At 43.7% G+C, this 57,671-nt stretch carries 49 protein-coding genes, 1 rRNA gene, 1 pseudogene and 1 riboswitch (1 of these 52 running past the window's edge); of the genes and pseudogenes, 33 read left to right on the forward strand and 18 right to left on the reverse strand.

The window, feature by feature from the left end:
* The 3 genes from rrf to FKV70_RS23725 form a co-directional block, all read left to right on the forward strand.
* Window positions 1-115, forward strand: a 5S ribosomal RNA gene (rrf, locus tag FKV70_RS23715); the annotation flags it as partial.
* Between the two features lie 277 nt (window positions 116-392).
* Window positions 393-1,244, forward strand: a complete 852-nt coding sequence (locus FKV70_RS23720; RefSeq protein WP_142614753.1) for an alpha/beta fold hydrolase — start codon at window positions 393-395, stop codon at window positions 1,242-1,244.
* Between the two features lie 347 nt (window positions 1,245-1,591).
* On the forward strand, window positions 1,592-2,314 hold the full coding sequence (locus tag FKV70_RS23725; protein ID WP_142614754.1) for a YjjG family noncanonical pyrimidine nucleotidase: 723 nt from the start codon (window positions 1,592-1,594) through the stop codon (window positions 2,312-2,314).
* A gap of 190 nt (window positions 2,315-2,504) precedes the next feature.
* On the opposite strand, the gene FKV70_RS23730 is transcribed toward FKV70_RS23725, so the two are convergent.
* Both FKV70_RS23730 and FKV70_RS23735 read right to left on the reverse strand, forming a co-directional pair.
* A complete protein-coding gene (locus FKV70_RS23730) occupies window positions 2,505-4,781 on the reverse strand; it encodes an alpha-galactosidase (RefSeq protein WP_142614755.1) in 2,277 nt (758 codons plus the stop codon).
* A gap of 70 nt (window positions 4,782-4,851) precedes the next feature.
* A complete protein-coding gene (locus FKV70_RS23735) occupies window positions 4,852-5,850 on the reverse strand; it encodes a LacI family DNA-binding transcriptional regulator (protein WP_142614756.1) in 999 nt (332 codons plus the stop codon).
* 175 nt (window positions 5,851-6,025) lie between these two features.
* Here FKV70_RS23735 and FKV70_RS23740 point away from each other — a divergent pair, with 175 nt between their 5' ends.
* From FKV70_RS23740 to FKV70_RS23770, 7 genes are all read left to right on the forward strand, one after another.
* Window positions 6,026-7,834, forward strand: a complete 1,809-nt coding sequence (locus FKV70_RS23740) for a cache domain-containing sensor histidine kinase (RefSeq protein ID WP_142614757.1) — start codon at window positions 6,026-6,028, stop codon at window positions 7,832-7,834.
* On the forward strand, window positions 7,827-8,933 hold the full coding sequence (locus tag FKV70_RS23745; protein WP_142614758.1) for a response regulator transcription factor: 1,107 nt from the start codon (window positions 7,827-7,829) through the stop codon (window positions 8,931-8,933). The genes FKV70_RS23740 and FKV70_RS23745 overlap by 8 nt, the downstream gene beginning before the upstream one ends.
* Before the next feature lie 196 nt (window positions 8,934-9,129).
* A complete protein-coding gene (locus tag FKV70_RS23750) occupies window positions 9,130-10,431 on the forward strand; it encodes an ABC transporter substrate-binding protein (protein WP_142614759.1) in 1,302 nt (433 codons plus the stop codon).
* 79 nt (window positions 10,432-10,510) lie between these two features.
* On the forward strand, window positions 10,511-11,389 hold the full coding sequence (locus FKV70_RS23755) for a carbohydrate ABC transporter permease (RefSeq protein WP_142614760.1): 879 nt from the start codon (window positions 10,511-10,513) through the stop codon (window positions 11,387-11,389).
* Between the two features lie 28 nt (window positions 11,390-11,417).
* Complete coding sequence (locus FKV70_RS23760) at window positions 11,418-12,260, forward strand: carbohydrate ABC transporter permease (protein WP_063211084.1); 843 nt, start codon at window positions 11,418-11,420, stop codon at window positions 12,258-12,260.
* 193 nt (window positions 12,261-12,453) lie between these two features.
* Window positions 12,454-14,040 carry an alpha-amylase family glycosyl hydrolase gene (locus FKV70_RS23765; protein WP_064795899.1) on the forward strand — a complete coding sequence of 529 codons (1,587 nt, stop codon included), beginning with the start codon at window positions 12,454-12,456 and terminating at the stop codon, window positions 14,038-14,040.
* A gap of 562 nt (window positions 14,041-14,602) precedes the next feature.
* Window positions 14,603-15,667, forward strand: coding sequence for a Gfo/Idh/MocA family protein (locus FKV70_RS23770; protein WP_142614761.1), 1,065 nt, complete (start codon window positions 14,603-14,605; stop codon window positions 15,665-15,667).
* A 111-nt stretch (window positions 15,668-15,778) separates the two neighbouring features.
* On the opposite strand, the gene FKV70_RS23775 is transcribed toward FKV70_RS23770, so the two are convergent.
* Window positions 15,779-16,297, reverse strand: coding sequence for a DUF3231 family protein (locus tag FKV70_RS23775; protein WP_063211078.1), 519 nt, complete (start codon window positions 16,295-16,297; stop codon window positions 15,779-15,781).
* A 150-nt stretch (window positions 16,298-16,447) separates the two neighbouring features.
* On the opposite strand from FKV70_RS23775, the gene FKV70_RS23780 reads away from it, so the two are divergent.
* Window positions 16,448-16,711: a WGxxGxxG family protein gene (locus FKV70_RS23780; protein ID WP_064795901.1), complete on the forward strand. Its 264-nt coding sequence runs from the start codon at window positions 16,448-16,450 to the stop codon at window positions 16,709-16,711.
* A gap of 191 nt (window positions 16,712-16,902) precedes the next feature.
* Here the strand turns inward: FKV70_RS23780 and FKV70_RS23785 are convergent, their stop codons facing one another.
* Window positions 16,903-18,288 carry an MFS transporter gene (locus tag FKV70_RS23785; protein ID WP_142614762.1) on the reverse strand — a complete coding sequence of 462 codons (1,386 nt, stop codon included), beginning with the start codon at window positions 18,286-18,288 and terminating at the stop codon, window positions 16,903-16,905.
* A 114-nt stretch (window positions 18,289-18,402) separates the two neighbouring features.
* On the opposite strand from FKV70_RS23785, the gene FKV70_RS23790 reads away from it, so the two are divergent.
* The 5 genes from FKV70_RS23790 to FKV70_RS23810 all read left to right on the forward strand — a co-directional run bounded on the left by FKV70_RS23790 (window position 18,403) and on the right by FKV70_RS23810 (window position 25,356).
* Window positions 18,403-19,290: a LysR family transcriptional regulator gene (locus tag FKV70_RS23790; RefSeq protein WP_142614763.1), complete on the forward strand. Its 888-nt coding sequence runs from the start codon at window positions 18,403-18,405 to the stop codon at window positions 19,288-19,290.
* 340 nt (window positions 19,291-19,630) lie between these two features.
* Complete coding sequence (locus FKV70_RS23795) at window positions 19,631-21,007, forward strand: MFS transporter (protein ID WP_142614764.1); 1,377 nt, start codon at window positions 19,631-19,633, stop codon at window positions 21,005-21,007.
* 239 nt (window positions 21,008-21,246) lie between these two features.
* A complete protein-coding gene (locus FKV70_RS23800) occupies window positions 21,247-22,311 on the forward strand; it encodes a polysaccharide deacetylase family protein (RefSeq protein ID WP_142614765.1) in 1,065 nt (354 codons plus the stop codon).
* A gap of 225 nt (window positions 22,312-22,536) precedes the next feature.
* Window positions 22,537-24,018: a glycoside hydrolase family 5 protein gene (locus tag FKV70_RS23805; RefSeq protein WP_142614766.1), complete on the forward strand. Its 1,482-nt coding sequence runs from the start codon at window positions 22,537-22,539 to the stop codon at window positions 24,016-24,018.
* A 333-nt stretch (window positions 24,019-24,351) separates the two neighbouring features.
* On the forward strand, window positions 24,352-25,356 hold the full coding sequence (locus FKV70_RS23810) for an aldo/keto reductase (protein ID WP_142614792.1): 1,005 nt from the start codon (window positions 24,352-24,354) through the stop codon (window positions 25,354-25,356).
* A gap of 36 nt (window positions 25,357-25,392) precedes the next feature.
* Here FKV70_RS23810 and FKV70_RS23815 read toward each other — a convergent pair whose 3' ends face one another.
* Window positions 25,393-26,214 (reverse strand): AraC family transcriptional regulator, encoded by an 822-nt coding sequence (locus tag FKV70_RS23815; protein ID WP_142614767.1) that lies wholly within the window; start codon window positions 26,212-26,214, stop codon window positions 25,393-25,395.
* A gap of 276 nt (window positions 26,215-26,490) precedes the next feature.
* Here FKV70_RS23815 and FKV70_RS23820 point away from each other — a divergent pair, with 276 nt between their 5' ends.
* Together FKV70_RS23820 and FKV70_RS23825 are read left to right on the forward strand one after the other, a co-directional pair.
* A complete protein-coding gene (locus tag FKV70_RS23820) occupies window positions 26,491-27,045 on the forward strand; it encodes a GNAT family N-acetyltransferase (RefSeq protein WP_142614768.1) in 555 nt (184 codons plus the stop codon).
* 127 nt (window positions 27,046-27,172) lie between these two features.
* Window positions 27,173-27,784, forward strand: a complete 612-nt coding sequence (locus tag FKV70_RS23825; protein ID WP_063211062.1) for a DUF1349 domain-containing protein — start codon at window positions 27,173-27,175, stop codon at window positions 27,782-27,784.
* 343 nt (window positions 27,785-28,127) lie between these two features.
* On the opposite strand, the gene FKV70_RS23830 is transcribed toward FKV70_RS23825, so the two are convergent.
* From FKV70_RS23830 to uxuA, 5 genes are all read right to left on the reverse strand, one after another.
* Window positions 28,128-28,856: an HAD family hydrolase gene (locus FKV70_RS23830; protein WP_142614769.1), complete on the reverse strand. Its 729-nt coding sequence runs from the start codon at window positions 28,854-28,856 to the stop codon at window positions 28,128-28,130.
* A gap of 28 nt (window positions 28,857-28,884) precedes the next feature.
* Window positions 28,885-29,934 (reverse strand): 2-amino-2-deoxy-D-mannitol dehydrogenase GutB1, encoded by a 1,050-nt coding sequence (gene gutB1, locus FKV70_RS23835; protein ID WP_142614770.1) that lies wholly within the window; start codon window positions 29,932-29,934, stop codon window positions 28,885-28,887.
* A gap of 34 nt (window positions 29,935-29,968) precedes the next feature.
* On the reverse strand, window positions 29,969-31,237 hold the full coding sequence (locus tag FKV70_RS23840; protein ID WP_425280381.1) for an aspartate aminotransferase family protein: 1,269 nt from the start codon (window positions 31,235-31,237) through the stop codon (window positions 29,969-29,971).
* A 220-nt stretch (window positions 31,238-31,457) separates the two neighbouring features.
* A complete protein-coding gene (locus FKV70_RS23845; RefSeq protein WP_142614772.1) occupies window positions 31,458-32,666 on the reverse strand; it encodes an MFS transporter in 1,209 nt (402 codons plus the stop codon).
* 575 nt (window positions 32,667-33,241) lie between these two features.
* The gene (gene uxuA / locus FKV70_RS23850; protein ID WP_063211053.1) at window positions 33,242-34,300 is read right to left on the reverse strand and encodes a mannonate dehydratase; all 1,059 of its coding nucleotides are present in this window, start codon (window positions 34,298-34,300) and stop codon (window positions 33,242-33,244) included.
* A 159-nt stretch (window positions 34,301-34,459) separates the two neighbouring features.
* Here uxuA and FKV70_RS23855 point away from each other — a divergent pair, with 159 nt between their 5' ends.
* Entirely contained in the window at window positions 34,460-35,113 is a 654-nt protein-coding gene (locus FKV70_RS23855; RefSeq protein ID WP_063211051.1) for a GntR family transcriptional regulator, read from the forward strand.
* Window positions 35,114-35,409: 296 nt separating this feature from the next.
* Here the strand turns inward: FKV70_RS23855 and FKV70_RS23860 are convergent, their stop codons facing one another.
* From FKV70_RS23860 to FKV70_RS23875, 4 genes and pseudogenes are all read right to left on the reverse strand, one after another.
* Complete coding sequence (locus FKV70_RS23860) at window positions 35,410-36,264, reverse strand: SDR family oxidoreductase (RefSeq protein WP_142614773.1); 855 nt, start codon at window positions 36,262-36,264, stop codon at window positions 35,410-35,412.
* A gap of 77 nt (window positions 36,265-36,341) precedes the next feature.
* Complete coding sequence (locus FKV70_RS23865) at window positions 36,342-36,551, reverse strand: helix-turn-helix transcriptional regulator (protein ID WP_244310829.1); 210 nt, start codon at window positions 36,549-36,551, stop codon at window positions 36,342-36,344.
* A 208-nt stretch (window positions 36,552-36,759) separates the two neighbouring features.
* Window positions 36,760-37,458: pseudogene (locus FKV70_RS23870) on the reverse strand (dihydrodipicolinate synthase family protein); the annotation flags it as partial.
* A 37-nt stretch (window positions 37,459-37,495) separates the two neighbouring features.
* On the reverse strand, window positions 37,496-38,149 hold the full coding sequence (locus FKV70_RS23875; protein ID WP_142614775.1) for a YczE/YyaS/YitT family protein: 654 nt from the start codon (window positions 38,147-38,149) through the stop codon (window positions 37,496-37,498).
* A gap of 116 nt (window positions 38,150-38,265) precedes the next feature.
* Here FKV70_RS23875 and FKV70_RS23880 point away from each other — a divergent pair, with 116 nt between their 5' ends.
* From FKV70_RS23880 to FKV70_RS23895, 4 genes are all read left to right on the forward strand, one after another.
* Window positions 38,266-38,718 carry a MarR family winged helix-turn-helix transcriptional regulator gene (locus tag FKV70_RS23880; RefSeq protein ID WP_142614776.1) on the forward strand — a complete coding sequence of 151 codons (453 nt, stop codon included), beginning with the start codon at window positions 38,266-38,268 and terminating at the stop codon, window positions 38,716-38,718.
* 31 nt (window positions 38,719-38,749) lie between these two features.
* Window positions 38,750-39,271, forward strand: a complete 522-nt coding sequence (gene paiA / locus FKV70_RS23885) for a spermidine/spermine N(1)-acetyltransferase (protein WP_142614777.1) — start codon at window positions 38,750-38,752, stop codon at window positions 39,269-39,271.
* A gap of 8 nt (window positions 39,272-39,279) precedes the next feature.
* Window positions 39,280-39,378: riboswitch (guanidine-I (ykkC/yxkD leader) on the forward strand.
* A gap of 96 nt (window positions 39,379-39,474) precedes the next feature.
* A complete protein-coding gene (locus FKV70_RS23890) occupies window positions 39,475-39,816 on the forward strand; it encodes a DMT family transporter (protein ID WP_142614778.1) in 342 nt (113 codons plus the stop codon).
* Between the two features lie 3 nt (window positions 39,817-39,819).
* Window positions 39,820-40,134 (forward strand): DMT family transporter, encoded by a 315-nt coding sequence (locus FKV70_RS23895; protein WP_142614779.1) that lies wholly within the window; start codon window positions 39,820-39,822, stop codon window positions 40,132-40,134.
* A gap of 194 nt (window positions 40,135-40,328) precedes the next feature.
* Here FKV70_RS23895 and FKV70_RS23900 read toward each other — a convergent pair whose 3' ends face one another.
* From FKV70_RS23900 to FKV70_RS23915, 4 genes are all read right to left on the reverse strand, one after another.
* A complete protein-coding gene (locus tag FKV70_RS23900; protein WP_142614780.1) occupies window positions 40,329-42,491 on the reverse strand; it encodes an amidase in 2,163 nt (720 codons plus the stop codon).
* 205 nt (window positions 42,492-42,696) lie between these two features.
* Entirely contained in the window at window positions 42,697-43,803 is a 1,107-nt protein-coding gene (locus tag FKV70_RS23905; protein ID WP_142614781.1) for a GerAB/ArcD/ProY family transporter, read from the reverse strand.
* Between the two features lie 23 nt (window positions 43,804-43,826).
* Window positions 43,827-45,035, reverse strand: a complete 1,209-nt coding sequence (locus FKV70_RS23910) for a Ger(x)C family spore germination protein (RefSeq protein WP_142614782.1) — start codon at window positions 45,033-45,035, stop codon at window positions 43,827-43,829.
* Between the two features lie 9 nt (window positions 45,036-45,044).
* The gene (locus FKV70_RS23915; protein WP_142614783.1) at window positions 45,045-46,670 is read right to left on the reverse strand and encodes a spore germination protein; all 1,626 of its coding nucleotides are present in this window, start codon (window positions 46,668-46,670) and stop codon (window positions 45,045-45,047) included.
* A 260-nt stretch (window positions 46,671-46,930) separates the two neighbouring features.
* Here FKV70_RS23915 and FKV70_RS23920 point away from each other — a divergent pair, with 260 nt between their 5' ends.
* The 10 genes from FKV70_RS23920 to FKV70_RS23970 form a co-directional block, all read left to right on the forward strand.
* On the forward strand, window positions 46,931-49,627 hold the full coding sequence (locus FKV70_RS23920; RefSeq protein WP_142614784.1) for a sensor histidine kinase: 2,697 nt from the start codon (window positions 46,931-46,933) through the stop codon (window positions 49,625-49,627).
* Entirely contained in the window at window positions 49,620-50,327 is a 708-nt protein-coding gene (locus tag FKV70_RS23925) for a response regulator (protein ID WP_142614785.1), read from the forward strand. The genes FKV70_RS23920 and FKV70_RS23925 overlap by 8 nt, the downstream gene beginning before the upstream one ends.
* A gap of 180 nt (window positions 50,328-50,507) precedes the next feature.
* Window positions 50,508-50,840, forward strand: a complete 333-nt coding sequence (locus tag FKV70_RS23930) for a hypothetical protein (RefSeq protein WP_142614786.1) — start codon at window positions 50,508-50,510, stop codon at window positions 50,838-50,840.
* Window positions 50,841-50,892: 52 nt separating this feature from the next.
* A complete protein-coding gene (locus FKV70_RS23935) occupies window positions 50,893-51,408 on the forward strand; it encodes an FMN-dependent NADH-azoreductase (RefSeq protein WP_244310831.1) in 516 nt (171 codons plus the stop codon).
* Between the two features lie 398 nt (window positions 51,409-51,806).
* Window positions 51,807-53,714 (forward strand): carbohydrate-binding protein, encoded by a 1,908-nt coding sequence (locus FKV70_RS23940; RefSeq protein WP_142614787.1) that lies wholly within the window; start codon window positions 51,807-51,809, stop codon window positions 53,712-53,714.
* Between the two features lie 195 nt (window positions 53,715-53,909).
* Window positions 53,910-54,623 carry a beta-glucanase gene (bglS, locus tag FKV70_RS23945; RefSeq protein ID WP_063211023.1) on the forward strand — a complete coding sequence of 238 codons (714 nt, stop codon included), beginning with the start codon at window positions 53,910-53,912 and terminating at the stop codon, window positions 54,621-54,623.
* Between the two features lie 186 nt (window positions 54,624-54,809).
* Window positions 54,810-55,043 (forward strand): ferritin-like domain-containing protein, encoded by a 234-nt coding sequence (locus tag FKV70_RS23950; protein WP_244310832.1) that lies wholly within the window; start codon window positions 54,810-54,812, stop codon window positions 55,041-55,043.
* 499 nt (window positions 55,044-55,542) lie between these two features.
* Complete coding sequence (locus FKV70_RS23960; RefSeq protein WP_280115108.1) at window positions 55,543-56,076, forward strand: alpha/beta fold hydrolase; 534 nt, start codon at window positions 55,543-55,545, stop codon at window positions 56,074-56,076.
* 45 nt (window positions 56,077-56,121) lie between these two features.
* A complete protein-coding gene (locus tag FKV70_RS23965; RefSeq protein ID WP_142614788.1) occupies window positions 56,122-57,213 on the forward strand; it encodes an NAD(P)H-dependent flavin oxidoreductase in 1,092 nt (363 codons plus the stop codon).
* Between the two features lie 283 nt (window positions 57,214-57,496).
* A protein-coding gene (locus FKV70_RS23970; protein ID WP_063211019.1) for a MarR family winged helix-turn-helix transcriptional regulator crosses the window boundary here: on the forward strand, window positions 57,497-57,671 show its start. It continues 236 nt past the right edge of the window; 175 of the gene's 411 nt are visible here — the first part of the coding sequence; its start codon is at window positions 57,497-57,499; its stop codon lies beyond the right edge, outside the window.

Genomic DNA, 57,671 nt, shown 5'->3' on the forward strand with positions numbered 1-57,671 from the left:
TGGTGGCGATAGCGGAGGGGTTCCACACGTACCCATCCCGAACACGACCGTTAAGCCCTCCAGCGCCGATGGTACTTGGACCGCAGGGTCCTGGGAGAGTAGGACGCCGCCAAGCAAATCATAGTATAACCTCTACATAGTAAACCGCGATAATCGCGGTTTTTTTCATTTCCAAATAGATGCGCTCGTCAAAAATCCAATATGAATTTTATAAATCAGGACAAGTAAGAAAAATGTAAATCGGTTTTGTTTTTGAAAAAACCATGTTAAACTTTTCTCATAAAATTAAACGTACTTCAGAGGTGATTTGTAGTGCTGGAGCGATCTATGGAGAATACAAGGGAATTAAACAACGGAAAGGGAGTGATTTAAAGAAGAAAGGGAGACTATAAATGAGCACTTATCAAACGATTATTAGTGATGGTTTTGAGCTGAAATATGCTATAAGAGGTAGCGGGAAGCCGATATTAGTGATTGGCAGTAGTATATATTACCCTCGCTTATTCTCAAATCATTTATATAAAAGTTTTCAGTTTATTTTTCTGGATCATAGAGGGTTTGCAAAACCGATTCGAGCTTTAAAACCAGAAGACTATACTTTGGATAAAGTCATCAATGACATAGAAGCAGCAAGACAATGCCTTCATTTAGATCAATTTATCATATTAGGACATTCTGGGCATGCCTTTATGGCTTTGGAATATGCTAAACAATTCCCTGGTTATGTTGAAAAGGTGGTGTTATTAAATTCAGCACCTACGAACAGCCAAGAAAGACAGCGGCAAAGCATTTCATACTTTTACGAGACAGCCAGTTCAGCCAGAAAAGAACGTTTTGAAAAGGATATTGTTTTATTAGAGAATGATATCAGAAGAGATCCCGACAGAAGATTCGTTCATATGTGCATACGGATGGGAGCCCAAAGCTTTTATGATTATACCTATGATGCAGCTTACATGTGGAATGATGTGTACACGAACATGCCTATCATCGATTATTTATGGGGAGAAGCCTTCGGAAACATGGATTTGATACAGTCTTTGGCGAATGTCCGTAAACCTGTGTTGATTGGTTTGGGAAGAACTGATTACCTGGTCGCGCCTGTTTCATTATGGGATCGGGTCGATGGTAGCTATACGAACGTAAAAAAGGTGGTTTTTGAGCATAGTGGACATAACCCGATGTTTGAAGAACCGCATTATTTTAATCAAACATTAACCGAATGGATTAATGAAAATCACTAGGATATTAAAACGGTCGATTCCCATCAAAAGGAGTCGACTTTTTTGATGTCTAGAACACAGTAGCATGGGTCAGCAAGGTTAATTCAATTATGGCGAGTCCTGGAAAAAAGTACTCTCATACTTAATTAGTTCTAATCAACCCGTTATAGAGGCATGGGTTTCTAAAGAATTAAATGTTACTCCATTCTTTTTGCCATGACTTGACGGATCAATGAGGTCCTGTATAATTACCGGGAGATCATACTGCATTGATGGTTTTTTTCGTTTTTATATCCTATCTGAAATAAATCTATGGCTCATGGAACTTACCATATAGAAAAGTTATGACATGGAGGTTGGAGGTAGTCATGAAATACGAAATTATTTTGTTTGATATTGATGATACGTTGTTTGATTTTAAAATGGCAGAAAGTCATGCGCTACATAATACGTTTGCCCAGTTTGGATTGCCGCAAGGGGCCACTGAGTATAAATCTAGCTATGATGAGATCAACGGTGCCTTGTGGCGTGAGGCAGAGGAAGGACTTATTACCTCGGCACAGCTACGGGTGGAAAGATTTAAACGATTGTTTGCTGTCCATAAGTTAGACTTCAATCCAGAAGCCTTTAGTAATGCTTATTTACGTTATTTGGGTGAAGGAGCTTTTTTGATGGACGGAGCGGTTGAAATATGTGATGTGCTATCTGAGTACCGTTTGGGGATTATTACGAATGGAATAAAAGAGGTTCAAACCTCCAGAATTCAGCTTTCCCCGCTGCGTCATGTGTTTGAACAGGTAATTATTTCAGAAGAAGTAGGTTATCAAAAGCCACAGGCTGAAATTTTTGATTACGCATTTACCAAGCTAGCTATTTCAGATAAAAGTAAGGTCCTTATGGTCGGCGATTCTTTAACCTCGGATATTCAAGGAGGGAATAAGTACGGAATTGATACCTGCTGGTTCAACCCTTCTAGAAAAACAAATACGTCTGGCATTCAACCCACTTATGAAATAAAAAGTTTGATGGAACTACTGAGTAGTGTACTTTCAATGCGTCCTGTGCTGAATCACACATCTCTAGAATACTAGTTAATAAGAAATTGTAATCAGACTCTAGCAGGTTAAATTGTAGGCTATGATATAGAAAAAGATAATCAAGGGCTGTTATGAACTTAGATGTCTGAATAAAGAGAAACGGATTCGTTCTGCAACGAATCCGTTTCTCTTTTAATTTCCGATTACAATATGGGGAGACCACAATTTCGTAAGGCAGATTTGATTAGCAGGAGATCGCTTTAAGGCGGAACGTAGAGCTGGCAAAATCCCCAGCAAGATCCGAGACAACAAGCCCAATTTTCATTAAGCGGTCACCTCCAAAAATTTCACCGTCAAACGCCAAACGGAAGGGAGAAACGGCATCTTCGGCCAAGGTACTGTCTATAGGGCTGGAAGCATTGCTAGTAGCCCCAGTTTCGATGGTATACTTTTTAGCTGGGTCAAGTCCTTTGAGAGTTAGTCGCCGAATAGGTCCATTCGGTTCAGCCAGCACACGGAAGTAAGCGACAAAAGCTTCAGACTGGTCTTCGCTGACAAACATCCAGGCTGTATCGCCTCTGCCTTCAAACGGACTAAGAAGTCGATACATATCTCCCTGCTGTACAAGGGAGCGGATTTCTTTATACTGGGCAATTTGTTTGACAGCGAGCTCTTTTTCTTCATTTGTAAATGCAGTAAGGTCAAGCTCGTAACCAAAATTTCCGCTCATTGCCACGTCGCCACGTATGGCGAGAGAGGTGATTCGACCCACTTGGTGGTTCGGCACATTCGATACGTGTGCTCCCATGGTACTGGCCGGATATACAATACTAGTACCGTACTGGATCGCCAATCTTTCAATAGCATCGGTATCATCACTGGTCCATGTCTGCGGCATATAGTAGAGCATCCCCGGATCGAATCGTCCGCCTCCGCCGGAACAGCTTTCAAACAAAATATCCGGGAACCGTGAGGTCAGGCGTTCCAGCAGATCATAAAGTCCGAGCATATAACGGTGCGCAGTTTCCTTTTGACGTTCGCTAGTAGCGGTAGCTGAAGCAATCTCTGTCATATTACGATTCATGTCCCACTTGACATAAGTAATTGGAGCGATCGAGAATACGGAGCTAAGTGTCTCGTACAAGTAATCGCATACTTCCTTGCGAGAGAGATCGAGCACCAATTGGGATCGACCTTCCGTACGCCGACGTCCTTCCGCATGCAGGCACCAGTCGGGATGGCTGCGATACAGTTCACTATCTGGTGATATCATTTCTGGCTCAACCCACAAGCCAAACTGTAATCCTTGTTCATTAACCCGCTTGGCTAGGTCGGTAAGACCGCCGGGTAGCTTGCGACGGTCCTCAAACCAATCCCCAAGCGAGCTGTTGTCGCTATCGCGCTTGCCAAACCAACCGTCATCAAGAACAAACAGCTCAATGCCAAGAGGTCCCGCTTCTTTGGCGATTGCTTCGATTTTATCGGCGTCGAAGTCAAAATATGTGGCTTCCCAATTGTTCACGAGAATCGGACGTTCTTTGTCGCGGTATGCCCCACGGCACAGACGTGTGCGGTAGAGTCTGTGATAGGTGCGTGACATGCCCCCAAGACCTTCTTCAGAAAAGACGAGTACAGCTTCAGGAGTCTGGAATGACTGACCTGGTTCAAGCTGCCAAGAGAAGTCAAAAGGATTGATTCCGATACTTACGCGGGTCTGATCAAACTGCTCTACTTCTGCCTGTGCGACGAAGTTGCTGCTGTAAATTAGACTGAAGCCGTACACATCCCCACGATCTTCAGTTGCATCAGGACGAAGCAGTGCCAGAAAAGGATTCATTTGGTGACTGCTGGAGCCCCGTCTGCTCTCCAAGCGAATGGCGCCAGGCCCGAGATCGCGGCGTTGGATATGTCTTTCCCGAACCCAGGCACCAGATAGATAGAGAGCTTGGTAATTGGAATCGGCGAAATCGACAGAAGCGCTCATCGCGTGCTCAATATTCATGACAGCGCTTCCCTTATGTTCAAAAAGAGTAGACCTAGCAATAGCGCTGTGGTTCGCAAATACAGTATAAAGCAGTGTAGTCTTAAGGCCAGAGTGTTGGTCCTCAAGGAACAACAAGAGAGTTGTTGCTTCATCATCCGATTCGGTATAGACGGAAGGAAGTCCTTCGAGCTTGGGCTTACCTGGTTCAATAAGGTAACCACTATATTTTAGCTCCGTAGTTCGAGTTCCATCGGCAAGCGCAACCTGATAAGCCGGTTGACGGAAGTCGCTTGTTCCATACTGTGGATATTCTTGTGGAAGCGTATCCAGAGAAAGCGTACGTCTGGAAGAATCGGGAGTGGGGGAGAAGGAGCAGCGCTCTCTAAGCTCCAATATACTTGCAAGACTTTCGTCATGATGAAGTTGAGCTCCCCAATAGACATGTGCAGGATATCCTTCTACAAGTTGGATAATATAGCTGCAATCCTTGGACTGCAGGTGAAACAAACCAAGCGCCTCGTTAACATGAATGTTCATGATATTCACTCCTTAGGGGTTATCATCTCGATTGTTTTACGTAAGGATACTTATCAATGACAAATGACTCTCAAGTATTGGTTTTACTGTTTAAGCATGAGCTTTCCCGTATGACAAGCTTAGTCCCGATCACGCTGTACGCAGGTGGTTCGCGTCCCTCAAACCGTTCAGATAGCAGCTGTACGGCAGCTTTTCCCATCTGTTCAGGATAGGCACGCACAGTAGTTAGCGGAGGCTGCACGAAGGCCGCCATCTCAATGTCGTCGAAGCCGACAATAGCCATATCTTCCGGTACTTTGACTCCCTGTCCATGAAGGGCGCGGAGGGCGCCGATGGCGAGCGGGTCGCTTGCGGCGAAGCAGGCTGTCGGTCGTTCCTGCTCGGCTAGGAGCTCGTTCATCATGAGATAGCCATCCGCGGTACTCCAGGCACCTATGCGGACGAACTGAGGATTGTACAGTCCTCGTTCCCGCATGAATCGCTCAAAATAATGCGCCCTTCGTTCTCCATCGCTCTTGCCGCCGATAAATCCGATTTGTCGGTGGCCAAGCTCAAGCAGATGTTCGAGCGCCTGATCGACCGCTTGCCGGAAATGGAGTCGCACGGAATCGTATTCCAGCTGCTCATGGTACTGATCAACAAGGACAATGGTGTTCTTATCTGGATATAGCTTAGACACCTCCTCAGGATCAATGCCTCCCACGACAATCATCCCGTCTGCCTTCTGCAAGGTGCCGAGAGAGGAGCGACCTCGCAGTGTCTGCCCCAATGTCAGGCCAAGCTCTTCACAGCGTAGTTCAATTCCACGGCGGATGGAGGCGTAATACGGATCATCCCTCTCCTCCTCAATGGAACACCACAGCAGGAGTGAAACCGTTTTCCCGGCACGCTCCGTGTTCCTCTTTAACTGCCTCAGTCGGGAGGGCTTATATCCAAGCTGCTCAGCAATTAAAAAAATTCTGTTTTTGGTGTCTAGGCTTACGGACAGTGACAGATCGCTATTTAAAACCCTTGAAACGGTTGCGGCAGACACACCCGCTTCGCGGGCAATGTCTTTAATGGTTGCCAAAGAGCTCACACCTTTTAGTTAATAATTTTACTAAAAATCGACTTTATCCTAACATATCCTTTTGGCACTTTCAAGATGAGATGTTGAATTTTTTTAACATTATTTTAGTTCTATTACTGTTCAGATTAGTTGTGTTAACATGATGAATATTCTCTTGATGCCGGAGGGGTTTTATGTGAAAGTTCTGTCACTAGCTCGCAAGTGGTTTGGTCGTCTTCGTTTTAAAAGCAAGGTTATCGCAGTATTTCTCCCGCTCATTATTATTTCTCTGCTTATTCTTGGACTTCTGTCCAACCAACTTTTTAGCCGTTCATTGATAGAAAAAACTACCAGTAACGTGGTGGACGAATCTCAGCTTATCTTGTCCCGAACAGACTACATATTCAGTAGTGTGGAAACAGCGTCCAATATTATGGTCACGAATATTAACCGGATGTATGATTCCTACAGTGTTAGACCCAATACTGCCGTGGATCGTGTTCAATTTAGAAACCTGATGCAAAGCCGCCTATCTATTGATTTGTCAATTTTTCGCGAGGTGGATGCAGCGGTATTTATTGATAATGAAGGGGCAATTTTCGCTTCTTATACTGATAGTGGGGATGATAGAAAAGTCGATAGCATGCTCAAGCGCGTAAGAGAATCTGAAAGTTATGGACAGGCCCTCTGGTTTGATATGGAAAAGAGAGATTTCCTGACACCAGATCCAAACTCTCCGGTTTTGACACTGGGGAAGATGGTCATTAATATTGACACCGGCGAACCATATGGAACGCTTTTTCTGTTAGTGAAAGAAGAAGGTTTGTCTGATTATTTTCGTTCCAGTGATCCCGATGCGCCCAAATCTTATTATTTTTTAGATAACAAAATGCGTGTGGCTGTTGCAGAAGACAATGGGATGCTGATGGAGCCAGTGAATTCACAATTGGCGAAGGCCATCCAACGTTGTGGGGCTAATGTCTCCCAAAAAACGTGCTCATTCGAGAATGATGGCAACCTGGTGACGGTCAATGATTATAACCGAATGGGCTGGAAGTTAGTCAATATTGTTTCGCTTAGCCTGCTTACAGCTGATGTTCGGCAAAATGTAAGGCTTACGCTCTTAATCGGCGCATTGTGTCTTGCCTTTTCCTGGCTAGGCGCTAGCTTTTTGTCCAAAATGGTCGTTAGTCCGCTCGAACAACTGACTAGAGCCATGCGAAAAGTAGTAGCTGGCGACTTGCAATCGGTTGCGACAGTCCGAACAGAGGATGAAATCGGTACCATTGCTGAAGCTTTTAACTTTATGATAAAACGGATTCGGGAACTGCTGGATGAAGTAAGGCAGGAACAGAACCGCAAGCGTGAATATGAACTCGCGCTGATGACCGCTCAAATAAAACCGCATTTTCTGTACAACACTTTAGATACCATTTATGCACTTAATGAGCTAGATCGTAATGATGAGGCTCGCGATACTACGAAAGCACTGGCAGATTTCTATCGAATGGTGCTGAATAAGGGACGGGAACTCATTATTTTAGAGAAAGAAGCTCAGATTACGGATGATTACCTGACAATTCTGCAAATTCGTTATCCCGATGTATTCCGCTATGAAGTGGATATCCCTTCAGAACTTGCGGGTACTCCGATCCCGAAACTCTCACTCCAACCGCTTGTTGAGAATTCGATTTACCATGGACTTAAGAAGAAAGGAACAAAAGGATTTATCCGCATATTCGCTTTTAAACAGAATGATAGGGTGATCATCCGGGTGGAGGACAACGGTGTGGGGATGGATGAATTTCAAGTTCAGAACATTATGTCCAGACATTCACCTAAAGAAGGAATACGTTCAATCGGTACCTACAGTGTTCAGCAACGGCTGAGTCTGTATTTTGGCGAAGAGTATGGTATATCCGTGCAAAGTGCTCTCGGAGAGGGAACCATTGTTGACCTATCGCTACCAATGCTGCCAAAGGGGAGTGAACACCAAGATGTATAAAGTGATGATTGTTGATGATGAGCCGCTTTTCCGAGACTTTCTGCGAATTAAGATAGACTGGGAAAGTCACGGCTTTCGGGTTTGCTGCGAAGCCAGGAACGGGCAGGAGGCACTTCAGGAAGCTGATCGGCATCAGCCGCATCTTGCCCTCGTTGATATCAACATGCCATTTATTGATGGAATTGAATTAGCCGAAAGGTTGAAAGTCAAGTTCGAACGAATCGTGATTGTATTCATATCCGGACATAACGAGTTTGAATATTTACAGAAGGCCGTTCGAACTGGAGTGCAGGATTATTTACTAAAACCATTCAATGCAGCAGAGATGCTCTCCATGTTGGAGCGTATTAAGCCGAAATTACCAGTGCTTCCACAGGAGGGCGAAAACGCAGAGCTAAGAGGACATGGCGGTGAAGCGTTGCAGAGCAGAGCGGGTATGCCTGATTTGGGCCATCTACGCGATGCGGTTGTGCTTGACCTCCGAATGAAAGACAGTGAAACGTTAGAGGAGATCCGAAAGGCAATCCGTCAGCTTAGCATATATAAATGGGGAGACGAATACGCAGATGCCATGCTTATGGGGATCGTATCTCTGGCACTTTCCTTTGCGAGTGAACGAGGCATTCCTTATGACCGACTATGGGATGACGGAGGAGACAAGTCTCCTTACGAGCGGTTGCGGGAGTTAAATTCCTGGACGGCTGCTGAAGGTTGGATGCTCGCTCTGTACCGCAAGCTGATCCAGTTGATGGAGAATATGCGCCCTACAAAGGCTTCCAATTTGTTTGCGGCGGCGATCAACTATATCGAGGAACATTATGCAGACGCAGAGTTATCTGCTGAGCAGGTTTCCTGCGGAGTATTCGTTGATCCCAGCTATTTGCGACGCGTTTTTCGCAAGGAGTCTGGCTTCTCCATCGTGGATCATATTACACACATCCGGATGAAGAAGGCAAAGGAGCTTTTGCTGAATGGCAATCGGAAGCTGTCAGAAATCGCTGAAAGTGTCGGCTACAGTGACCCTAATTATTTCAGCAAATGTTTCAAGAAACGTTTTGGTATGACACCAACTGAATATGAGCAACTCAAAAAAAGGTAGTATCTGCCTTGCGGGGCTCAAGCACACCGATTAAGTTTAGCGGTTTTCCTATTTTGGAGGACCGCTGCTTTATTTGTCCCGTTTTTTACTGATAATACCCGTTTTATTCCTTAAAGAAGAAAAGAGGCAGCAGTATACTGTAGTCAAGCAAATGAAAGCGCAACCATCAAAGACTCTACAAGAGGGGGATAAACAAATGAAAAAAAATCTCAAAATTTGGAGTGCAGCTTTGCTAGTGCTCACCATGTCCGTCGTATTGGTCGCTTGTGGTGGAGATAACTCAGCCTCTACCAAAAACGGATCAGGGGACGGAACGATCAAATTGAAGGTGTATGCGCAGCATTTTGATGAAGATACCATAAAGCCGTTTGATTATGCGGTGGCAGAGCTCAAAAAGAAGATGCCAAACGTAGAAATTGAACTGGATCCTGCTGTGCAGGACGGAGGCCAGAAGCTTAAAACATATGCAGCAACAGGCAACATGCCGGATGTCTATTTAGCAGATTGGTCAGTTCTGCAAACTTTTGCAAAATCGAAAAATGTTGAGGTGCTGGACAATTATGACACAACAGCCGAATTCAAGAAGAATCTTAACCCGGGTGTTGAATCGCGTTTGGTAGCTCCTGATAATCATGTGTATGCGTACCCTGAAACTGGTATAGAATTCCAAATGATTTATTATAATAAGTCCATTTTTGAGAAGGTAGGAATCAAGACACCGCTTAAGACGATTGATCAGATGGCCGATGCAGCGAAAAAGTTGAAAGCTGCTGGTTATGTACCAATGTCAATTTTTGCAAAGGAAAAGTGGATTACGACTGCTTTTTATAATGGACTGGTGACAAGGGAGCAACCGCGTGGATTCGGAGCACTTGATGAAAAAGGTGTAAAAGCATTGCCAGAAGCATTTGTAACAGCGGCACAGCAGATGAAGCAACTGCAAAAAGCTGGATTGTTTGATGCAAACGCTACGAACACCAATTATGATCAGGCATCGTCCCTATTTTATCAGGGCAAAGCTGCTATGTTCGTGAATGGACAATGGGAAATTTACAGCTCCCAGGAAAAGCTGGGCGATCAAGTCGACTGGATGTACTGGCCTGCAAAGGATGAAGCAACCTATGAGAAGTCCAAATATTTTATTGACGGCTCAGGTTCTCCACAGGGTTACGCAGTATCATCGAATAGCCAAAATAAGGAAACTGCCGTAAAGGTAGCGGCATTCCTTGCCTCAAAGTCAGCAGAATACAGATATACCCAACTTGGAAGTCCAATTGTTCCAGTGAAAGTTGATAAGCCAATGGCCTCCAACGTTCCAGCAATGATGCAGCGAGTTGTCAAAGAGTTGCTGCCAAATGCGCAGGAATATGCGCAACTTCTGAGTAATACAAAAGTTCAGAACACCATTAATGACAATACTCAAAATATGATGGTAGACAACTTTTCTGAAAACGATTTTGTAAGCAATCTGAATAGCACATTGAATAAAGAAAACTGAGAACTCATGGAATCGTCATCCTTTGGCAGCGTAAGGTGCCTGGGGATGACGTTCTAAAGATAAGGGGTGGAAGCAAGACATGAATAAATATATGGGAAACAAATCAGCGCTCGCACTGTTTCTCCTCCCTGCTTTGATACTGTATAGCGTGATTTTGATATATCCCGTGCTGCAAACCGTCATTCGCAGCTTTTATGATTGGGATGGCCTGAGCACGCTGACCTTCTCTGGATTGAGTAATTACAGAGAGCTCTTCTCCGATCCTTTACTTGCTACTTCGCTTAAGAACGGATTAATCTTTGCCATTGTGCTGGCGGTCTTTCAGATCGGTCTGGGAACGCTATTAGCGCTAATCTGTGCCGATCCACGCACACGCGGACGAAAAATACTGAAAACGTCTTATTTTATCCCAGTTGTCCTATCGGTCACTGTGGTGTGTCAGCTGTGGATCGCAATCTATGACCCAACCAACGGATTAATCAATCGGCTGTTTGAACTCTTAAACATTCCCTATCAGCAAAATTGGCTGAGTTCCCCGACAGCATCCATTATTGCCATCGCCTTCGTTAATGCCTGGCAGTTTATGGGATACCAATTTGCACTGCTATATGCAGGTGTGAAGTCAGTACCCGAGGATTACTTTGAAGCTGCCACGATTGATGGCTGCAGCAAATGGAGAGCGCACTGGCATGTCACGCTTCCTCTAATGAGAGAGACATACAAATTTTGCTTCATAATTGCAATTACTTCTGGTATTGGGGCCTTTGTGCAGATGTTGATTATGACAAATGGCGGGCCTGGTACTACAAACTATACATTGACATTCATGATATACCGCTATGCTTTTATGGAAAGCAATTATGGGTATGCGTGTGCTGTATCCGTGCTGCTCGTACTAATCTCGCTATTGGCAACTGTAGTTATCAATAAGATGTTCGACCGCGGACAAACCGCCTGATAAAGCGTGTATTGAAAAGGAGAACGAAATGAGTAAAACCGCTTTGAGCAAATTCAGACAAGCTGTTCTGCAGATACCGCTGTGGTTGTATTTTATTATTTCGGTCTATCCGTTGTTCTGGATGGTTTCCTATTCGTTCAAGAATAACGATGAGATCTTTGTCTCTAACCCATTTGGACTGCCGACGCATTTTCGCTACGAAAATTACATCAATGCATGGACGCAGTTTAATATTCCACGTTACTTTTTGAACAGTCTGGTCGTGTCCACGATTTCGACTCTGTTCATTCTTTTGCTAGCTCTGATGTTTGCCTTCGCAGTAGCTCGTATGAGATGGAGGTTCCGTTCTGCAGTTCGGACTTATATGATCATAGGAATGTTTATGCCACTGCAGGTTATCATGATCCCGCTGGCGATTCTGGTTCGCGATTTTCATCTTACGAATACGTATGGAGCTCTTATTCTTCCCTATATCGCAATCGGCCTTCCTTTCTCTTCAATGATTTTTTACGGGTTCCTTATAGGAATTCCTAAAGAGATCGAAGAGGCGGCATGCATGGATGGAGCAAATATTTATAGACTGTTCCTGAAGATCATTTTACCACTTGCATTACCCGCCATTGCAACTGTAGCCATTTTTCAATTCTTGAACAACTGGAATGAGTTCACTTTGGCCTATATTCTCATTTCTGATGAAAATATGAAGACACTGCCACTCGGCTTGCTTTTCTTCCAAGGCTCTTACAGCACGGATTGGGGAGCTATGGGTGCTGTGATGACCATGGCTTCCTTGCCAATGGTGCTCGTCTATCTGTTCTTGAGTGAACAAGTAGAACGGGCGATGACGGTAGGGTCCGCTGTAAAAGGATAAGAACGGATATGAGACAAACTGCCTGGGTTAAGGATCACCAACAGATCCTCTAACCCAGGCAGTTTGTTCGATTCAGACATCAAACAATAAAATCGATATTTTCCACTATAATAGTTAATAATATCCCCTTTTTTGGGATGGGTTTTCTTTATAATGAAGGCGCACCCATAACAATTAAAGGAGCTGATATATTTTGACTCGTAACAAACGCTTAAGAAACTGGTCCACGATTCTGTTAACGGTGCCTATGCTCACGATGTTCGCCTCAGGTGCAATGGCTGAGCAAGAAATGAATGGGCATAAGCCTCCAAATTCTGCTGGAAGCGGCGTGTTTTACGAAATTTATATTAATTCTTTTTATGATTCGAATGGGGACGGACACGGTGATTTGAAAGGGATTACACAAAAGCTTGATTACTTAAACGACGGCAACCCCCGTTCGGGCAAGGATTTGCAGGTTAGTGGCCTCTGGCTCATGCCCATGAATCCGTCTCCAAGCTACCATAAATATGATGTTACCGACTATTACCAGGTGGACCCCCAGTATGGGAATCTGAATGATTTCCGCACCTTGACGAAAGAAGCAAAACGGAAGGGTGTCAAGGTGATCATAGACCTTGTTATCAACCATTCGAGCAGTGAGCACCCTTGGTTCAAGGAGGCCAGCACCAATCCACAAAGCAAATACCATGACTATTACGTATGGGCAAATGAGAAGACAAATCTGGATGAAAAGGGATCATGGGGCCAGCAGGTATGGCATAAAAATCCGAATGGCGAAGGGTATTTCTATGGTACCTTCTGGTCGGGGATGCCAGATCTGAACTTTGACAATCCAGAAATCCGTAAGGAAATGATTAAAGTCGGTAAGTATTGGCTGCAGCAGGGGGCAGACGGCTTCCGGCTTGATGCGGCGATGCATATCTTTAAAGGGCAAACGAAGGATGGTGCCGATAAAAACATTGCGTGGTGGAATGAGTTCCGTTCCGAGATGGAAAAGATTAATCCAAATGTATATCTGGCAGGAGAGGTATGGGATAAGCCAGAGACCATAGCTCCTTATTACGAATCACTCCACTCTCTGTTTAATTTTGACCTGGGCGGAAAGATATTGAACTCTGTGAAAAATGGCCGGGATCAGGGTATCGCAACATTCGCTGAGAAAACACTGAAGCTGTACAAATCATACAGTAAAGCGGCACTTGATGCCCCGTTCCTAAGCAATCATGACCAGACCCGTGTTATGAGCGAACTGGGTGGGGATGTGCGAAAAGCCAAGCTGGCTGCATCCATTCTTTTGACGCTGCCAGGCCAGCCGTTTCTCTATTACGGAGAAGAGATCGGCATGAAAGGGGAGAAGCCCGATGAGTATCTTCGAGAGCCTATGCGCTGGTACAAAGGAGAAGGCCGCGGTCAAACGACGTGGGAAGTACCCAAATACAACCGAGGCGAAGTATCGGTAGAAGCGCAGATGCGGGACAATGATTCCCTGCTACAAAGCTACCGCACGCTCATCCGTTTGAGGGAAGAACATGAAGCTCTTCGTAGCGATAATCTAGAACCAATCCAAGCAGGCTCTGCCAACGTGGCGGCATACCAACGTTCTTCTGGCAAAGAAACATTGTATGTATATCACAACCTGTCAGGGAAGCCGGTTACGCTCCAGATGAAAGATGGGGATAAGCAGAAGAGGAAAGTGGTCTTTTCCAGCTCCAAGGGTGTAAAAATAAAGAAAAATACGGTGACGATTCCCGCATACAGCTCTCTAATCACCAAATAGAAAGAGCTGGGCATACGCAGCCTTACAGCCCCAACAAAGATGGATATTTATTGGTGAGTTCATGTGGGGGTGTGGAGCCCCCTCGTGAGAGGTAGTAACCTGAACTCTTCCACTCAGCAAAGACATGTAGTTGCTATGATGAATTCATGATTTCAAATTAAAGTCTTCGGGAGACGTTGAAATGTTCTATTCCCCGCATAATGAATACATCAATTCTTCCGCGAAAGGTGTGCTAGCTGGTATTACACCGGGCTGGAGGCATATGGAAATTGCTTTCTAAACTATTTGATTCAGATTGCTCGCTGTTACATACAACTTCCTTAATTCGATTTCCAGTTTTATAAAAAGTCAATGCAGGAAATTTTGAGTGAGTATTTATCCAATGCTAAATCTCGTAGATCATAATATCCCCTTTTTTTGGGGGAAGATTTGCTTTATAATGAAAGCGTATGCAGGGTAACATCTTATGGATGACCTGCTTGGCAATAACCGATTTACAATTGAATTCGATCCAGGAGCAACCGTTTGATATGTGGGGGCTCAATTTAGGAATGGAAGGAAAATGGAAATGGACAATCGGAAATATAATGTAGTTATTGTCGGTTATGGAGGTATGGGAAGCTACCATGTTCAATTAATTGAACCTATTGAGCAGCTTGCCATCGGTGGTGTATATGATATTGTCGATTATCGGATGGAATTGGCTGCAGCAGCCGGGTATAAAACCTATCCCAGCCTAGATGCTGTTCTTGGCGATCAGGATGTAGATATTGTATTAATAGCAACGCCTAATGACGTTCATAAAGAAATCGCAATCCAAGCACTGCAAGCTGGCAAACATGTCATTTGCGAAAAGCCAGTTACGATAACGAGCGCAGATTTCCTAGATATTGTCGAGGTGGCCAAGCAAGAAAACCGTATATTTACTGTACATCAGAATCGTCGGTGGGATGAAGATTTCCGGATTGTCAAAGATATGATCAGCAAGAAGACCGTTGGCGATCTATTTCACCTGGAATCCCGGGTTCAGGGGGCTAACGGCATCCCAGGCGACTGGCGGCAATTGAAGGCGTACGGTGGAGGAATGCTGCTGGATTGGGGAGTGCACTTGTTGGACCAGCTGCTTCTGATTACGGACAGCAAAATCGAGAGCGTGACCGCTTCCCTAAGTTATATTCTGGGGACAGAAGTGGATGACGGCTTTACCAGCTATATTGAGTTCAAAGACGGTCTTACAGCAGTTATTGAAGTAGGTACAACAAATTACGTCAAGTTGCCGCGTTGGTATATTAAAGGAACCGAAGGTACCGCGGTGATCAAGGACTGGGATTTGAGCGGAGAGATTGTCACCAGGAATCCGGATGTCGCTCACGTGGAACCCAAACCGATTCAGGCAGGTCAAGGTTTGACGAAAACGATGGCACCGCCGTCGGAAGAATCCACCCTTAAGTTCCCCATTGAGAAAATACCTGCTGCAGCAGAAAGCTTTTACGAAAACTTTGTCTCCACCATCGAAGGCAAAGCCGAGCTTGCGATCAAAAGCGAAGAAGTGCATCGTGTACTGGTGCTGATTGAGACGATTTTTGAGGCAGCAGCGACCAAGAGTGTGATTCGAAGAGATATTTAAAGAATCGCAAGGTTACTTATAAAGTACTGGGAATGACTAGTTACAAATCTAACCCCCATAGTTCTCATATTGAGGATAATGGGGGTTGTTTGTTACCAATTTAATTTTTTTTTAAACTTCAACAGCTTCAGGTCTTTTCACTTGAAGTGGAGGAGGTACCAGCCATCCCTTTTCTTTAGTCAATTGAAGAATCTTAACTCCTAAAGCCGTTTTAGTAAGATGATACTTTGCAAACAAAGCGCCTATATCCTCTCTAATGGATTGACCCATCACTTGACTACAAGCAACCATTCCTAATGATGTATCAGACGCAATTTTAGCGGCGATCTCTGGATCAGTAAACCTTGCACCAACAGGAATATCTTCAAGCTTTGCTTCAGGTCTTTCAGGTAAGACTGGCGCTGGAGCTATCCCATTCTCATTAAGGAGCGTATCGCACTCTTTAATTTCAAGTCTAGCTTGATCAATAAGTGCTTCCAATATTTTTTTCAAATCCTTATCTCCTGCGTGATTTAGGAATGCTTGGTAGAAGGATAGAGCCCCTTTCGCAACCAATGAGAATTGCCAAACACTGAAAATTTCACCATAATGCATAGGTTCATTTTTTGGATTTCCACTTAATATTCCCATCATAACCTCTCCTTTAATATTTTTTACACCAGATGTATAGTTCCAATGATTGATCAAAACTATCCAAATAAATTTGTAAATACATAAGGGAATAATGAGCGTTTTTTTGGAGAAATTATATGCATCACATATTTAGGGAGGATTCCTTTTATGAAAAAACAATTAGTTACTGCTGTTGCCTCAATGTTCTTCTTTGCAGCTTTAGTCACCCCTTCATCAGCACAAAGTACAAATGTAGATGTGGCCAATAACACTAACGCTAATAACGCTTATCACAGCAACAATTCAACTTACAACGCTAACAGTGTACCAAACACCGTAGGCAATGATAACCATATGGATTGGGGATGGCTTGGCTTGCTTGGGTTACTAGGACTGGCAGGAATGCGTAGAAAAGCATCTGACCACAAATAATAAGTAAATTCCGGGAGCTATTGATCTATTGGAGATACCCAATGAACAAAGCAGTTCGATCTTCTTGATCGAGAAGCTAACAAAAAACAGCCGAGCGATCGGCTGTTTTTTAACTAAACTCCTTTCTATTTCGTTTGAAAAATTATAACGTTAAATAAAGATGGAGGGGATTATTTGAAGAAACGGTGAATCTATGACTCTCGCAATTGTCTTGACTCGCGGCGTCGCCGACTCATGAATACCAAAGACAATGCAATTACCGTAAGGACAATCCCAAGCACTTGAAAACCCTCGAAGCTGAACTTACCTCCCATAACGATACCTATCAACAATGAAGAGAGAATGGTTCCCAGGTATCTTGATGTATTAAATAATCCGGATGTTACACCGATTATTTCTTTTGGAGAACTTTGGAACAAGGCTGCTTGCATACCTACATTGTTCAGCCCGTTGCTAATACCGAATGCAGCCAAAGCCAAACACACGCTGATCACCGGAGAAGTTGGATTTAATGTTACAAGCCACACCGATCCCAATGTCATCAGAATTGCGGATACCAGTAATGCCGGTCTGGGTCCTGATTTATCGATCCATCGTCCTGCTATTGGAGAAGCAGCTAGCGAGCACAAGCCTAAGCTTAGCATGAGACTCCCTGTTTGGAACTCGCTTATATGCCTTACCACTTGCAAGTAGGACGGAAGCCCGAAAAAAAGCGAGTAATAGAGTACGTTAACGAGCATGAATTCGACATTAATCCAGGTCAACGCAGGATATTTGGCGAACGTGCGTAAAGGAATAAAGGGTGACGTCGCTTTTAGCTCATATCGTATGAATGCCCCCAGCGTAACGAGGCCTATTAGCGCGATAATGACGTTTCCTAACGAAATATGCCCAGATGATTTAACCGATAGTAAACCAACGAGCAGGGCAACCAGCCCTAATGTGAATAGCAGAATCCCTCTTGCATCGATCAAATCAAACCATTTACGAAAGGACATGTTGCGTGCAACGGATGTTGGCGATTCGTCCTTTGGAATAGTCTTCCAAGCCAATAAAAAGCTGGCTACCACAAACGGAATATTGACGAAAAAGATGGCAGGCCAATTCCACCAATGAACCAAAACCCCGCCAATAAAGGGTCCAATTGCTGCCGCTCCTGATAGGAAAATGGACAAAACAGATATCGCAGTCGCTTGTTTCTCTCTGATATGAATTCGAACAATGGCCATTCCAACCCCAACCATCATGCTTGTTCCGATGGATTGTACAATGCGAAACACGATGAGCCACCCAAAGTTTGGTGATAACGGAGCTAATAATGAAGCAATGAAGGCTACAACAAGACCAGTGAGAAATATCTTCCTACGACCGAATAAATCGCTGGCCTTTCCCATGATAGGTTGAGCTATGCTACTTGCAATATAGAAAGAAAAGATAATCCAGGAAACACCTGTAAAGTCAAGTTGGAACACATTTTGCAGACTTGGAATCGCAACAGAAACCATCGAAGAATTTAAAGGGTTCAATAATATTCCTAGACCCACTGAAATCATTAACCACCAGCTGCGAACACTCATTTCTAGCACCTCCAATAGCGAATTAATGTCATCGTACTTGAAATCTATTATTTATTCCAATGCATTCGATGATATAATCTCATTGACTTAAAGGAATGAAATGGAGGATACGAAATGGAACTTCTTCAACTGCAATATTTTCTCACGGTAGCTCGTTTGGAACATGTAACCGAAGCTGCACGAAATCTGCACGTTACTCAATCATCGCTGAGTAAAACGATTCAACGCTTGGAGGAAGATCTGGGGGTCCCTTTATTCGATCGAACAGGGAGGAAACTGCGATTGAATGAGTTTGGAAGCAGATTCCTTTACCGTGTAGAAAGGGCTTTATTTGAGTTAGAACAGGGGAAGCAGGAACTCACCGATTTATCCAGCCCAGAACACGGAATTCTCGAATTGGCGGTGACCACCGCAAGCACATTACCAAGTATTCTTCAAGAATTTCGGAGAAAACGACCCTACATTCAATTTCATGTGCAAATGCTGACCACACAGGAAATGGTCAAACTTCTTCATAGAGGAGAGGTCGATTTTTGCTTGTCTTCACCTCCCGTTGAAGGGAAGGACATCGAATGTAAAATTGTATGTATCGACCCCATTCTTGTAGCTGTTCCAAAGGGACATAGGCTTGCAGATCGAAATAGCGTATCCTTGACAGAGCTAAGGGAAGAATGGTTTGTCGGCGTAAAGAGAGGCTATGGAACTCGTGATCTAGTAGACTCTGTATGCAAGTCGGAAGGATTTGTGCCTAAATATGTGTATGAAGGGGATGAACCTGCAAGGCTTAGTTCTCTTGTGGAAGCCGAAATTGGCATAGCTTTCATACCGAGCACGGCACGAAATTCGCAGGGACACCTCAAATATCTCCAGGTAGAAAATCACGAATTGATACGGGAGATTGCTTTATTATGGAACAGAAATCGGTATATTTCGCGGACTGCTCAGGAATTCCGTGAGATAGTTGTAGAATATTTTGCTACGATTTCAAAAGAGACAATTTAGTTCCATAGTGGTTTTTGACGATCTACCATTGAAAATAAATAAGTAGAAGATTGCGTTAATAAGATAGTGTAGAGGCTGAACATTGTAATCCAACGAGTAGGAACTAACCGTTTTTTCTTTACCTCGTTATGAAATGATTATCGTCAAAATTGTAGGTGATATTTTCATTATTTTAGTGATAAAATGGTTAGGTAGTTTTATTTAAACAGATTTTTACTTTTACTTTTTGGAGGCGTTAGAATGAAGTACATAGTGAAAAGAAGGGTACATTTGAAAGGGAACAACGCATCACTGGCCCTATAAACTGCGTGATCCCTGGTATTCTTAAGGGGTTTACATGATGGGAAAATTGATTGAGGAACGCATTCCTAAATCTTTGATTTGGCTGTGCGTGCTTGCATTTTTCAGCGTATTAAATGAGACAGTGTTTAACGTATCGTTGCCCGACATTGCCGCTCAATTTGGAATTGAGCCATCCGCTGCAAATTATGTCAATACCAGTTTCATTCTTTCTTTTGCAGTAGGGACAGCTGTTTACGGAAAAATATCGGACATTTACGGCGTAAAAAAACTGGTTCTCATCAGTATGATGATATACAGCGGGGGATCGCTAATCGGCTTGCTTTTTCATGACTGGTTTCCGATTTTGCTTGCCGCTCGATTTATCCAAGGGGCAGGTGCTTCTGCCGTCCCTGGACTGATTATGGTCATCGTTACCAAAAGTATTGAAAAGCAGCATCAAGGAAAAGCTTTTGGAATGATCGGGTCGACCGTTGCGCTTGGAGAAGGTTTTGGTCCTATACTTGGAGGCTGGATTGCAGACTATGTGCATTGGTCCTATCTATTTTTTCTACCCATGATGACGCTAGTCACGCTACCGTTTTTCTTACGAACGCTGCCTGACGAACCTGTCACAAAAGGTGGGCTTGATGTTTCGGGGGGCCTGCTCTTTGTTCTTGGGATTGTTTCGTTTACTTTATTTACGACACATTACGAGTGGTGGTATTTGACCATCAGTGTCACTCTTTTTATAGGATTTGTGCTGCGAATTCGAAGAGCTAAGGAACCTTTTGTAGACCCGGCTTTATTCAAAAAGAGAAGATTTATCGTGGGCGTATTTGTAGGGGGAATACTTTTAGGGACCGTTGCAGGATTTATGTCTATGATCCCTTACATGATGAGAGAAGTTCACCAGATGTCGACAAGCCTTATCGGGGGCGGTGTTCTGTTTCCGGGCACGATAAGCGTGATTCTTTTCGGGATTGTTGGCGGATCTCTGGTCGATAAGCGGGGAGCTCGTTTTGTCATGGTTGCAGGGTTATCGCTTCTTAGTTCAGGACTTTTGATCGTTTCACTCTTCGCGGATCGTAGCATTTGGATCATCTCAGGAGCATTGGTTTTGATTTTTGGTGGACTATCCTTTGTCAAAACGGTCATCTCAACCATTGTGGCAGGCTCGTTAAGTGCTGATGAATCAGGCTCAGGAATGGGGTTTTTAAATTTTTCCTGTTTTTTGGCAGAAGGGATCGGTATTGCAGTTGTAGGCGGACTGCTTACACAGCTTAGTTTTAACTTCCCTATTTTTCCAATCGTTACTGACGTTGCGGCGTATCTGTACAGCAATTTGACGTTATTGCTTCTAGCTACAGTAATTATAGGCGGTGCCATTTTCCTGATTGTATTCAAGAGAGAAAAGGCTTCCTTGGATCGTCAATAAAAAATAAGAATTTCTATAGAGCTGACATTGGTTGATGTCAGCTCTTTTTGTTCAAGAAAACCCCCAGTTCAGGACTACGTACTCTTCACAAGTTAGAGCCACAAGAAACTAAACTTTTTACAGCATAAGGTTAAATCTTTGTAGGTTAAATATGAAGAGTTCGATAGTAAAATATAATCTGTAAACGTTTAATTAAAATCTTGGTGAAACCAAACATTATATTAAGAGGAGGCAGTATTATGCTCAAAGCAAAGCTAGTAAAAGGGACAATGGCTCTAATGCTTATTGGTATGTTGTTCTCCGTACCTATGATGCCAGTCGCCAGTGCTGCCGATGCCAGTTGCGTGAACGGTTACGTAGGTCTGACGTTCGACGATGGCCCAAATGCCAGTAACACAACAAAACTGCTTGCTGCGCTAAAACAGGCTGGCTTGCGCGCGACAATGTTCAACGTTGGGCAGAACGCACAGAATAACCCATCTCTGGTACGGGACCAGGCGGCCGCAGGCATGTGGATCGGCAATCACTCCTATACCCACCCGAATATGACTACGCTCAGTAGCTCGCAAATGTTGTCGGAAATCACACGGACGCAGCAAACGATTCAGTCAATTACCGGAAATGCGCCAAAGCTGTTTCGTCCGCCGTACGGTGCGACCAACGCGACTTTAAAGTCCATCGAAAGCCAAAACAGTCTTACTGAAGTGCTATGGAGTGTTGATTCTCAGGATTGGAACGGAGCCACTACCGCTCAGATCGTAGCTGCCGCGGGCAAGTTGCAAAACGGTGACGTAATCCTGATGCATGACCAATACCAGACAACGCTTCAAGCGATCCCGCAGATTGCACAAAATCTCAAGAGCCGTAACTTATGCTCTGGCATGATCTCTCCGAGCACCGGCCGTGCGGTGGCGCCTGACAGCGCTACAACTACTCCGAGCACAGGCACGAAAGTGGAAGCCGAAAGTATGACCAAAGGCGGTCAGTATACCGGGAATATCAGCTCGCCATTCAACGGGGTCGCTTTATACTCCAACAATGATTCGGTGAAATACACGCAGTATTTTGCAAGCGGAATCCATAGTTTTTCACTCCGTGGTGCTTCGAATAACTCCAATATGGCTAGAGTCGACTTAAAAATTGGTGGACAGACTAAGGGTACTTTTTACTTCGGCGGGAGCAATCCTGCAGTTTATACCCTGGCTAATATCAATCATGGAACCGGAAATCAAGAGATTGAGCTCGTTCTAACAGCTGAAAACGGAACATGGGATGTATACCTTGATTATTTGGAGATCAACTAGAATCCGAAGAAATAATGGACAAACTTCGTATTTTTCTTTTAATAAAGAAATTATCCCTTTGTAAAATCCACATAACAGGCCAATTACTATTAAAATCTAAAACGTTTTCGGAAATAATCCTGTAAGCTATCACTGTTCTTGAATCCAACCGATTTATAGATGAATATCGGGGCTAATTACCGAAATTGTTCGCGTAACCATGCCATATTAAAGGAGAAGAGAATTATGAAAATATTGATCAATTCATTCGCCAAGCCGTTAATCATGACTTTGCTGTTCAGTTTATTAACGCTACTTCTTCAAGCGGCCATACCTGCAAATCCTGTCTCTGCAGCTTCTTGCGCAAACCCTGTAAGCTATTTCGGTGAAATGAAAGCAAGCGGCAACAAGATTAACGGCTCCAAAACGAATCGGACGATGATGGTCAAAGGATCGAGCTTCTTTTGGAGCAACTGGTCCGGTCCATTTTGGAACACGGCCACAGTGAATCGTATGGTGGATGAATTTCAGGTGGAGATTGTAAGAGCGGCATATGGCGTGGACCCCAGCGGAAATCCGTATAACACGGCCGACGAATCCAAAGTTCGTGAGGTGGTCAATGCGGCAATTGCAAAGGGGATCTATGTCATTATTGATTGGCACTCGCATGACGCGCACAATAATGTCAATGCCGCCAAAAGTTTCTTCAGCCGGATGGCGCAGGAATACGGAAGCTATGATAACGTCATTTTCGAGATATATAACGAACCTACACAAGTCTCGTGGGGGACAATCAAAAGTTACGCTGAGCAAGTTATTCCGGCCATTCGTCAACGTTCCGACAACTTGATTATCGTTGGCACGCCATTCTGGTCTCAAAATGTAGACCAGGCAGCGAACGATCCCATTACTTCCTCCGGGAATATTGCCTATACATTACACTTTTACGCTGGATCTCATTTTCAGTCGCTCCGGGACAAGGCCAACTACGCAATGAGCAAGGGCATCCCGCTGTTTGTTACCGAGATGGGCTTTGTTAATGCGGATGGCGACGGCGGTATTAATTACGATTCCACGAACCAATGGCTTGACTGGATGAACCAGAATAACCTGTCATGGGCCAACTGGGCGATCAATGACAAGGCAGAAGGTGCCAGTATTTTCAACGCGAACGGGAGTCTCACATCAGGTGGTAACTATCTGAAAAGCATTCTAGCTGGGCACGCTCCGTACGCAGAGTGGAGACAGAATACAGCTTGTGGTGGTAGTAGTGCGAACACATTATATGACTTCGAGGGTAGTACGCAGGGCTGGACCGGTTCGAATATATCCGATGGTCCATGGAGCGTGAATGAGTGGTCATCTAAGGGCAGTAATTCTCTTAAAGCGGATATCAATATGTCTGCGAATTCCCAGCACTCCCTGCTTCTCTCACAAAAACGCAACCTTAGTGGGAAGACAACATTAAATGCGACCGTCAAGCATGTATCTTGGGACTCCGCAGGTGACGGAATCTACGCCAAAATCTATGTTAAGACGGGTTCTAACTGGGTTTGGAATGCAGGCAAAGTCGAAAAGATTAATTCTTCTGGAGGCACGACACTGTCGATTAACCTTGCATCAGTACCTAATCTTGACGATGTTAGGGAAATCGGCGTACAATTCCTGACCTCCGAGAACAGCAGCGGTAAGTCAGCCGTTTATGTTGACAACGTGACGCTTCAATAACGCATTCCTAAGCTTCCCGGGTTGAAGGACCTCATCTCCATCCCGGGATTTCTCCTTTCAACTAAGTTATTTGAGGGTAGGGGAATGAGGGGAGTGGCAGTTGAGTGATTCAATAAAGAACAGCTCGTCACCCTCACAAGCAAGGAATGGAGTAGCGAGCAAATTTCCTTTTATGAAACTACTTAAGGGTACCTATGTTGGCGGAGATTCTGTAATGTAATAACATTATGACATGCACTTTCATCACAGTGACATTCCATTACATAAGAATTGTTAGATATACTTGAGCTGCCTAAGGTTAGTATTTTGCTAGGATAAGAAAGGATGAAGTCAGTGACTTATATCGCACAAGAGAATCGATACGAACAAATGAAATATCGGCAGATTGGACGGAGCGGCGTCAAGCTCCCGGCTGTTTCGCTTGGTTTGTGGCAGAATTTCGGAGGGGACAAACCGTTTGAGGATAGTCGTGCAATGATATTACGCGCCTTCGATCTAGGTGTCACGCACTTTGATTTGGCGAACAATTACGGCCCGCCTCCAGGATCCGCTGAGGAGACCTTTGGAAACGTTTTAAAAAAGGACCTCGCATCTTATCGGGATGAGCTGTTTATTTCCACTAAAGCTGGCTTCTATATGTGGCCTGGTCCGTACGGTGAGTGGGGATCGAGAAAAAACCTGCTTGCAAGCCTGGACCGTAGCCTTCAGCGGATGGGACTCGACTACGTCGATGTCTTTTACCATCATCGTCCTGATAGCGGTACCCCGTTAGAGGAGTCGATGGGAGCGCTCGCTCATGCTGTGAAGTCAGGCAAAGCACTGTATGTTGGTTTGTCCAATTACGGACCGGAGGAGACGAAGCAAGCAGCTGCGATCCTTAAAAACCTTGGTACACCGCTGCTCGTCCACCAGCCTATGTATTCGATGCTGAACCGGTGGATTGAGAACGGACTGCAGGACGTACTGGCTGACGTGGGAGCCGGATCAGTGGCTTTCTGCCCGCTTGGTCGCGGACAGTTGACGGGAAAATACATCGATAAGCTGGAAACTGAGTTTAAAACAGGGCTGCGCACGTTGAAACCAGAGGCCGTATCTCAGGAGCGGATCAACAAATTCCGTGCGCTGGAGGCCATCGCGAAGCGCCGGGATCAAACGTTGCCGCAAATGGCGTTGACATGGGCGCTGCGCGAAGGCGGTGTGGATTCGGTGCTAATCGGTGCAAGCCGTGTAGGTCAAATCGAGGAAAATATGCAAGCAGTACACGCGGAACCGCTATCGGCAGCGGATCTTCAAGAGATTGATCACGTTATGCATAAGATCGGGGATATCCCCTGGTAATGTTATAGCAATAATACGAACCGTTATACGGACAAATCAGTCGAGTCTTGAAAGAACAATTGAACTATCTCTTATAAGCTTAGCACGAAAGTGTGATGGAGAAAGTCCCTTCACTTTTTTAAACATTTTGGAGAATAGCAACGGGTCGTTGTAGCCAACAGAATAGGAGACTTCCGCGATGGACAGCTGCGAATTGCCCAGTAGATCGCCTGCTTTGTCCATCCGGAGGTTTAACAAGTATTGTTGTGGGGAAACATTAAGAATTTCTTTGAAAAGGATGGACAGATAAACACGATCAATCCCAACCATGTGTGCGACCTCGGAAATGGCAACTCTTTGGTTATAGTTCATTCGAATAAACTCGATCGCTTTACGGATGTAGGTGTCCTTGGGCTTTACCTCGGGCAGTATCTGACTCGTAGCGACCAACATTTCGATCCAATCGGCGAGTAACCTGAACAAAATGCTCTGCCTTCGCAGCTCACAAGTACTGTGGTTCTCGTTGCAGGCAGTAAATTCATCCAAATAAGAATCAAACCAAAACAACGGAGCGTACCTGAATACGGGATGATGAGGAGAAATGTGCGCCCGCTCCAATAGAGATATAACCTCGTTACCCGAAAAGGCAATCCAAGAATAAATCCAAGGATCGGTCTGGTCCGCTTCCATGTAACAAAGAATGTTGTCGTATACAATAAAGCCTTCGCCTTGTTGAAGATGAAAAGTCTTTCCGTCAATCTGGTAAACGCCTTTGCCCGCGTGGATAAACATGATTTTATATTGCCCTTTGATACCGGGCCCCCAAGAGTAGCTGGGTTCACAAATTTGTTTGCCGTGATAACCGTAACGAATATCCATCTGATTGCTTGCCCCCTATGATATTACATCATGACATATGATCTTTTGAAAGTCACTTGTGAAATGTGTTACTTGAAGAGTTTTATGGAGGCTGCAAAATACTTCGCGAAGATGTTAGACGAAACTTTGTTATAATGGTTAGAACGGAACAGTGTTAAACTGATGCAGGTGAGAAGGATCATGCAGCATTGATGCAGCTTGATTTTGCTTCAAGATGGAGGAAGTGTTCCAATCTTAATTTGCAACTTTTAAAACCATAGGAGGACGAATACGAACTTGGATATTGTAGTCAGAGAACTGAAGGCTGAGGACGATGAGTGGGGTACAAATCTTGATGGCAGCTTTATCGTGGATTCTATCCTTGTCTTGCAATTTACGGGACAGCGAATCGAATATACGGTGAAGGAAAGGCCTTTTAGTAAAAAAAACTACGATGATGATCAGTTTAAAGAAGACATCGCTCAGGACTATTCGAACTATATCGGTAATCCCAACCAAATCATATATTTAGCACTCGTAAACAATCAAGTCGCGGGTCAAATTGTTCTGAAAAAGAACTGGAACAAATATGCATATGTGGAAGATATCAAAGTCGACAAGCTATATAGAGGCTTCGGTATTGGTAAGAAACTAATCGAACAGGCTAAACGCTGGGCGAGGGATGGCAGAATGCCAGGGATCATGCTGGAGACACAAAACAATAATGTTCGGGCATGTAAATTTTATGAAAGTTGCGGTTTTGTCATCGGTGGGTTCGATTCCTATGTTTATAGAGGCCTAGATAAAGAAAGTGACGAAATCGCGATCTATTGGTATCTGATGCTTGATTAACAAGTGATTACTCTCAGAATATACTTAATAAGACAGAAATATTGACGGCTTCTTTAAGATATCCCCCCGATCATCTATACTAAGGACATTACGACACACATTTATTTGAATAGAGGAGGGCAATAACATGACTAAAAAGAGAATGGAATGGGAGGAAGGGAATTGGATCAATTCACCTTTATATGCCCGGAAGGAAGGAGACTTCCTTAAGGTTGCGCCTGAAAAGGGGAGAGATTTTTGGAAAAAGACATTATATGGTTTTGAATTTGAGGATGGGTCCGCTTTATTATCAGATTGGAATAACAACACGGCGGTGGAAGTGTCGTTTCAACTCGCATCATTTACGGAGCTTTACGATCAGGCAGGTATTTTATTATACAATGGCCCGGAGCAATGGATTAAAGCGGGGATAGAAATCAATGATGGCATTCCTCAGCTTTCAACAGTCGTAACCGCTGGATATTCTGACTGGTCACTTGCGGCTGTGCCGGAGTGGGTCGGTGAAGAAGTCACCCTCCGCGCTTCCATCATCAAGGATGCTGTGGTTATTCGCGCACGGACGGAGAATCACGGATGGCGAACGATTCGTGTGGCACGTTTTCCCTACACCACTGGAAATCAGGCAGGTCCATATACCTGTTCGCCAACTCGTGAGGGCTTTGAGGTTACCTTTACTCGCTGGCACTTTACAGAGCGGGACCAAGACCTTCATAGTGATCCTCCTGTAGAACATCATTGAAGAACGAATGTACAGCTGATCAGAATATTATGGATATCCTATGGCCCAATTGGAAAATTGCTACTAGACATAATAAAAATACATACCATTAAAATTCCGATTTCGTCATGTCTAAGTTCAGTTTTTTCGTAAGAGGCATGAGGTTAGAAAATAATCGAAGAGCTGAGGCGGGGGGAAATCCGTAGCCTGTCCGATCAACAGGGCTGATTTGATGAAAAGTATGCCCCATAGGGTACACATAGGGTAGTGTAAGTGACACACTCAACTGTGTACTCTATGGGGCATAATTATATATGTCCTCAACCATTGTAAAGGATTTAAAAGATGTGTAGAGGGCAGGTAACTAATCTTCGAATGGCAAGCTCTCTTTAAGTGCCCACAGATCATCATAGCTGAAAATACGGTGATCTGCCTTGGACAAATCCTGCTGACCCGAGCCTGGGTTGTGCAAACCAATGCAGCGCATGCCAGCACTCTTGGCTGCATGCACACCGTTCCGCGAATCCTCAATAACAATGCAATGGGCCGGGGCTATGCCGAGCAGTTCGGCGGCATATAGGAAGATGTCTGGAGCCGGTTTACCCTGGGATACCTCTTCTCCGGTGATTCGAATATCAAAGTAACGGCCAAGTCCCGTTTTTTCCATGATAAGGTCAATCAGCGCCCGTGGAGAGGAAGAGGCTACGGCAACCGGAATTCCTTTTTCCTGTAGCCAGTTCAGCCACCGTTCCAGTCCGTCGATCGCCGTCAGGCCCTCATGTGCTGTTATGGTCTGCATCACATTTTTTCGGTGAAAGGCAAGTGCCTCTTCCAATGTATTAGTGAGTTGATGTTTGTCCAGCACTTGCCGCCACATGGATTCGAGTGTCACTCCGACATAAGTGTGATGCTCTTCTTCCGTCATAGGCGCACCGAAATGGGCAAAGGAGCTGCGTTCAACCTCAAAGTAAATCGGTTCGCTGTCTACTAACACCCCGTCCATGTCGAAAATGACCGCTTTGACCGGAACGGACGCTGATAGATCTCCTGTGCATTCATTATTCGTCGGTGTAACATGATGGATGCTCGTCATGTCCATTCTCCCCCTTGTAGTGGCTAATTTAGTTGCCGGAGCCATTCGATTGTAGCACAATCTTGATTGCCTGGGATGAAGGCTGAAGTGTCCGCTCACTGATATTGCATCCAAGTGTCTTAAAGGCTTCATGGAAGTCATCAAGCGGATACGAGTGGGTTATGATTTTTTGGGCAGGAATGATTTGCTGCTCAATCAGGTAATGCGCCGTGGAGAACGTGCCCAGAGAATCAATCGAGCCGATGATTTTAAGGCTACGGTCAACTACCTCTTTCGGATTAAACGAGCTTACACCATCTCTCAGCCCTACCAGCATCAAATACCCACCGCTCGCAAGCTGGCTTAGTACCTCAGTGCCGACCACTCCTGTGGTATCCACAATCATGTCCACCTGATTTTTTTCCGGAGCCAGCTTATGAATGGCCGCTTCCAGCGTGGCATGCGCGGACCACCGTTCGGGGGCAATAGAATCCGCAATAGCGAGCCGTTCCTCTGAGATGTCCACAAGGCAACCAGTCACGCCTTTCGAAGCAAGAGCATAGCTGTACAGAATCCCGATCGGACCTGCGCCTATAATAACAGTGGTAAAGTTCGGCAGCAGGTGAATCTGGTTGATTCCGGTCAGCATACAACTCAGCGGTTCGGTCAGCGTCGCTTCTTCATAGCTGATGTGGTCCTTCAGCTTGTACAAAAAACGGTCCTCAGTCACATAGTAATCGGTGAACGTACCGTCGGCGCTGACTCCGGTCTCTGTTACGGATTTGTGTGTGCAATGATTTTGTCTTCCTGTACGACACATTTCACATTGACCGCAGTAGTATGTTGGATCAATCACCACCCGGTCCCCGGGCTTGAGTGAACTGACGGCTGATCCAACAGCGACAACATCCCCGGCTGATTCGTGGCCCAAGATCGTGGATGGCACGGCATGATATTTGCCACTAATGATACCTAGATCCGTACCGCATACGCCTGTCGCCCGAATCCGGACGAGTACATCGTTATCTTTTTTAATCTCCGGGATCGGTCTTTCCTCAAGTGCGACATCCCAAGCTGATTTGTATACTAGTGCAAGCATGAATAATTCCTCCTTTTGCCTATTGGGCAGATCGTTAGTGAAGGGTAGAAAGAACGGCATCAAGCCGTTTAACAATTTCGACAATCTCATCTTCTGTAGCCGTGAGAGAAGGTCTCACTTTGACCACATTGCCATAACCGTAACGGGAACCTCTGAGAATTAATTGCTGTTCCTCAAATGCACGATCGATAATCCCATTGCTTTTCACTGCATCCGGGGCATCGTCCTCATCTACGATTTCCAGTCCCCACATTAGTCCGACGCCACGAGCCTCACCAATGCAATCATGCTTGTCGGCCATCTCCGTCAGCAAGGATCCAAGCAGGTCGCCTTTGGACCGGACGGCTTCCATAAAACCGGGTTCGGTTACAACCTCCAGCGTGGATTTGGCTGCCGTGACCGAGATCAGATTGCTGCCCGAGGTAAAGGAATGCTCGTGCTTCTCCAGGACATCAAGACGAGACTGCATCAAGACCGCTGCAACCGGGACACCGATGCCACCCAGACCTTTGGCGAGCGTAATGATATCCGGTTGGATGTCAAACAGCTCACTTGCGAACATGTAGCCTGTCCGCCCAATTCCGGTCTGCACTTCGTCAGCAATCAGAATCATTCCTTGCTCGTCGCATAGCTGACGGAGGCGCTTGAAATATCCTGGAGGGGGGATGATATTACCTCCGTTGCCCAGAATGGGCTCGATAATCATGCAGGCCACAGACCCTGAGCTTGCATACTCAATGGCGTCTGATATGGCGTCAATACAATGATGACCACACTTGTCTGGTGAAGAATTAAAGGGACAGCGATAGCAGTAGGGGGCAGGCACATGCAGAGAGTTTGCTGCAGTTGAGTTAGGAAAGTTTTTCCGGCGGAAGGCATTGCCGGAAATGCCTGTTGCGAATTGGGTTTGTCCATGATGTGACAGATGCAAGCTGATGATATCGGTAGCTCCGGTATATTTCTGGGCCAGTTTCACAGCACATTCGTTCGCTGTGGAGCCGGTAATATCTCTCATCCACCCAGCGTCGATACCGTTCGGGGCGTACTGGATTAGATGATCTAGGACTTCTTCGACATAAGGCTCTGTAAAAGACGAAGACATGTGAGCAAGATTGCCGACCTGCTCCTGTACTTTTGCGACGACATGAGGGTGGTTATAACCGAGCGACAAGTTGAAGGTGCCGGATACGCCATCCAAATACTCCTTGCCCGAATCGTCAATCAGAGTAATGCCTTTACCATATCTGAAACGTTCTTTGGTTAACGTATGCACGATATTTCCCCTCCATATCAGAATATACATTCTTATTAAGTCATCTTATAAAAGTGTACCACCCTATTAGAGCATCACGCGGCTGAACTCACCTCCCCAAAATAAGAAGTTTATCTTCCTTGCCCTCATGGGCAAGGAAGATAAACTGGTGCTTCTGCGATTTCACAGATATGAGAGATAATCGCAGTAACAGAATCAGCCCGAAAAGCAAAAATGCGATAGGCCTCACCTCCCTAAGAACTAAGCGATGTCATCCTTCCTTGCTCTGATGGACAAGTGAATCAACTACTCGGCTACCCCGATTGTTCCACAGATGCGTGAGAATAAGTGCCAGCAGCAAAATCAGAGTAAACCCTCCTAAAATCCAGAGGCTAGCCGCCACCGGCCATTCGCTCATGCTCCAGCCTATAACATATTGAAGCACCGATCCGCCAATTCCGCCTGACGCAATCAGAATGCTGGTCGTCCGTTCGGTCATTCCTGGAATCAGTACGTTGGCGTAGACAAGCGCGATACAGAAGAGGCCAGACATGAATATGCCTGCACCAAAAATGAGAAGGTATGTAACCCATTGGCTAGATATAAACACCATGGCAACCAGAAAACAGAAAGTTCCAATTGCACTCCATAACAGATAAGGAATATATCCTGCTGATTCTGCAATCTTTCCTGAGAACATACGACCAATGATCATAGCAATCCAAAGCACGCTAACACCTAGCGAGGCAACAGATCCCTGAAGTTGTAGCGTTTCTGTCAGAATAGAAGGTAGGAAGTTCATGAGCCCCAGTTCAAGACCCATATAAACAAAGAAGAAAATAATGAAGATTCCTAGCAATACACGGTGCTGTCCTGAGTAACGAGCTTGTTCAACTGAACGCTCAGTAGTTCGGATGTCTGCTTGGGTGAGGTGAGTGGAGGCGGAAACAGGCATGGTAAGCCAAAATAGCAATAGGATAAAAGTAAGAAAGGAGATGGTGTAAAAAGTTAGATTCCATATTCCAAACCAGATATATAGGCTAACGATGGCAGGCATAAGCAGTGCACCAAGTGCAAAATAGACATCCAGCTTGGACATGGCCACGGCTTTTTGCTCCTCCGTAAACTCAATTGTAAACGCTCCGATGGATGATTCAATAATGCCTGAGCCGAAGCCAATGCAGATGGCCATTACGATGACCCAATTCCATGAGGGCAGTACACCCAAGATAGTACATGCGATGACAATACTCCCCAAGGCAATAGCAAGCATGGATTTGCGGCCCATATGTAGAGCCATGAAGGGAGTGAGCAGAACGCCGACAAGAAAGCCGAAAAACTGCAAGAACAGCAGTAATCCACCATCGCTGTATCCCCGTCCATAGTGAGGCAGCAAAGTCGGCAGTAATGCCCCAAGCACGACACTGGTGACGCCGATTAACAGATAGAAAGCACAACTTAAAGCAAAAAGTCTCTTCAAGGCCTGTCCCTCCATAAGGTCATATTTTTTTATATGAGCATCGTTTTTACTAGAATATACCATTACTCTGGAAAAGTATATACAAAATTCAACAGAAAATGTAAAAATAAATAGCTATACTCTTAGTAATATGCTTCATGAACTGTGATACATATCATTTTTATTTTGAGGATGACTATCAGGGTTATAATAGGAAAGATAGATTATTCGCCTGTACTTTCGTACAATTGACTTCGATTTAGACATTGATTCATACTTCAAATGAACGGTTGATTAAAAAACATTGGAGGGGATATTTCATACGTTTGGAAGGAAAAGTTGCAATGTACTGAAACCAAAACACCAAATACTTGCTAACCTCAGCAGTGACAAAGGGAGCCGTAACGTTGCCTGGAGGTAACGATCATCTCCATGTCGGCTAATCCCAGCTCCCGAAAAGCAGACTGTGCCTGTAAGGAAGGGTGGTGTGAATATCATCAAGGACTTTACGAGTCCACTCCTGACGATAGTTATACTATTTTTTAGCAGATCGCCGTTAGTGGGAGCAATTGAAACATCTATTTCACTCTTTTGCCTTAAGCGAGACTATCCCAGACACCAAGCAAGTACATGACTCCAAGTGCACGGTCATACAAACCATAGCCTGGTCGACAATTCTTTTCCTCCCCCCATAAATGTCTGCCATGATCAGGGCGTACATATCCCTGGAATCCGCTTTCATAATAAGCTTTTACTACTTCTGGTATATTGACGCTTCCGTCCTTTCCGCGGTGTGACACTTCAATAAAATCGCCATTCTCAAACACTCTAACATTGCGAATATGTGCAAAATGAATACGATCATGGAATTCCCGAATCATAGCTGGCAAATCATTCTCAGGATTAGTACCTAGTGAACCTGTGCAGAAGGTTAGACCATTATAGGGACTGTTCACTGCATCCAGGATACGCCCGATGGTCTCACGACTCCGGACAATTCTTGGTAACCCGAAGATAGGCCATGCCGGATCGTCAGGATGAATGGCCATCTTAATGTCAACCTCCTCGCAGACCGGGATGATGCGCTCTAGAAAATACTTTAGGTTGTCAAATAGCTTGTCTTCGGTGACATCCGCATAAGCAGCAAACAGCTCATCCAGTCTTGCCAACCGTTCCGGCTCCCACCCCGGCATTGTGAACTTCCCGGCTCCCTTAAGAATCCGATCCACCATTTGGCGGGGATTATCGGTAATGGCAGCCTTTTCATAAAAGAGAGCGTTGGATCCGTCAGGCAACTCTCTATACAGCTCCGTTCTGGTCCAGTCAAAGACAGGCATAAAGTTATAGCAAATCACCTTGACGCCCACTTTGGCCAATTTGCGAATGGTGTCGATATAAATGTCAATATATTGATCGCGGGATGGCAAGCCGATTTTGATATCATCGTGGACATTTACACTTTCTACGACCGCCGTACTAAAGCCCTTGCTTGTAATCTGATCAGCTACCTCTTCAATTCGCTCCATTTCCCATACTTCACCAGCGACCTTCTCATGTAATGACCAGACAATGCCCATAACCCCCGGAATTTGCCGGATATGGTCCAGTGTAATATTGTCGTTGCCTTCCCCATACCATCTCCAGGTCATGTTCATAACGATACCCTCCCTAATCTTATCGATTCATCTTGTATACAAGATTGCTTTGATCATAAAGTACAAAGTTTGCCCTTGTCAATGAACATTTAAGAAGAGTTTATCACGCTAAAATGTTTTATAATAAAACCAGATTTATAAAGTGAAGGCAGGAATGATATGTTTACGAAGGAAGAAATCAAGCAGCTTCTGAAAAATGATATTTTGTCGTTGACCTTAAAGCCGGGTACTTTGCTCAGTGAGACGACCTTATCGGAACGTTTTCAGTTGTCCAGAACCCCGCTGCGCGATGTTTTGAAGCAGCTTGCACTGGAAGCTTACATTGATATTTATCCCAAGAAGGGGAACGTTGTCTCTTACATTGATCTGGAGTCCGTAGAACAAATGAGCTACTTGAGAAGCGCACTGGAAAAAGAGATTATGAAGGAGCTTTCTACGCAAGTTGCATTAAGCGATATACAGAAGCTGAGCGAAATTCTGGACAGACAGAAGGCTGTTATTGATGAAGATCATGCTACGGATCAATTTCTTATTTTGGACGATGAGTTCCACCATACTATGTTCCAATTGGTGGGCCGGGAGTTTCTTTGGCAGTTGATTCAGCATTCAAATGTTCACTATATCAGATATCGCAAGCTTCACATGCTGGGAACAGGAAAGCTGATGGAAATCTGGCATGAACACCAATCTATGCTGAAGTATATGTTGAATCACGAGACAAGCAAAATGGATGATCTGATTCACCATCACCTTAGAAAGGATATGCATTCTCTCGAATTTCTCCGGCAGTTCGCTGACTATATTAAGAAATGACGTTGCTCCTTCAAATAATTTATAAATATTGAAAAGTGGTTAACTCATGCGCACGGTTTCAACGAGTTGGGGGAATTGAATGGATTGGTGGAATTTTCATCAGCATTCGTGATCTTGTATACAAGATAGATAGAATGCTCCTTGAATATACGCATAAGTGGATATGATAAATTAAACAACTTTATTGTAGCAAGAGCTGAAAGAATGCAGGGTACACACGCGCGTTGTTGGCACAATAAATCCCTTGCCGCTTCATAATTGTAAAATAGAAGGGCAAGGGCTTGAGCATGCAGGATCTATACCCCTGAATAGGCCATGAAACCGCCATCTACAGGAATAACTGCTCCGGTCACAAAACCAGAGGTGGTTTCATCGGCCAGCCAAAGCAGCGTTCCGAGGAGATCTTCAGGTTCACCGAAACGACGCATCGGAGTGTGGGCAATGATCTTGGCCGAGCGCTCAGTAAGCGAGCCGTCCTCGTTGGTCAGCAATTGCCGATTTTGTTCTGTCAGGAAAAATCCGGGGGCAATGGCATTCACCCGAATGCCAGATTCGGCTAGATGTACGGCCAGCCACTGGGTGAAGTTGTTGATAGCAGCTTTGGCAGCACTGTAAGCGGGAACCTTGGTCATCGGGCTGGGAGCGCTCATGGAGGATATGTTAAGGACCACAGCGCCAGGTCGTCCGATCATGCCTTTAGAAAAAACCTGTGTTGGAATTAAAGTCCCGATAAAATTTAAATCAAGCACATGACGGAAGCCAGGCACGCTGAGATCGAAAAATGTAGTAATGTCAGACTGGTCCAGATCTTTTAGATGAAACATTTCCAGACTCGTATTCGCACTTGGGTGGTTGCCGCCTGCTCCATTGATTAAAATATCGCACGGACCAAGCAGACGGCTGACCGTTTCCTCAGCCTGTTTCATGCTTTCAACATCGGTCACATCACAGGCAACCGCGATAGATTCTCCGCCACGCTCACAGATTTCTTTTGCTACCAAATCGCCCTTGTCAACAGTACGGTTCAAAATGGCGACCTTGGCACCCTGGCGGGCAAGCTCCTTGGCCATGGAACTGCACAGCACACCGGAACCGCCGGTTACCACAACTATTTTTCCGGACAAAGCCGGATGCAGGGGAAGACTAGTCATTTGGCATCCCTCTTTTCGTTGGAATATAAATCCGTATTACGCTTATACACGTTTCACAAGCTGCCATGAATTTTAGCCTAAAAGCACATTGACGAGTTATAGCCACATTCGTTACCAATCTCAATTATCGTTAACTTTGTGTGGATCAGCAAGTAGCAAGCCTGTTGAATCTTAATATGATTTAAATATTGAATAATCGTAAGTCCCGTGACTTCTTTAAAACGATGGCATAAATAATATTTGGATATGTAAAACGACTTGGCGATATCTTCGATTGTGGTGATCATCGTTTTCGATCTTAGCTCGAAAGTCGCAACTTAGAGTCGACCGGATCTTTATTACAATAGGGGACGAATTAACGCCTGAGGATGCCCTTTGGACGGATTCAATAAGAAGACAATCCTAAGTTAAACCAGCACCTTCAGGTGAAAGAGCGGAATTTAGATGCATATTGAGATTCCGCTCTTCTTTCGATAAAACAGGCAAAGAAAAAATTTATTCCTGAATATCCTTTAGTATGAGTTGCAAGTGTTCTCTAGCTGATGGATTCAATGGTTGTACAGGACTTGAGATCAAGCCACTTATCTCGGCTGCTGCTGAAGCAACACGCAAGCTGCCATATTGATGAAATAACAACCAAATAGGTTGAAGCAGTGTAGAGGGCTGTTCTGCCTCGTCAGCAAGACCCGCCTGGGCTAACCGTGTCATTTTTAGGCACGTCTTTGGGAACAAACCACTGAGAACGGAGTACCATGCTTCACAACCTGCATTTAAGCCAGTAACTGCAAATGAATCCCCACTTACTCCTATAGTTACATGGGGAGGAATGAACTCTCGTAATTTTTTAATGCGTGTCTTGACTGCTTCGGGATCGTTAGGTACTCCAGAGATCTTAATACAATGAACATGAGGTAACTCAGCAATTCGGCCGTGCAATTCATCACTGAAATGAAAATGGGAGGTACCTGGATTCTCATAGACACAAAGTGGGATGGAGAGTGAGCTTGTTGCCTGTTCATAGAGTGAAAATACTTCTTCATTCGTTTGTGCTTGATAGGAAATAGAGGCTAGCAGTACTGCACTTGCTCCTGCTCTCTGTGCATCTTCCGCTAATCGAAGTACATCTAAAGTACGAATCGCACTAATACTTGTCATTACGAGAATTCCCTCAGCTGAATGGACAGCAATTAAGAGACAAATAACTGTACCAATTTTTTAGAGAAACTAGCCATCAGCTCAGGTTCGTTGTATGCTTTTTATCTTTATCATGATTTGGTGATGTACCAGAGTGTATTAATATGCGGTCTAATGCCTTTCTAGTAAGTGGCATAAAAAAATTGAGCATTAGCCCTCCCAGACAAACAGTTAACAAAGTTCCAATACCAACGGGTCCATTTAAAATTAACGCGATGATCAAGAATATGAGGTAAATGAGTGTTCTCGAAAAAAACAGATTTGTTCTAGTTAACTCCTGTATGATTATAGTTAATCGATCAACTGGGATGGGCGCAAAGTTTGTCTGTAAATACGTTGCAGTTCCTAACCCCACAACTACCAAACCCATTCCAAAACAAGCAACTTTGCTGTACCATAACTCAGGTATTATTAGATCCCGCAATAAAAAAAGCCACATATCAATAGCAATCCCCGTTACAAATGCTGTTAATAACCCCAAAACTTCAGGTCTATGTCTTTTTAGAAGTGAATTACAACAGATCAATATTAATGCCATTATGATTTCCCAACTTCCTACAGTAAGCCCCACATTTGTGGAAAGCCCTACCAAAAGCGCATCAAAAGGCGAGGTCCCAAGGTCTGATTGTATAGTGAAAGAAATACCAAGGGATAATATGAAGATTCCTGTTACAAAAAACACATATTTCACTGTACTCGACCTCTTTTTCATAATTTAATATTGCAAATGCAACAAAAATAGGGTAGATTTAATATATACCACGTTTATTGCAAATGCAACAAAATGGGGAGACAAAGGAGTTCATTATGAAAGAAGTACTTCGTGAAATTGGAATGATAGCAAGGGCTTTAGACTCTATTAGTAATATTGAATTCAAGGAATATGACCTTACAAAAGGACAGTATTTATACCTGGTACGAATATGTGAAAACCCAGGGATTATTCAAGAAAAGTTAGCTGAGATGATAAAAGTAGATCGAACAACCGCATCTCGCGCTATTAATAAACTCGTCATCAACGGATTTATTGAAAAGAAAGAGGATCAGCATAACAAAAAAATTAATAAACTCTTTCCAACAGAAAAAGGGGACAATGTTTATCCTTTTATAAAAAGAGAGCATGATCATTCGGACAATGTTGCATTAGCGGGATTTTCGGAAAGTGAAATAAACACCATTTTTAATCTTCTGCAAAGAGTAAGAAAAAATATAAGTGATGAATGGGAATTTGTGAAAAAAGGGAACAAAAGAAATTACTGATTGATTTATACGAAGGAGCGATATATTTAGAATGAATGTGAAAATGGTCAAATGCAGTCATAGAGATTTACGATTACTCCAAGAAATAAGCATCGAAACATTTAATGATACTTTTAAAGATCAAAATTCACCTGAAAATATGCAAGCCTATCTAGAAAAAGCATTTGACTCGAAACAGCTTGATAAAGAATTGTCCAATGTCTGTTCAGAATTCTTTTTCATCTATTTTAATGAAGAACTTGCTGGATATTTAAAAGTAAATATAAACGATGCCCAATCCGAAAAAATGGGTGATGAGTCACTCGAAGTGGAAAGGATTTATTTAAAAAACAAATTTCAAAAACATGGGCTTGGTAAATGTCTGATAAATAAAGCAATAGAAATTGCACTGGGACTCAAAAAACAGAAGGTCTGGCTCGGTGTATGGGAAAAAAATAAAAATGCCATTGCTTTTTATGAGAAAATGGGGTTTGTTCAAACGGGTGCACACTCTTTTTATATGGGTGATGAAGAACAGACTGATTTAATAATGACCAAAATAATCATACTATAATTGAATACAAAAATGTTTTCTAGGGTTCCGCGATGTCATATCGGCTGGTCCGAGAGAAAACTCACAGTCGTTGTACTGTGTCACGGAGGGATAAAAGCCTGGGAGAAAAACTGCTGTATGCAGTATGATCTCAGGCTTTTTTCAATTGCTGCTTTTAGAACCATATTACATTTGCAGCGTGATCAAAAAGGAGGAAGCATAGAATGAACAAGACATGGTTATCGGTTGTAATTGCCGCATTATTTGAAGTTGCATGGGTTATCGGACTGAAACATGCCAGTGGATGGTTAGAATGGGGAGGGACTTTAGTTGCTATTTTTGTAAGTTTCATACTTATGATTATGGCTTCCCGCACCCTTCCGGTTGGAACCGTATATGCAGTGTTTGTCGGTTTGGGAACAGCCGGAACTGTATTGGCAGAAATATTGTTGTTTGGTGCTGAGGTACAGGTCTCTAAATTAATGCTGATCGGGCTGCTTCTGCTGGGAGTTGTAGGACTCAATATCCAGAGCAAAGAGAAGAAACAAGAAAAGGAGATGCACTAACGTATGAACTGGGTATTTCTAATTTTGGCAGGTGTATTTGAAATGATTGGAGTCCTCATGATTAATAAGCTCCATAAAGACCGGAATTTCCTGTCCATGATCTACTTGCTTGGAGGCTTTGGTTTGAGCTTTTTCTTTCTAAACCTAGCCATGAAAGCACTGCCCATGGGAACAGCCTATGCTGTCTGGACCGGGATTGGGGCTTCGGGCGGAGCTTTATTGGGTATGATCTTATATGGTGAACCGCGTAATACTACCAGAATTTTGTTCATTACGATGGTACTTGGCTCAGCGATTGGTCTAAAGCTGGTAAGCTGAATAGTGACCTCGACGAAAGACAAACTCCCTCTACTACGAAAGCAGCGAGGGAGTTTGCTCATTTAAATATTAAATTCTTGCGATGCACCTGCTATATTTAACGCTGACTCATTAACATAGGGACGAGTAGCCTGCCAAGCTCAATATTTGTCTAAGGCCAGCTTCAGCAATAGCTTCTCTAAGGAGAATCTCCGTCATTGGGGTAAAGTGACAGACTTGACTTGAGCAGAGGTATTTCCGTAGATATCCTTGGCCAGCACAAGAACATGCAGCGTATCGGCTTGGGAGACACCACTCTGTTTGTATTTAGTAGTTGAAAGTGTTGCTGACCAGTTGGCTTTATCTTCTGTAATACCGATACGAATGCCATTGACATAAACTTTAAGCTGCGCGATACCACTTTGGTCTGTGACTGAACCTTCTAAAGCAAGAACATCGTCCTTGATCGAAGCATTCAACTTAAGAGCAGGAGCTTCTGTTTCCTTCCGTTTAGAGGGGGGGAGAGTAGTATGCGGGTTATATGAAAAGGTTTCACCCTCAAGTGCTGGCGTACGTGCTGCAATAGGACGTTTTTTGGTTGCCTGTTCATAGGAATAAGCGTAACGAAGCAGGTCATTATCGCTGTATGCGGCACCTGCCATCGTCAGATTCACAGGCATACCAGTATCCTTCATAGCACCCATGCTCACAGACACACTTGGGATTCCGTATTCGCGTAAAAGGAAATTTGTATTGGAGAAATAGTTGCCATTCTCCCACGCTTCCTCATAGGACGTTTCATTCACATCGGAGTCCGCTTTGCCGATATTCGAATTTGCCGGGAATGCAATAAAATCAAGGTTATTTTGCTTCATCCAGTCTTCAAAATCAATCTTTCGAACATTCTCAAGCCCCCGCAGCCCTTCATAAAACTGAGGAATTTGTTCGTATGGAGTAACGCCTTTCTTGATGGTGTCAATGAATACGTCATAGTGGCCAAGGTCTCTGCCACGTTTGGCATCCACCGAACCGGGCGGATTCGGAAAGACGGTTGCGGGATCGATATTTGCCCATGACGGGAAATTCGGATCGCCTACACTTTTAAGGAACTCCTCAGCTGCATAAGGATTAAGCAGTCCGAATTCCTTTTCACTCCACTTTGCTGGCATCAACCCTCGTTCTTCAGGTGTTTTCGCAGTTGGTCGGTCCTTTTCGCTGTTCACTTGCAGGGGGAAGTCAACTTCCACAACCTCAGCTCCCAGAGCAGTTAAATCCTTTACAGCTTTTTCCCATAATGCTTGTATTGAAGGTCTGAATTTGATCGGAGTTGAAGTTTCTGGGTCCTTACCGATATAGATCTTCGGAACACCGATGCGTTTGCCTTTCAAAGCTTGGGTATCTCGCAACTCCAGATAGGAATTGGGACGTACACTGTTGACAGAAGGGAGGCGAACGGCTTTCTGTTCTCGCCAGAAATCGCCCTTGGTGATCTTATCCTCTACAACGATCACGTCAAGCAAACGGAGCATGTCCTCGACAGTCCTCGTATGTGGGACAACGACATCCCGTATAGGGAAGAGCGGCCAATTCCCCCGAATGGAGATTAGGCCTCGCGATGGTGTGTAAGCAATTAAACCATTGTTGGATGCTGGTGATCTTCCAGAGGATACCGTTTCTTCCCCCATACCGAAAGCAGCGAGGTTGGCGGCTGTTGATACGCCAGATCCGTTAGAAGAGCCAGAGTACCAGGCTGCAGCCAAATAATCTGGATTGTACGGACTTTCAGCACGACCATAAACGCCTCTTTGCATTCCCCCCGCTGCCATTGGCGGCATATTGGTTTTACCAATGAGCACCCCACCGGATTTGCGTATCTTCTCTACTGTAAAGGCATCATCCTTTGCCATCAGGTTTTTGAAAGCCGGAGATCCAGCAGCGACAGTGAGACCCTTAACCTTGTAGCTGTCTTTAACCGTGTAGGGTATGCCCTGCAGGGGTCCGGTATTAACACCCTGCGCCCTTAGTCGATCAGCCTGCGCAGCTTCTTTTAGTACGCCAGGGTTCAGAACCGGGATAGAATTTAGCCGAATGCCACTAGAATCATAGGCATATACCCGGTTAAGGTACATGGCCGTGAGTTCGACACTCGACATTGCTCCTGACTTCATCGCGTCCTGCATCTGAGCAATCGTAGCTTCTTGCAATTGAAATGTAACGAGGGAGGAGGTAGGTTCACTACTTTTAATGGAAGAGGAGGGCGAAGGAGCAGCGGAGGCAAGCGAGCATCCCGTAAAAGTTAAAACCATACCAGCCGCGATCCATTTGTAATAGCCACTGATTACATTCCTTGTACCTGCTTTTAGCGATCGTACGCGCATAACATTTCACTCCTTAGAATTAGATAGGATGAGGAATTTAAATAGAGGGGATGAGAGAAGAACTATTTTTGCATAAATGTTTCTAATTATACTACTTATTTTCATATAGGATGTCAATTTTTGTAATGGTAAAAGCGGGAAAGTATGTTTTAGAACTAGAAGCCTCCGGCTGCGTTTAGGCACATGAATTGTTGTACAAACCTTGTTATGAAGAGGACTGTTTTTTGGCTTGTTTTCTTTTTTTGATAACTATAACCACAAATAGAAACAAAGGGAGGAGAATTTGAAAAATAGGGAACCAGGAATTAAGTACAAATTTCCGTCCGATTACGATGTGATGAGTATAATTAGGAGACAAAAAAGAAAGCCCATAAAGAAGGGCTGCAAGGGGAAAAATCCATTTTTTAAATCCGACTCCGGTTATTTTTTCAAGTCCTATCACGGCGGCATTAAGAAATAAAGACATTTTGATGATCAAGCCAAGAAAAAGAAGCAAGGTAAAAAGGGCATCCATTCGTTCGAACACTTCTGCTAATTCGATCAACTGAACGGCTTCCAAAAGAGGAAGTGTGCTATTGGCGGCGATCTTGGGTCCGAGAACAAAAATTTCCAATTGGTTAACAAATGTTAGAGCAAGCGCGGTCATTGTATAGGCAAAAAAAACGGGTTTCGTGAGATTCCGGCCTTTATATGCAAGCGGGTAAAATACAAGGAATATCACAGTTTGTCCGAATGGAAAAGAAATAAGTTCAGGAAAAGCGGCTTTAAATATGGGTGTCCATCCTTCCTCTAAAACCGGAAGAGAATTTTCGAGGTGAAAGAGACCGGTTGCCGGAATTAATATACTAATTATAGCGTAGCCCAGTACAAAAAAAGGGAAAAGAAATAAGCATAACAAGAACAAGACTTTGTAGCCATAACGAATCGTATTGGATACAACCACAATTGTGATCAAGATGATGATCCACAAGGGTGTTTGGCGGAGCAAAGTCATTACGGTTACCTCGCCTAAATCACGTATGTTCCGAGATGCTTCATATGTAAAATACATCACAAAAAGTAAGTTAATGAGTGTACCCACATATTTTCCTGTGTAACGGCGAAACAACATGAACAAATCTAAATCAGGATCTTGATGGTGAATAGTAAGATGAAGCTTTAACAGAAGTAGTCCTGCTAAAGCTCCTAACAACATAACTAACCAAGCATCTTGCTTTGCTTCAGCTCCCATTAAAAACAAAGTTGTACTTCCAACCTCAAACAAAGACATACAAATGATCAGCTCTGATACTCGGATTGTATTTTGACGCATTGCTTCAATTCACCTCTCCCTGCTTATTCATTTTTCAACAGTTCGTTAAAAGATTTTTCGAATAATCCTGGACGTGCAAGCTTCATTTTTACACCTATTTTTATATCCATGTTTGCGAACTCTTCAGGCCATGTCTCTTTTATTTTTTTCCAGTCTTTTGGGTGCTTTTGATGAATTTTATTTCCAACACCAATAAGGTCGATATTCTTTTGTTGTAAGGCTTTCCAGCCTTCCTGAATTTGCAATTTGATTATTTCCGCTGCTTGCATCTGCAATTGATGTATACTTTGCATATCTTTCATTTCTCTTTGCGAAGAGGCTGACAGAAGGTCCCCGGTAGCTTTGACGTCAACGTTGAGGTAATAATGATTTGAATTCTTGATTGGCGTAACCTTAACCTTGGCTTTCCGGATGAGGAAAGCGGACGTAACGTTTCCATCCACATAGTTTACAGTGGTGTTTTTAATTTGGTTGTTTAACCATGAAACCCCCATACTTTCCTTTGCATTTAGGAAGCCAACTCTCTTGTCTTTCTGAAAAAGGCTTAAGCCCGTTAACTTGAGTTTATTTTTGGCGGAGGTTTCCTTGAAAACATCAACAGAATCTAGCTTCTCTGGCTCGGAACCCTCAAGAGATATTTCTGGAACACCGGCTGCACCACTGTCGGAGCTAATTTTCGAAATAAATTGATACATGGATACTGCGGGATAAATTGATCCTAATTTGCTGTTTTTCTCTATAATTCTTTCTAAAGCTTGACCAGGAATTTTCTCTGGTGGTACAAGCTTTTTCAAAAAATCGCGTGCCTCTCCGTTGGCAATGAATACTTTTACAGTTTCTCGTGAATCAAGGTTGCGGAGGTAAATATCAATGATCTCTTCAATGCCTTGCTCTGCTGCTTTTTTTCCAATAACGAGTATATTATTTTGGGCAAAATACAGTCTGCGTGGGTACTCCAGGCTACTCTTCGTAACAGTCTCTCTCAATGTTTTTCCCTGTGTAGAAAAGGTATGTACAGCGCTTTGAGATGCCCCAGTGGAAGAGCCACCTGAGCCTGTCGTCATGGCTGATGGAATTATGATTTGATAAGTATTGATCCAATCACCTTTGTGTCCATCAATTCCAGTTGCTGTTGTGATGCCTAATTCATTCAGTTCGGTACGATCTACACATCCTGTAAGTAATAACACTACAATATACAAAACATAACTAACTTTAATTTGGCGTACCATTGATCTCTCCTATTTTTGAGTATCAGACTTATGATCACCTTCAGTATCATCCGAACTAGCAGGGTATTGGTGAGCTGCCTGTCTTGTCTCATTATGGCCTGATTTTTCGCTAGGTCTGGTTTTCATAGCCCACCAGGGGGCTCTGATGATAAGGTCCTTCATATTCGATTTAAAGGTGGGGCTGTAGGGCACAAAATAATCAACTCCGAATGATTTGAGAGACACAAGATGAACAAGAAGGGGGATGATTCCGATCAGAATACCGAATAAGCCCAGAGCCCCCGCCAGTAACATAAGTGCAAAACGCAACAACCTGACTGCTGAAGCCATACCAAAATACGGGATGACAAAGTTCGATATAGCAGTGAAGGCAACAACGATCACCATTGCACCTGAGACCAGTCCAGCTTGCACCGCCGCCTGTCCGATAACCAGAGCTCCTACAATGGAAACGGCTGATCCGATGACCCGCGGCATTCGCACACCTGCTTCACGTATCACTTCAAACATCAGTTCCATCATTAAAGCTTCCAATAATGCAGGAAAAGGAGTTCCTTCCCGTTGAGCCATCAGCGTAATTAACAGCGTGGTAGGGATCATTTCCTGTTGGAAATTCGTTAAGGCTATAAATAGAGAAGGAAGCAACAATGAGACTAGAAAAGATACCACACGAAGAGCCCTTAAGAAAGTTGAAATGTCATATCTCTGGTAGTAGTCTTCGGCCGTCTGAAAAAAATTAAAGAAGGTTACAGGTGCAATCAGAGCGAATGGCGTCCCATCAATCAGAACAGCTACTTGTCCGTCTAAAAGGCTTCCTGCGACTGTATCCGGACGCTCTGAGTTTAGCATGGTGGGAAAGAGACTAAGGGGTTCATCCTGTATGAATTCTTCGATGTAGCCACTTTCAAGTATGCTGTCTGTATCAATGGATTGAAGCCGTTTTGTCATTTCCTGTATGACTTCTGGATTAGCGACATTTTCTATGTAAGCTAACATGACTTTGGTTTGTGTATAACGCCCAATAACGTGACTTTCAAATTTAAGGTCAGGTGTCCGCAGTTTTCTTCTGATCAGTGTGATATTGGTTGAGATATCCTCCGTAAATCCTTCTTTAGGACCCCGTACTACGGTCTGAGAACTGGGTTCCTGAATAGCCCGTCTTACTCCGCCTGCGATCGAAACTGCCAAAGCATAGTTGTTGCCGTTGATGACAATGACAGCATTCCCGGAGAGGATGGCTTGATATACTTCATTTTGTGAATGTATGATTTGAATATTTCCTGCTGGAATTGTCTTCTTTAATAGAGAGACCGAGACCGTGCTATTTTCACCAAGATTAGATGAAGATTCAGAGAATTTTTCTGCAATTAAACCTTCCATTAAATCGGAAAGTAAGTTCTGATCAATTAATCCTTCGATATAACATAATGCGATATGACCGACTTGAGCAGGATTTTCAGAAAAATCACGAATAACGAAATCAGGACCTTGTCCAAGTTTCAATTGGAGTAAAGACAGAGTATGGGATAGTGATGGACTGATAGGGTCAGCTGAGTTTTGCTGCTTGGATTTCTTAGTATCCTGTTTATGCCTGTTTCCAGGTTTCAGAACGTCCCTAATCCAATCTGACAACACTAGTTCACTTCCCCTTATTTACTGATAAAGCATATTTTGTCCTCGCATACCCAAAATATACCCCTTGTGGTAGTCGGTTCCCTAAAAACAAGGACTGGTGAAAACACTGAATGATTTGATGCAAATGGAGGGGAGAGAAAGTGACTTTAGATCGAATCTTAATGCAATCTTAATGCTGTAGACAAATTCATAATACGGTACTGATTTTGCTCATGATATACTAAGGAGTGGAGAGAATATAAATAGAGGGTGGGCACAGGATGGCAGCACAGCAGAACGATGCCGGGTCCATACGTGATCGAAATACTGACATGCCTGTAAGGAAAAGAAGAGGAAGACTGAAAATTTTTATAGGATATGCGCCAGGTGTTGGGAAGACCTGTGCGATGCTTAGCGCCGCCCACGAAGAGCAAAAAGAGGGTATGGATATCGTGATTGGATATATGGAACATGATGATCGGCCGTACACAGCGGCGCTGTTGGAAGGACTTGAACTTCTTCCTTACATCGAAATTTCAGGTGAAGAATCCTCTACTAAGGAATTTGATGTTGACCAAGCACTCCAGAGAAGACCTGACCTTATTTTATTAGACGATTTGGCCCATGCCAACGCGGCAGGATGCCGCCATAGAAAAAGATATCAGGATGTGGAGGAGCTTCTTCGCGCAGGAATTCATGTATATACGACGATAGATATCCAGCAGATCGAAAGCCTAACGGACATTGTATACTCCATTACTGGCATTTCCGTTAACGAACGCATACCGGACAGTGTATTTGACCGTGCTGATCAGGTGGAATTAGTCGATATTGAACCGGATGATTTAATAGAACGTTTGTATAGGGGAAAGATTTATCGTGAGAGTGAGAATATACAAGCTCATATATTTACCAAGGAAAAGCTGACGGCTCTTCGTGAAATTGCTTTGCGTAATACAGCAAGCCAGTTAAATCGAATTGCGGTGCAAATCAGTGATCAGGCAAAAACCAATGAATTTGATTCAAAAGAACATATTCTGGTCTTTTTGTCTGCGGCTGCTTCCAATAAGAAAGTGATTCGAACAGCAGCGAGAATGGCGGCAGCTTTTCATGGTCATTTCACCACGCTGTTTGTGGAAACGCAGGAAGCGAGAGAATTGACGCCAAAAAATAAAACGAAGTTAAGGGAAAACCTTAGACTAGCCGAGCAAATGGGTGCACATATTGCCACGATGTATGGAGACGATATTCCAGGGCAGATTGCCGAATACGTGAAAACAAGCCATGTATCAAAAATTGTCCTAGGACGCTCTCCCTACAAGAAGAGAAGACTTGTAAAAACCAATGTTATGGACAAACTAACGGCCTTGCTCCCTAACACTGAGATCTATATTATTCCCTTTACTGATCCTTCCCTCTATAAAAAAATGAATTATTACGCAAAATATCCCAATCTATCGCTAGCTGATACTATCAAGACGATTGCTATCTTGGCTATATGCACAATCATTGGCTTGTGGTTTAAATATTTGGAATTCCGAGAAGCCAACATTATCACCGTGTACATACTTGGGGTTTTGTTAAATGCAATGGTGACCAAGGGCAGAATGTATAGTGCCATTTCTTCTATTATGAGTGTACTCGTGTTTAATTATTTCTTTACCGAGCCTTATTATTCTTTACAGGCTTATGATTCAGGCTATCCCGTCACCTTTCTGGTCATGCTGACTGCTTCTTTTATGACAAGTACATTGACCATGCGAATAAGAGAGCAAGCACGGCAATCCGCACATAAAGCTTATCGTACCGAGGTGCTTCTGGAAACAAGCCGGAAATTGCAACAGGCTAAAGATTCCTCGGATATTATTAATGAAATGGCGTATCAAATGGTGAAGTTATTGGATAGAACGGTTATTTTTTATTCTGTTCACCAGGGAGAACTGTTGGCGCCGCAGGTTTTTTCAAAGAAAGAATCTGCATTTGATCCAGAGGTCTACATAGGAGACAACGAACGTGCGGTTGCAGAGTGGGTGTATAAGAACAACAAGCGTGCAGGAGCTACGACCGATACTTTTTTTGGCGCTAAGTGCCTATATCATGCGGTGCGTGGAGGAGATCAGGTTCTTGCGGTGGCAGCAATTGTAATGGACCAGGAAGAACCTTTAGAAGTTTTTGAAAATAGCCTAATGCTTGCCATGCTGGGAGAATGCGCGCTGGCGTTGGAAAAAGAAAAACTGAATGAAAAGCAACAAGAGATCTCTATGCAAATCCAGCAGGAGCAACTGCGTGCCAGTCTGCTTCGATCCATTTCTCATGATTTGCGCACTCCGCTTACCAGCATCTCGGGCAATGCGGGGATTCTTCTTGGGAACTCTGAGGTACTAAACAATGAACAAAAAAAAGATCTGTATTCGGATATATATGACGATTCCATGTGGCTAATCAATTTAGTAGAAAATTTACTCTCCATGAGTCGAATCGAAAATGGTAATCTAAATCTGAATTTTCAGGCAGAATTAATGGAGGAAATCATTTCGGAGGCTCTACTTCATGTGAATCGTAACAGCGTGAAGCATGTCATTCAAACGAATTTGGATGATGAGTTGATGATGGCTCGAATGGACTCCCGGCTTATTATTCAGGTTTTAATCAATATGGTTGATAATGCAATCAAGTATACCCAAGATGGCTCCCATATCATGATTTCTGCAAGACGTGAGAGACATAGGGTCGTTGTAGAAATCTCCGATGATGGGCCTGGTATTCCTTCAGAAGAAGTGAAGGACAAGCTGTTTGATATGTTTTATACGGCGGATAACATTCATGGGGACGGACGTCGTGGGTTAGGATTGGGACTTTCTCTGTGCAAATCAATTGTGAATGCCCATGGCGGTACCATTGGTGTTCATAACAATGTCCCCAAAGGGGCAGTTTTTTATTTTACCCTGCAAGCTGAGGAAGTGAATATTCATGAATAAACCCTTTATTCTTGTTGTGGAAGATGATAAACCCATTCGTAAGCTGATCACGACAACGCTGGAGACACAGGGCTATAAATACCATACGACTGAAACAGGCGAAGCATCAATTTTGGAAGCAGTATCCAGGCGGCCGGATCTCATGATTCTGGATTTAGGGTTGCCGGATATGGACGGTGTAGATATCATAAAAAAACTTCGTGAATGGTCGAATATGCCTATTATCGTGGTCAGCGCACGCAGCGAAGATCGGGATAAAATAGATGCTCTGGATGCCGGAGCAGATGATTATCTAACAAAGCCCTTCAGTGTAGAAGAATTGCTGGCCAGACTTCGAGTCAGTTTACGAAGAATTCGATTTAACAGCGATAAGATCCTGAAGGATGCTTCCAGCTTTACCAATGGAAATTTGAAAATTGATTATGCAGCAGGATGTGTATGGATCGGTGAAAAAGAAGTTCATCTGACCCCAAGCGAATATAAACTGCTTTGCCTGCTAGCAAAGCATGTAGGCAAAGTATTGACCCATAATTTTATTCTGCATGAAATCTGGGGCAGCCATGCATATGATATTCCTGCCCTGCGTGTGTTTATGGCAACGCTCAGAAAAAAAATAGAAAAAACATCATTACAGTCAAAGTTTATTCAAACTCATATCGGAGTTGGTTACCGCATGCTTCAGGTTGGAGAAGATACTTAGGCAATAATGCCAAAATGTAATTAGAGGCCGTGCCCTGATGGGCAGGGTCTTTTTATTTTTTATCAGCCATCTAAATCTTAAGGGAATCTTTATATCTATATGAAAACCCTAATCCTAAACTAATGGTGAAAATGTTACGCTTAACCCGGAAGTTAGGAGGAATTAGGAGGTTTGGCGGGAATGAATGAAACTTTAACAATGACAGGTCTGATCTTAACTGTGCTGGTGGTGTTGTATTCTGTTAAAAAAATATATGATTTTATCGATATGCGGAAAATGGTACAGAGAGATATCTATGAGAACTATGAAATCTATAGAGCAGCTCAGAAGTTTGCTTTTGGTACACCCGTGGATGAGATCACAGAAATTCTGACAAACAGCTATGAGTTAGACGATAACCAAATTAAAGAAACAATGCTTTTGGCTCTTCCGCATCGAACCGATCCCGATGGTGGTTATCTCGCCTTTATCAAGGCTATAAATCGGGTGCTGGGACAAGAGATTTACTACTAAACCTGACTTAGTTAAATCACTCCTGATGGCTGTACAGCCCAGCACGCCGTGCATGGATCTTCCGCAAATCGACGCTGATCTTTTAAGACGTTGGGGGCAACCGCCAAGTGGTCCTTCCTTCGATGAATTGAGTAAGGAGTCTAAGGTCAAAGCGGAGCGGATGCGCGAGATTGTCGATCAATTCATAGCGGCGGATAAGATCGTCATTGTCAATCCGGTATGGAATTTATCTTTTCCGTCGGTGCTGAAAGCGTACATTGACGCAGTTACAGTTACAGGAAAAACCATTAAGCGATCCGATAATGGGCTACGGGGTTTGTCTGGTTTGACGGGGACCCAGCAAGGTAAAAGAGTGATGCACATTCAGGCTTCCGGAACCGTTCTCTCCCACGGGAAGTTTAAAGATGTAGAGTACAGCCACAGTTATGTAAAAGCTATCATGAATTTGCTGGGTATTGATGATGTACAGGCTATTTTTGTTGAAGGTATCAGTGAACAGCCGGACCAAGCACAGAGCATAAAGGAGCAAGCCATTCGTCAAGCCATATTGGCAGCACAAGAATTTTAATATAATTTACGGAGCACATCACTAGGTTTCATCCCTTGTGATGTGCTCTTTTTAATTTAGAATGATATTGTCATATTTGATAGATCATGTTATGATTATGCCAAATAAAGCCAATATTATGAATAATAATACATATTTATGCTTATTATTTTACATTTCTATACTTTATTCGATTAATACTGAAGTTTACTGCATAGATACGACGATACGTATATAGTGTTTCCTCTCGTAAAGTGCATCTAAAAGAATAAAATTGTAAGCGATTACAACCTGATTCTACCTCTTATCAATTTTTACGGCAGTTTTCCTTACGGGTAGAAGTCTGAGCATATTCATAGGTCTGATAAATTTACGGATAGCTCGGCTTTAGACCATATAAAAAAACGGAGGTTATGTCTATGATAAGAAAATATCTAGTTTTATTTCTTTCCTTCGCTTTATTGCTGAGTCTCTTTCCTGGGATAAATGTAGATGCTGCGAATCGACCACTGGCTAAACAGCCTGGAAATTCCAACCCACTAATGGATCATAAATTGGGAGCTGATCCCTACTCATTGGTATATGATGGAAGAGTGTATATCTACATGTCAAGCGATACGTACGTGTATAACAAGGATGGATCGATTAAAGAGAACGACTTCAGTGCGCTGGATCGCATTCAGGTCATATCTTCCACAGACATGGTGAACTGGACGGATCACGGAACGATACCAGTTGCAGGTGCCAACAACAAAAACAGTGGAAGAGGCATTGCCAAATGGGCCTCTAACTCGTGGGCTCCAGCGGTTGCGCATAAAAAAATAAATGGCAGAGACAAGTTCTTTTTATATTTCGCCAATGGGGGAGCAGGGATTGGTGTCCTGACAGCGGACACGCCTATTGGGCCTTGGACAGATCCCCTTGGCAAAGCACTTGTGACACATAGTACACCTGGGATGGCTGGCGTGACTTGGCTTTTTGACCCAGCTGTACTGGTAGATGATGATGGAACGGGATACCTGTATAGCGGTGGCGGAATTCCTAATGAATCCGATCCGGCTTCCATTGCAAATCCGAAAACCGCCAGAGTCATCAAATTAGGCGCAGATATGACAAGCGTTATTGGAAACGCCACCACTATAGATGCTCCTTACCTGTTTGAGGATTCCGGTATTCATAAGCACAACGGCAAATACTATTATTCGTACTGTATGAACTTTGCCGGAAAACACCCTCAACAGTACCCAGCAGGTGAAATCGGCTATATGGTTAGTGATAACCCGATGGGTCCCTTCACTTATAAAGGTCATTTCCTAAAAAATCCGTATACGTTCTTCGGCGTTGGCGGCAACAACCACCATGCTGTATTTAATTTCAAGAATGAATGGTATGTGGTGTACCATGCCCAAACGGTCAGCAAAGCTCAAATTGGAGATGGAAAAGGCTATCGCTCTCCGCATATTAATAAGCTTGTGCACAAGGAGGACGGAAGCATCTCTGAGGTGCAGGGGAATATGACAGGAATCGCTCAGCTCTCCAATATAAACCCGTATACCAGAGTTGAAGCGGAGACCATTGCGTGGCAAGCAGGTGTTACGACCGAACCCACGCAAGCCAGCGGCGGCCCGATTAGCAATCTGGATGTAACCAACATCCATAATGGGGACTGGATCGCTGTTGGAAAGGCTGATTTTGGCTCAACCGGAGCGAAGACGTTCAAAGCTAATGTGGCCACAAATGTCGGTGGCAACATTGAAGTTCGGCTTGACAGTGAAACAGGTCCTCTAGTCGGTTCCTTGAAAGTGCCGTCAACTGGAGGCATGCAGACCTGGAGAGAAGTAGAGACCACGATCAATAATGCAACTGGAGTTCACAACGTTTATCTGGTGTTTACTGGGTCAAGTAACGGCAATCTAATGAATTTGGATGCTTGGCAGTTCACTCCCAACACGGGGGGGAATACAGTAACAAAGGTTGAAGCCGAGAATATGAATATTGGCGGTACTTATGCAGGCAAGATCAGCGCACCATTTGACGGCGTCGCTCTGTATGCCAATGCTGACTACGCTGCATATTCACAGTATTTTGCCAACCCTACGCATAATATCTCAGTGCGGGGGGCTTCAAGTAATACTGGTACGGCCAAGGTAGACTTGGTTATTGGAGGAGTGACTGTAGGTTCTTTCAAGTTCACAGGCAAAACGCCGACTGTCCAAACCTTGTCGAATATTACTCACGCTACTGGAGATCAGGATATCAAACTCACCTTGACGAGCGATGATGGCACTTGGGATGCCTACGTGGATTTCATTGAATTTTCATTATGATTGCTCGTCGAAACAGTAGTTGTTTTGGACCTTTTGTAAAATCGAGAGATCCGCCCTTTTAGTCCAAGTGAGCGCAATCGGCAGTGAAATGTCCAGGCAAGCTCTATTAATTGGTTTCGGCAGACTCTATCACGTTGCTGGAAAACGCATTCCACAACTTTGTTCATATTTGAAATTATTCTTGGAGGTGTATTTATGAAGAAGAAGTATTGGTTTACACTGGTGATCACGGGCATAGTTTCTCTGTTTTTTTCGGTAAGCGCTTTTGCAGCGAATGTGTTCTGGGAACCATTAAGCTATTACAATCCGAGTACATGGCAAAAGGCAGATGGATATTCCAATGGGAACATGTTTAATTGCACTTGGCGTGCCAATAATGTCAATTTTACTAACGACGGCAAAATGAAGCTTAGTTTAACGAGTTCTGCGTACAATAAATTTGACGGCGGAGAGTATCGTTCGAAGAATACTTACGGATACGGCTTATACGAGGTCAACATGAAGCCTGCTAAAAATACAGGAATCGTATCTTCCTTTTTCACATATACGGGACCTTCTAATGGCACGCAATGGGATGAAATAGATATTGAATTCTTAGGAAAAGACACAACAAAAGTGCAATTCAACTATTATACAAACGGGGTCGGTGGTCATGAGAAGGTTATCGATCTGGGGTTTGATGCATCAAGTGGCTTCCACACCTATGCATTCGATTGGCAGCCAGGATACATTAAGTGGTATGTTGACGGGGCTCTGAAACATACGGCAACTACGAACATACCGAAGACGCCAGGCCAAATTATGATGAATCTGTGGAATGGCATCGGAGTAGATAGCTGGTTAGGTCCATATAACGGAGTCAATCCGCTGTACGCTGAATATGACTGGGTAAAATATACGAGTAATTAATATAATTACGGCAGAAGAGGCAGCCCTAATGGGCTGCTTTTGCTTTTCAATCCCTCCAGCTAACAGTGCAAAAGGCTTATTTTATGGGATATTACTATTATCAAACATTGAAGTGCCGATAAATATAATAGCACAGAAAAAACAGGTATATATACCAAGTCAAAGGAGAATTACATAAAGGAGGTTTTGACAGGACAGGAGATTACAGGCATCAGTAGTGAGAAATATGAGAAGGTGCACTCCTATGTCGAAGGTTTACAGCGCGCCTTGATGGGAGAGCTGGGTGCGATAGACCGATACCGCAACATCTGGTTTGGATTGCCCACTGGCATCTATAAGGACACGGTGTACGGTATCATCTTAAAAGAGCTAAAGCACGCTGCCAAATACAATTATCTGATTACGTTGAATCTCAGGTAGCTATTTTCTGAAAGTCAACTATAAAGCTCAATTGGGAACTGTGGGGCATTGCCTGCATTCAACTGTAGGTCTTCTAATGTCACGGCTTGCAGTTCCTTTTTCTTTTGGGCAGATCGTTTTCCGTTAATCTCATTTTTTTAAGTTATCCTCGAGAATGAGCCTCCTTCTATGAGAACGGTGGAGTTCCTTCTGTCCACATCTTAAAGTTTTGAAGGGAAGGTTAAGTAAGGTTGAATCTCTGTTTTGAAATCCGTATAAATTCGGACGTAAATCTGCAAATCCCGAATGTCTACCGTCATTCCTCCATTTATTATTAATAAATTTGATATTACGAATCGTTTAAATTCATTTAACACAATATATTTGGAAAGTTACAATTAGTTTAGGAAGCGGCAGTTCTTATAAAGATAAAGGAGGTTATAATATCACGACTTATCATTCAATAGAGGTAGAAGGATTAAACGTATTTTATCGTAAGGCTGGTAATCCGAATAAACCTGTGATTTTATTGCTTCATGGCTTTCCGTCCGCGAGTCATATGTTTAGAGAACTGGTACCAATTTTAGAAAAAGACTACTATTTAATTGCACCTGATTATCCGGGATTCGGAAATACCTCGTCACCTGGCAGAGAAGATTTCCATTATACATTTGATCATATTACTGAAATTATCGAAGCTTTCATTGATAAACAAATCCTTAATAAATATGCATTATATGTATTTGACTACGGAGCCCCAATTGGCTTTCGTATAGCAATGCACCACCCAGAGCGTGTAACAGCCATAATAAGCCAAAATGGAAATTTTTACCGTGAAGGACTAGGGGAGAAATGGGCGGCCCGAGAAGATTATTGGCGTTATCCTACACAAGAAAAAAGAGAAAGTTATAGGACAGCATTTGCACCAAACACGATCAAGAACCAATATGTTGATGGCACAAAGGAAGGCCAAGTTTCCCCAGATAGCTATACTCTTGATATTGCTTATATGTCTCAACCAGAAAATGATGAATTTTTAGGAAAAACGCTGTAGCCTCGTATGACTAGTCTAGTTTTCAACAAAAGGAGGTTTTTAAAAGTGTTCGAGACTCAATTGACGCGTGCTCTGAAAATTCAATATCCGATTTTTCAAGCGCCGATGGCAGGTGGCGTTTCGACGCCTGAATTAGTAGCGGCTGTTTCAAATGCTGGTGGACTAGGCAACCTGGGAGGCGGATACTTAACGCCAGAGCAACTCCGCAGTGATATCCAAGAAATCAGGCAACAAACGGATCAGCCTTTCGGAGTAAACTTGTTTGTGCCTGAGCAATCTGAAGAATCGGAAGAAGCAATCTTCCAGATGACAGATTATCTTAATAAATATCGCGATGAACTTGGCACTGCTCAAAATCCAATGATTTTGAAGTCTTCAGAATCATTTGAGGAGCAGGTACAGGTACTGTTGGAGGAACGTGTATCCATCTTTAGTTTCACTTTTGGCATACCATCTCAAGACATGATCCAAACCATAAAACAGCATGGAATATTTGTTATTGGAACTGCAACAACCGTTGATGAAGCTAAGCAATTGGAGGTAGGAGGTGTAGATGCTATTGTGGCTCAGGGGAGCGAAGCAGGCGGGCATAGAGGGACCTTTCTGAAAGATGCCTCTCATGCTTTGATAGGCACCATGGCTATTGTTCCGCAGATCGTTGACCATGTGTCGATTCCGGTTATCGCAGCGGGGGGAATCATGGATGGGCGGGGACTTGCAGCAAGTCTTTTGTTAGGAGCCGATGCAGTACAGATGGGCACTGCGTTTTTAGCCTGTCCAGAGAGCGGTGCCCACGAAACGTACAAGCAGAAAATCCTATCAACAAATGAGGACTCCACTCAAATTACACGTGCATACTCTGGCAAAGCTGCAAGAGGCATAGAAACAAAATTTATGATTGACATGCATCAATATCGCGGGACAATCCCTGCTTACCCTATTCAAAATGCGATGACCCGAGACATTCGTCAGGCAGCTGCAAAAGCGAACAGCCCCGAGTATATGTCACTTTGGGCGGGCCAAGGTCTTCGATTAGCTAACAACCAACCTGCTGCTTCTATTGTAAAACAAACCATTGATGAAGCGAGTATTCTTGTCCAAAGGCTTCCTACCATTGGAACAGCTGATAATAAATAAGAGAAACTATCATTATCACATTGCTGCGAAAATCGCGGCTTTTTTTATTTGCAGCGGGTTCGGTGCCCATAAGTAGAGCGGTCTACCAAATATGGATTATTATCAGGATGCAGCGGAAAAATCCTCACATTCGTTCTATTCGATTCTTTTAACTTCTATGCGTGAATGGTCATGTGAATAATTTATCCTTCTTCAACCATTTCATATTTTCCCAAATTGACTTTATATCCGAATATCATTATTATCTTACAGTGTAAGATAAATACAGAGGGTGGTACGGCCAATGGACTATAGAGCATCAGCGACCGAACTATTCGAGTGTATCGCCAAATCGCGCAAACCGGTATTAGAGGAACGAGGAATGCATTTCTCTCGTGGCGAAATGGGGATTCTCATCGCTTTGAGTCAGCAGGATGGGGTTACTTCAGGCCATTTGAGCGAATACTTGTCCGTCAGTA

It is taken from the genome of Paenibacillus ottowii, assembly GCF_006874425.1.
Taxonomy (GTDB): domain Bacteria; phylum Bacillota; class Bacilli; order Paenibacillales; family Paenibacillaceae; genus Paenibacillus; species Paenibacillus ottowii.

Coding starts and splice junctions, on each gene's coding strand:
- FKV70_RS23720 (WP_142614753.1), top strand. CDS start 393: ATGAGCACTTATCAAACGATTATTAGTGATGGTTTTGAGCTGAAATAT.
- FKV70_RS23725 (WP_142614754.1), top strand. CDS start 1,592: ATGAAATACGAAATTATTTTGTTTGATATTGATGATACGTTGTTTGAT.
- FKV70_RS23730 (WP_142614755.1), bottom strand. CDS start 4,781: ATGAACATTCATGTTAACGAGGCGCTTGGTTTGTTTCACCTGCAGTCC.
- FKV70_RS23745 (WP_142614758.1), top strand. CDS start 7,827: ATGTATAAAGTGATGATTGTTGATGATGAGCCGCTTTTCCGAGACTTT.
- FKV70_RS23750 (WP_142614759.1), top strand. CDS start 9,130: ATGAAAAAAAATCTCAAAATTTGGAGTGCAGCTTTGCTAGTGCTCACC.
- FKV70_RS23755 (WP_142614760.1), top strand. CDS start 10,511: ATGAATAAATATATGGGAAACAAATCAGCGCTCGCACTGTTTCTCCTC.
- FKV70_RS23760 (WP_063211084.1), top strand. CDS start 11,418: ATGAGTAAAACCGCTTTGAGCAAATTCAGACAAGCTGTTCTGCAGATA.
- FKV70_RS23770 (WP_142614761.1), top strand. CDS start 14,603: ATGGAAATGGACAATCGGAAATATAATGTAGTTATTGTCGGTTATGGA.
- FKV70_RS23775 (WP_063211078.1), bottom strand. CDS start 16,297: ATGGGAATATTAAGTGGAAATCCAAAAAATGAACCTATGCATTATGGT.
- FKV70_RS23780 (WP_064795901.1), top strand. CDS start 16,448: ATGAAAAAACAATTAGTTACTGCTGTTGCCTCAATGTTCTTCTTTGCA.
- FKV70_RS23785 (WP_142614762.1), bottom strand. CDS start 18,288: ATGAGTGTTCGCAGCTGGTGGTTAATGATTTCAGTGGGTCTAGGAATA.
- FKV70_RS23790 (WP_142614763.1), top strand. CDS start 18,403: ATGGAACTTCTTCAACTGCAATATTTTCTCACGGTAGCTCGTTTGGAA.
- FKV70_RS23795 (WP_142614764.1), top strand. CDS start 19,631: ATGGGAAAATTGATTGAGGAACGCATTCCTAAATCTTTGATTTGGCTG.
- FKV70_RS23800 (WP_142614765.1), top strand. CDS start 21,247: ATGCTCAAAGCAAAGCTAGTAAAAGGGACAATGGCTCTAATGCTTATT.
- FKV70_RS23805 (WP_142614766.1), top strand. CDS start 22,537: ATGAAAATATTGATCAATTCATTCGCCAAGCCGTTAATCATGACTTTG.
- FKV70_RS23815 (WP_142614767.1), bottom strand. CDS start 26,214: ATGGATATTCGTTACGGTTATCACGGCAAACAAATTTGTGAACCCAGC.
- FKV70_RS23825 (WP_063211062.1), top strand. CDS start 27,173: ATGACTAAAAAGAGAATGGAATGGGAGGAAGGGAATTGGATCAATTCA.
- FKV70_RS23830 (WP_142614769.1), bottom strand. CDS start 28,856: ATGACGAGCATCCATCATGTTACACCGACGAATAATGAATGCACAGGA.
- gutB1 (WP_142614770.1), bottom strand. CDS start 29,934: ATGCTTGCACTAGTATACAAATCAGCTTGGGATGTCGCACTTGAGGAA.
- FKV70_RS23840 (WP_425280381.1), bottom strand. CDS start 31,237: ATGTATATTCTGATATGGAGGGGAAATATCGTGCATACGTTAACCAAA.
- uxuA (WP_063211053.1), bottom strand. CDS start 34,300: ATGAACATGACCTGGAGATGGTATGGGGAAGGCAACGACAATATTACA.
- FKV70_RS23855 (WP_063211051.1), top strand. CDS start 34,460: ATGTTTACGAAGGAAGAAATCAAGCAGCTTCTGAAAAATGATATTTTG.
- FKV70_RS23860 (WP_142614773.1), bottom strand. CDS start 36,264: ATGACTAGTCTTCCCCTGCATCCGGCTTTGTCCGGAAAAATAGTTGTG.
- FKV70_RS23865 (WP_244310829.1), bottom strand. CDS start 36,551: ATGATCACCACAATCGAAGATATCGCCAAGTCGTTTTACATATCCAAA.
- FKV70_RS23880 (WP_142614776.1), top strand. CDS start 38,266: ATGAAAGAAGTACTTCGTGAAATTGGAATGATAGCAAGGGCTTTAGAC.
- paiA (WP_142614777.1), top strand. CDS start 38,750: ATGAATGTGAAAATGGTCAAATGCAGTCATAGAGATTTACGATTACTC.
- FKV70_RS23890 (WP_142614778.1), top strand. CDS start 39,475: ATGAACAAGACATGGTTATCGGTTGTAATTGCCGCATTATTTGAAGTT.
- FKV70_RS23895 (WP_142614779.1), top strand. CDS start 39,820: ATGAACTGGGTATTTCTAATTTTGGCAGGTGTATTTGAAATGATTGGA.
- FKV70_RS23900 (WP_142614780.1), bottom strand. CDS start 42,491: ATGCGCGTACGATCGCTAAAAGCAGGTACAAGGAATGTAATCAGTGGC.
- FKV70_RS23905 (WP_142614781.1), bottom strand. CDS start 43,803: ATGCGTCAAAATACAATCCGAGTATCAGAGCTGATCATTTGTATGTCT.
- FKV70_RS23910 (WP_142614782.1), bottom strand. CDS start 45,035: ATGGTACGCCAAATTAAAGTTAGTTATGTTTTGTATATTGTAGTGTTA.
- FKV70_RS23920 (WP_142614784.1), top strand. CDS start 46,931: ATGGCAGCACAGCAGAACGATGCCGGGTCCATACGTGATCGAAATACT.
- FKV70_RS23925 (WP_142614785.1), top strand. CDS start 49,620: ATGAATAAACCCTTTATTCTTGTTGTGGAAGATGATAAACCCATTCGT.
- FKV70_RS23930 (WP_142614786.1), top strand. CDS start 50,508: ATGAATGAAACTTTAACAATGACAGGTCTGATCTTAACTGTGCTGGTG.
- FKV70_RS23935 (WP_244310831.1), top strand. CDS start 50,893: ATGGATCTTCCGCAAATCGACGCTGATCTTTTAAGACGTTGGGGGCAA.
- FKV70_RS23940 (WP_142614787.1), top strand. CDS start 51,807: ATGATAAGAAAATATCTAGTTTTATTTCTTTCCTTCGCTTTATTGCTG.
- bglS (WP_063211023.1), top strand. CDS start 53,910: ATGAAGAAGAAGTATTGGTTTACACTGGTGATCACGGGCATAGTTTCT.